Origin of the sequence: Streptomyces qinglanensis (assembly GCF_900111245.1) — a bacterium.
GTDB lineage: Bacteria > Actinomycetota > Actinomycetes > Streptomycetales > Streptomycetaceae > Streptomyces > Streptomyces qinglanensis.
Map to the genome: position 1 here is coordinate 230,335 of NZ_FOGO01000010.1, position 55,835 is coordinate 286,169.

General features: G+C 73.0%; 43 protein-coding genes and 2 pseudogenes. 23 read left to right on the forward strand and 22 right to left on the reverse strand.

Annotated elements, in window-relative coordinates; translation table 11 throughout:
* Window positions 1-397: 397 nt before the first annotated feature.
* Together BMX65_RS21425 and BMX65_RS21430 are read right to left on the reverse strand one after the other, a co-directional pair.
* Window positions 398-1,366 (reverse strand): universal stress protein, encoded by a 969-nt coding sequence (locus BMX65_RS21425; protein WP_075001970.1) that lies wholly within the window; start codon window positions 1,364-1,366, stop codon window positions 398-400.
* Between the two features lie 406 nt (window positions 1,367-1,772).
* Entirely contained in the window at window positions 1,773-2,012 is a 240-nt protein-coding gene (locus BMX65_RS21430; RefSeq protein ID WP_075001971.1) for a chaplin, read from the reverse strand.
* Window positions 2,013-2,420: 408 nt separating this feature from the next.
* Between BMX65_RS21430 and BMX65_RS21435 the strand changes: the two genes are divergently transcribed.
* The 5 genes from BMX65_RS21435 (at window position 2,421) to BMX65_RS21455 (ending at window position 5,385) form a co-directional block, all read left to right on the forward strand.
* Window positions 2,421-2,822 carry a rodlin gene (locus tag BMX65_RS21435; RefSeq protein WP_019354584.1) on the forward strand — a complete coding sequence of 134 codons (402 nt, stop codon included), beginning with the start codon at window positions 2,421-2,423 and terminating at the stop codon, window positions 2,820-2,822.
* Window positions 2,823-3,327: 505 nt separating this feature from the next.
* Window positions 3,328-3,564, forward strand: coding sequence for a chaplin (locus BMX65_RS21440; protein ID WP_075001972.1), 237 nt, complete (start codon window positions 3,328-3,330; stop codon window positions 3,562-3,564).
* Between the two features lie 162 nt (window positions 3,565-3,726).
* Window positions 3,727-4,332: a chaplin gene (locus tag BMX65_RS21445; RefSeq protein ID WP_107437546.1), complete on the forward strand. Its 606-nt coding sequence runs from the start codon at window positions 3,727-3,729 to the stop codon at window positions 4,330-4,332.
* Between the two features lie 216 nt (window positions 4,333-4,548).
* Window positions 4,549-4,827, forward strand: a complete 279-nt coding sequence (locus tag BMX65_RS21450) for a hypothetical protein (RefSeq protein ID WP_075001973.1) — start codon at window positions 4,549-4,551, stop codon at window positions 4,825-4,827.
* Window positions 4,828-4,974: 147 nt separating this feature from the next.
* On the forward strand, window positions 4,975-5,385 hold the full coding sequence (locus tag BMX65_RS21455) for a rodlin (protein WP_075001974.1): 411 nt from the start codon (window positions 4,975-4,977) through the stop codon (window positions 5,383-5,385).
* A gap of 140 nt (window positions 5,386-5,525) precedes the next feature.
* Here BMX65_RS21455 and BMX65_RS21460 read toward each other — a convergent pair whose 3' ends face one another.
* Window positions 5,526-5,894 (reverse strand): hypothetical protein, encoded by a 369-nt coding sequence (locus tag BMX65_RS21460; RefSeq protein ID WP_338068949.1) that lies wholly within the window; start codon window positions 5,892-5,894, stop codon window positions 5,526-5,528.
* 368 nt (window positions 5,895-6,262) lie between these two features.
* On the opposite strand from BMX65_RS21460, the gene BMX65_RS21465 reads away from it, so the two are divergent.
* Complete coding sequence (locus BMX65_RS21465; RefSeq protein ID WP_075001976.1) at window positions 6,263-6,757, forward strand: DUF5949 family protein; 495 nt, start codon at window positions 6,263-6,265, stop codon at window positions 6,755-6,757.
* 88 nt (window positions 6,758-6,845) lie between these two features.
* On the opposite strand, the gene BMX65_RS21470 is transcribed toward BMX65_RS21465, so the two are convergent.
* Entirely contained in the window at window positions 6,846-7,391 is a 546-nt protein-coding gene (locus tag BMX65_RS21470) for a carboxymuconolactone decarboxylase family protein (RefSeq protein WP_075001977.1), read from the reverse strand.
* An 84-nt stretch (window positions 7,392-7,475) separates the two neighbouring features.
* Between BMX65_RS21470 and BMX65_RS21475 the strand changes: the two genes are divergently transcribed.
* A complete protein-coding gene (locus tag BMX65_RS21475) occupies window positions 7,476-7,946 on the forward strand; it encodes a MarR family winged helix-turn-helix transcriptional regulator (RefSeq protein WP_075001978.1) in 471 nt (156 codons plus the stop codon).
* 158 nt (window positions 7,947-8,104) lie between these two features.
* Here the strand turns inward: BMX65_RS21475 and dnaK are convergent, their stop codons facing one another.
* A complete protein-coding gene (dnaK, locus tag BMX65_RS21480) occupies window positions 8,105-10,072 on the reverse strand; it encodes a molecular chaperone DnaK (protein ID WP_075001979.1) in 1,968 nt (655 codons plus the stop codon).
* Between the two features lie 53 nt (window positions 10,073-10,125).
* Window positions 10,126-11,235 (reverse strand): ferritin-like domain-containing protein, encoded by a 1,110-nt coding sequence (locus BMX65_RS21485; protein ID WP_075001980.1) that lies wholly within the window; start codon window positions 11,233-11,235, stop codon window positions 10,126-10,128.
* A 201-nt stretch (window positions 11,236-11,436) separates the two neighbouring features.
* Here BMX65_RS21485 and BMX65_RS21490 point away from each other — a divergent pair, with 201 nt between their 5' ends.
* The 6 genes and pseudogenes from BMX65_RS21490 to BMX65_RS21515 all read left to right on the forward strand — a co-directional run bounded on the left by BMX65_RS21490 (window position 11,437) and on the right by BMX65_RS21515 (window position 17,100).
* Complete coding sequence (locus BMX65_RS21490; protein WP_075001981.1) at window positions 11,437-12,384, forward strand: AurF N-oxygenase family protein; 948 nt, start codon at window positions 11,437-11,439, stop codon at window positions 12,382-12,384.
* 128 nt (window positions 12,385-12,512) lie between these two features.
* On the forward strand, window positions 12,513-13,280 hold the full coding sequence (locus BMX65_RS21495; RefSeq protein ID WP_075001982.1) for a TetR/AcrR family transcriptional regulator: 768 nt from the start codon (window positions 12,513-12,515) through the stop codon (window positions 13,278-13,280).
* Window positions 13,281-13,312: 32 nt separating this feature from the next.
* A pseudogene (gene soxR, locus BMX65_RS21500) lies at window positions 13,313-13,765 on the forward strand (redox-sensitive transcriptional activator SoxR); the annotation flags it as partial.
* Window positions 13,766-13,955: 190 nt separating this feature from the next.
* Window positions 13,956-14,231 carry a hypothetical protein gene (locus BMX65_RS21505; protein ID WP_075001984.1) on the forward strand — a complete coding sequence of 92 codons (276 nt, stop codon included), beginning with the start codon at window positions 13,956-13,958 and terminating at the stop codon, window positions 14,229-14,231.
* Window positions 14,232-14,592: 361 nt separating this feature from the next.
* The gene (locus BMX65_RS21510; RefSeq protein WP_075001985.1) at window positions 14,593-15,456 is read left to right on the forward strand and encodes a serine/threonine-protein kinase; all 864 of its coding nucleotides are present in this window, start codon (window positions 14,593-14,595) and stop codon (window positions 15,454-15,456) included.
* 549 nt (window positions 15,457-16,005) lie between these two features.
* Window positions 16,006-17,100: a C40 family peptidase gene (locus tag BMX65_RS21515; protein WP_075001986.1), complete on the forward strand. Its 1,095-nt coding sequence runs from the start codon at window positions 16,006-16,008 to the stop codon at window positions 17,098-17,100.
* A gap of 83 nt (window positions 17,101-17,183) precedes the next feature.
* On the opposite strand, the gene BMX65_RS21520 is transcribed toward BMX65_RS21515, so the two are convergent.
* Entirely contained in the window at window positions 17,184-18,011 is an 828-nt protein-coding gene (locus BMX65_RS21520) for a protein phosphatase 2C domain-containing protein (RefSeq protein WP_075001987.1), read from the reverse strand.
* A gap of 702 nt (window positions 18,012-18,713) precedes the next feature.
* Between BMX65_RS21520 and BMX65_RS21525 the strand changes: the two genes are divergently transcribed.
* Window positions 18,714-21,623: a sensor histidine kinase gene (locus BMX65_RS21525; protein WP_162637673.1), complete on the forward strand. Its 2,910-nt coding sequence runs from the start codon at window positions 18,714-18,716 to the stop codon at window positions 21,621-21,623.
* Entirely contained in the window at window positions 21,620-22,297 is a 678-nt protein-coding gene (locus tag BMX65_RS34340) for a roadblock/LC7 domain-containing protein (protein WP_075001989.1), read from the forward strand. Before BMX65_RS21525 ends, BMX65_RS34340 begins: the two co-directional genes overlap by 4 nt.
* 29 nt (window positions 22,298-22,326) lie before the next feature.
* Here the strand turns inward: BMX65_RS34340 and BMX65_RS21535 are convergent, their stop codons facing one another.
* Window positions 22,327-22,842 carry a MarR family winged helix-turn-helix transcriptional regulator gene (locus BMX65_RS21535; RefSeq protein ID WP_239502128.1) on the reverse strand — a complete coding sequence of 172 codons (516 nt, stop codon included), beginning with the start codon at window positions 22,840-22,842 and terminating at the stop codon, window positions 22,327-22,329.
* A 237-nt stretch (window positions 22,843-23,079) separates the two neighbouring features.
* Here BMX65_RS21535 and BMX65_RS21540 point away from each other — a divergent pair, with 237 nt between their 5' ends.
* Window positions 23,080-24,033, forward strand: a complete 954-nt coding sequence (locus tag BMX65_RS21540; RefSeq protein WP_075001990.1) for a lysozyme — start codon at window positions 23,080-23,082, stop codon at window positions 24,031-24,033.
* A gap of 73 nt (window positions 24,034-24,106) precedes the next feature.
* Here the strand turns inward: BMX65_RS21540 and lon are convergent, their stop codons facing one another.
* Window positions 24,107-26,563 carry an endopeptidase La gene (lon, locus tag BMX65_RS21545; protein ID WP_075001991.1) on the reverse strand — a complete coding sequence of 819 codons (2,457 nt, stop codon included), beginning with the start codon at window positions 26,561-26,563 and terminating at the stop codon, window positions 24,107-24,109.
* Between the two features lie 302 nt (window positions 26,564-26,865).
* A complete protein-coding gene (locus BMX65_RS33665) occupies window positions 26,866-27,546 on the reverse strand; it encodes a hypothetical protein (RefSeq protein WP_239502129.1) in 681 nt (226 codons plus the stop codon).
* A gap of 106 nt (window positions 27,547-27,652) precedes the next feature.
* Here BMX65_RS33665 and BMX65_RS21555 point away from each other — a divergent pair, with 106 nt between their 5' ends.
* The 4 genes from BMX65_RS21555 to BMX65_RS21570 all read left to right on the forward strand — a co-directional run bounded on the left by BMX65_RS21555 (window position 27,653) and on the right by BMX65_RS21570 (window position 34,679).
* Complete coding sequence (locus BMX65_RS21555) at window positions 27,653-28,492, forward strand: spermidine synthase family protein (RefSeq protein ID WP_075001992.1); 840 nt, start codon at window positions 27,653-27,655, stop codon at window positions 28,490-28,492.
* A 69-nt stretch (window positions 28,493-28,561) separates the two neighbouring features.
* Window positions 28,562-29,359, forward strand: coding sequence for a response regulator transcription factor (locus BMX65_RS21560; RefSeq protein ID WP_019354560.1), 798 nt, complete (start codon window positions 28,562-28,564; stop codon window positions 29,357-29,359).
* A gap of 89 nt (window positions 29,360-29,448) precedes the next feature.
* Window positions 29,449-30,594 carry a HAMP domain-containing sensor histidine kinase gene (locus BMX65_RS21565; protein WP_075002031.1) on the forward strand — a complete coding sequence of 382 codons (1,146 nt, stop codon included), beginning with the start codon at window positions 29,449-29,451 and terminating at the stop codon, window positions 30,592-30,594.
* Window positions 30,595-30,818: 224 nt separating this feature from the next.
* A complete protein-coding gene (locus tag BMX65_RS21570; RefSeq protein ID WP_075001993.1) occupies window positions 30,819-34,679 on the forward strand; it encodes a multifunctional oxoglutarate decarboxylase/oxoglutarate dehydrogenase thiamine pyrophosphate-binding subunit/dihydrolipoyllysine-residue succinyltransferase subunit in 3,861 nt (1,286 codons plus the stop codon).
* 105 nt (window positions 34,680-34,784) lie between these two features.
* Here BMX65_RS21570 and fxsT read toward each other — a convergent pair whose 3' ends face one another.
* The 7 genes from fxsT to BMX65_RS21610 all read right to left on the reverse strand — a co-directional run bounded on the left by fxsT (window position 34,785) and on the right by BMX65_RS21610 (window position 48,921).
* Window positions 34,785-37,805, reverse strand: a complete 3,021-nt coding sequence (fxsT, locus tag BMX65_RS21575) for an FxSxx-COOH system tetratricopeptide repeat protein (RefSeq protein WP_075001994.1) — start codon at window positions 37,803-37,805, stop codon at window positions 34,785-34,787.
* A 61-nt stretch (window positions 37,806-37,866) separates the two neighbouring features.
* Window positions 37,867-39,216, reverse strand: coding sequence for an aKG-HExxH-type peptide beta-hydroxylase (locus BMX65_RS21580; RefSeq protein ID WP_239502130.1), 1,350 nt, complete (start codon window positions 39,214-39,216; stop codon window positions 37,867-37,869).
* A gap of 591 nt (window positions 39,217-39,807) precedes the next feature.
* Complete coding sequence (locus BMX65_RS21590; RefSeq protein ID WP_075001997.1) at window positions 39,808-43,017, reverse strand: tetratricopeptide repeat protein; 3,210 nt, start codon at window positions 43,015-43,017, stop codon at window positions 39,808-39,810.
* 7 nt (window positions 43,018-43,024) lie between these two features.
* Window positions 43,025-44,080 carry an AAA family ATPase gene (locus BMX65_RS21595; protein WP_075001998.1) on the reverse strand — a complete coding sequence of 352 codons (1,056 nt, stop codon included), beginning with the start codon at window positions 44,078-44,080 and terminating at the stop codon, window positions 43,025-43,027.
* A complete protein-coding gene (locus BMX65_RS21600) occupies window positions 44,077-46,386 on the reverse strand; it encodes a VMAP-C domain-containing protein (protein WP_075001999.1) in 2,310 nt (769 codons plus the stop codon). The genes BMX65_RS21595 and BMX65_RS21600 overlap by 4 nt, the downstream gene beginning before the upstream one ends.
* A 507-nt stretch (window positions 46,387-46,893) precedes the next feature.
* On the reverse strand, window positions 46,894-47,301 hold the full coding sequence (locus BMX65_RS21605) for a CU044_2847 family protein (protein WP_075002000.1): 408 nt from the start codon (window positions 47,299-47,301) through the stop codon (window positions 46,894-46,896).
* A gap of 180 nt (window positions 47,302-47,481) precedes the next feature.
* Complete coding sequence (locus BMX65_RS21610) at window positions 47,482-48,921, reverse strand: amidase (protein WP_275435215.1); 1,440 nt, start codon at window positions 48,919-48,921, stop codon at window positions 47,482-47,484.
* 199 nt (window positions 48,922-49,120) lie between these two features.
* Between BMX65_RS21610 and BMX65_RS21615 the strand changes: the two genes are divergently transcribed.
* The gene (locus BMX65_RS21615) at window positions 49,121-49,804 is read left to right on the forward strand and encodes a TetR/AcrR family transcriptional regulator (RefSeq protein ID WP_075002002.1); all 684 of its coding nucleotides are present in this window, start codon (window positions 49,121-49,123) and stop codon (window positions 49,802-49,804) included.
* 133 nt (window positions 49,805-49,937) lie between these two features.
* Here the strand turns inward: BMX65_RS21615 and BMX65_RS21620 are convergent, their stop codons facing one another.
* The 4 genes from BMX65_RS21620 to BMX65_RS21635 form a co-directional block, all read right to left on the reverse strand.
* Window positions 49,938-51,065, reverse strand: coding sequence for a PadR family transcriptional regulator (locus BMX65_RS21620; protein WP_075002003.1), 1,128 nt, complete (start codon window positions 51,063-51,065; stop codon window positions 49,938-49,940).
* A gap of 1 nt (window position 51,066) precedes the next feature.
* On the reverse strand, window positions 51,067-52,086 hold the full coding sequence (locus BMX65_RS21625; RefSeq protein WP_075002004.1) for a DUF4097 family beta strand repeat-containing protein: 1,020 nt from the start codon (window positions 52,084-52,086) through the stop codon (window positions 51,067-51,069).
* Window positions 52,087-52,343: 257 nt separating this feature from the next.
* Entirely contained in the window at window positions 52,344-52,529 is a 186-nt protein-coding gene (locus BMX65_RS21630; protein WP_075002005.1) for a DUF6104 family protein, read from the reverse strand.
* A gap of 157 nt (window positions 52,530-52,686) precedes the next feature.
* Window positions 52,687-52,899, reverse strand: coding sequence for a hypothetical protein (locus tag BMX65_RS21635; protein ID WP_075002006.1), 213 nt, complete (start codon window positions 52,897-52,899; stop codon window positions 52,687-52,689).
* Between the two features lie 156 nt (window positions 52,900-53,055).
* On the opposite strand from BMX65_RS21635, the gene BMX65_RS21640 reads away from it, so the two are divergent.
* Window positions 53,056-54,336: a sensor histidine kinase gene (locus BMX65_RS21640; protein ID WP_079172019.1), complete on the forward strand. Its 1,281-nt coding sequence runs from the start codon at window positions 53,056-53,058 to the stop codon at window positions 54,334-54,336.
* A gap of 52 nt (window positions 54,337-54,388) precedes the next feature.
* Here the strand turns inward: BMX65_RS21640 and BMX65_RS21645 are convergent, their stop codons facing one another.
* Entirely contained in the window at window positions 54,389-55,132 is a 744-nt protein-coding gene (locus tag BMX65_RS21645) for an HAD family hydrolase (RefSeq protein ID WP_075002007.1), read from the reverse strand.
* Window positions 55,133-55,480: 348 nt separating this feature from the next.
* Here BMX65_RS21645 and BMX65_RS32985 point away from each other — a divergent pair.
* Window positions 55,481-55,835, forward strand: a pseudogene (locus tag BMX65_RS32985) (transglycosylase SLT domain-containing protein); the annotation flags it as partial.

Genomic DNA, 55,835 nt, shown 5'->3' on the forward strand with positions numbered 1-55,835 from the left:
ACCGAGGTCCGGACCTCCCGGTCCACGTTCCGGCAGAATGCCTCAACAGCCACGACGGCTCAGCGGAACGGGCGGAATTCGACCTTGGACGGCCGACCTGGCACGGCCACCGTGGCCGGTATCGTTCGACGGGCCCCGCTCTTCCGTGCTCTGCTCTTCGGTGCTCCGCTCCTCGGTGCTCCGCTGCACTTTCGGGGACATGACAGGCGTCTGGCCGCGTAGATCCTGCGACTGCGACCACAGCGCACAGGTGGCCGCAGAGTGAGCACACCGCCCCGGATCAGGCAGGTCGTCGACCGCGGGACGTTTCAGTCAGCACCCCTGGCGCCACGAGGCCACGGCATGCCGCTGCGCTGCTCCGGACCGTTCACTGCCCCGTCTGCCCCGTCTACCCCGTCTACCCCGTCTGCCCTGCCTGTCCCGCCTGTCCTGCCTGCCCCGTCTGCCCCGTCCCCCTGTGGTGACGGTGGCTCGTCCCGTGCCGGTGTTCGCGATCCGCTCTGACGACCGCCACCGGGCAGTACGCGTGGTGGAGCACCGCCTGGCTGACCGACCCGAGCAGCAGCCCGGTGAAGCCGCCCCGGCCGCGCGCGCCGACGACCAGCAGTTGTGCCTCCTCGCTGGCTGCGATCAGCGCCTGCCGGGTGTACTCCTGGACGAGCCGCGGCGTCACCCGGACATCCGGGTACTCCTCGCGCCGGGCGCTGATCGCGGTCGCCAGCACGCGCTCCTCCTCGGCGCGGTAGAGGTCCACGTCGTAGTAGGTGGGCACCTGGATGCTCGGTCCCGCCGCGACGGGTCCGGTCCAGGCGTTCCAGTTGTGCAGTGCGACGAGTTCGGCACCGCGCAGGGACGCCTCCTTGAAGGCCCAGCCGACGGCCGCGTCGCCCACTTCGGAGCCGTCCACTCCGAGCACCACCGGCCCGGCGGGGTGCTTCCGGCCGCGGGTGACCAGCACGGGGCACTCGGCGTGCGCGGTGAGGTAGACGGCGACGGAGCCGACCAGCAGCCCGGTGAAGCCGCCGAGGCCGCGGTCCCCGACGACGACGAGTGCGGCGCCGCGCGACTCGGTGGCGAGGACGGAGAGCGGCTCACCCGCGATGACCGCATGGCTGACCTCGACGGTGGGCTGTGAGCTCTTCGCGCGGGCGGCGGCTTCCTCCGCCGTGCGGTGGGCGAGGTTGCGCAGTCCGCCCTCGGGCGGGCCCATGGTGGACGGTCCGAGGGGGACCTTCATCGTCGGCCAGACGAACGCGTGCACCACGTGCAGCGCGCCGCCGCGGAGCTTCGCCTCGCGGGCGGCGACGTCGACGGCTTCCAAGCTCGACGGAGAACCGTCGACACCGACCACAACGGTCCCGCTCACGGCGGCGCTCCCTTCCGGGACCCACCCGCCGCCGCGCTGCGGAGCCGTGGTCGGGTACGTCCCTCCTGCGTCACTCCAGGCATACCGTTCGCGAGCCGGGACGGCAGCGGCAGATGGCCCGATCGGGCGGACCTCGGACCGGGAACCGGGGACGGGAGGGAAGGCATGTGCGGCCCCGCACCGGGCGGGGCCGCGGGGGCCGGAGCAGGGCGGACCGGGAGCCGAGGGGCGGGCGGACCTGGGCCGGGTCGGCCCGGAGCGCGAACCGGAAGGCCGGACCGGTCGGTTTCCGGCGCGGCCCCGACCGGGATCAGTGGCCTCCCGGGCCGGGGACCGGTGGCGGGTCCCACCGCGGTACGGCAGACCGCGGATCGGCGGCAGCGGGCGGTGGGGGTGCCGTCGAGGGTCAGCGGCTGACGCCGAGGTTCCCGAAAGCGGGGTTCAGCACGCCGACGACGTTGATGGTGTTGCCCACGACCTGCACCGGGACGGAGACGGGCACCTGAATGACGTTGCCCGATGCCACACCGGGCGAACCGGTCGCGGCGCCGGTGGCACCCGCGTCCGCGAAGGCGGAGCCGGAGGCGGCACCCACTGCCATCCCGGCGCAGGTGAGAACCAGGGCGGCCTTCTTCGGGGTCTTCATGTGCGTTCCTCCACAGGGTTGTTCACGGCCCCGCCTTGGCGCCGCGGACTGGTGAACGCGGCGGTACCGGCGGGGGCACGGCCGGGAGGACCCCGTCCACCGATCGGCCGACGGCATGACCGGACCGTCCCTGCGCACCGGGCCGGGCGAACAGGCGGGACCGGCAGGGCGGGCGAACAGGCGGGCCCGGCAGGGCGGGCAGAGAGGCGGCAACGGCAGTGCGGGCGGACAGGCGACCGACGACGGCCGGGTCGGCAAGCGAGAGAAACCGGCCGGACAGATGAAACGAGAATCGGATCTGCGCAGGTCAGAGAGTCGTCGTCCGGGTGAACCTGCGCAACCAACCCCGAGCAGGCGAGTTGTCCAGTGCGCTCCGCGTCTGAGCTCCACATCAGGATTGGACTATCAATGATCAAGAACGCGTTGGCCACGGCCGCCGCCGCCACCGCCGTCGTCGGTGTCGCCGCTCCGCAGGCCATGGCCGTCGGCAACGACCACGGCACCACGACCGTGAACGGCAACGGCGCGTCCCAGATGTACGGCAACTCGGCCACCTACGGGAACTGGAGCCCCCAGTTCGCGCTGATCCAGGGGTCGCTGAACAAGCCCTGCATCGGCCTGCCGCTGAAGGGCAACGTCGGCTCGCTCGTGGGTCTGGTGAACGTCGCCGTCCAGGACCTCAACGTCCTGTCGAACCCGCAGAACCAGCAGTGCGTCGAGAACTCCACCCAGGCCAAGGGTGACGAGCCGCTCTCGCACGTCCTGAACGACATTCCCCTCCTCTCCGGAAACGGTGCCGGCAACCGCTGAGGCGGTTCCGACCGCGACCGGAGCGGAACGCGGGCAACAGGCCCGGGGCGCAGTGCGCCTCGGGCCTTGCGCTGTTTCCATCTCTTCCATCTCTTCCATCTCTTCCGGCCCTTCCGGCCCTTCCGGCCCTTTTTCAGCTTGTCGCCGAGCTGGCGAACCCCTGAGCGGACCGGAACCACAGGCCCCTCCCGGCAGGCCGGGAGACGCGCGCTGCGGGCCAACAACCGGGATGTGCACCCCTGTAGGGGCAATGGGGGGCTCAACGGCCGGGCCCGCAACGGGAATCGGCGTCCCGGCAGCGGGCAGCGCCCGGAAACACGTCCGACCGGGCCGGTCGCACAATTAGGCCGTCCGAGGGATAAGAGCCGGAATTCGGCATAACTCGTGTCGTACGGAACGCGGCATCGTTACGAATGGCAGCAGCGGAGTTGCGGGCGATGAGCCAGCACTCGTGGACATACGAAATCCGTGGTCCAACGAATCCCGCTTAAGAAAGGACTCCCACGTGAAGTACACGAAGGTCGCGACCGTCGCCGCCGGCACGCTGATGGCCCTGGGCACCGCCGCCGCTCCGGCCCTCGCCGACTCCGGCGCCCAGGGCGGCGCGGCGAACTCGCCCGGTGTCATCTCCGGCAACGTCGTCCAGGTCCCGGTCCACATTCCGGTCCAGGTCTGCGGCAACACCATCGACGTCATCGGGCTGCTCAACCCGGCGTTCGGCAACACCTGCGTCGCCGACTGACACTCCCCGCCCTCGTGAGCGGGAACCAGTTCGGACCGGCTCCGGTGCGTGGGGCGTGAGCCCGCGCGCCGGAGCCGTCCGGTCTCCTGAGACGCGGACGGAGACTGCGGGTCTTCCGCACCGTCCGCGCCTTCCGCACCAGAATGAGAGCAGGAAGAGACCATGCGAAAGGTCTTGAGCAAGGGCCTCCTGACCGCTGCCGCGACGACGGGGGTGCTCGCCGGAGCCGCCGGGTACGCACAGGCCGACGCGGGAGCCGGCGGTGGCGCCGCCGACTCCCCCGGAGTGCTGTCCGGGAATGCGGTGCAGGCCCCAGTGCACATTCCGGCCAGCGTCTGCGGCAACACCGTGGACATCGTCGGCGTGCTGAACCCCTCGTTCGGAAACAGCTGCGCCAACGGACACCACGAGTCGGTGACCCCGCACCACCCGCCGCGGCCGGAGCCGCCGCGGCAGACCGAGGAGGAACCGCCGGAGCGCCCCGAGGGACGCACCCCGGACAAGCCCGCGGAGAAGCCGGCCGAGAAGCCGGCGGAGGAGCCGGCCGAGGAGCCCGTCGAGGAGCGCGCTCCTGAGCAGCCGGAGATGCCCGCGGCCCCGGTGCAGGAAGCCGCCGCCGAGACCCCGGTGACACCGCAGAGCAACGAGGCGCCCGAGGCGCTGGCGGAGACCGGCTCGGAGAGCGCCTGGACCGTCGGGGCCCTCGGTGCCGCCGCGCTGCTGGGCGGCACGGTGCTCTACCGCCGCTCGACGAGCCGTCGCGTCTGAGCGGACCGTGTCCGCACGCGTCCGGCACCTCGGCAACGGCGGGGCGAAGGCGACGCGAAGGAATCGCGGAACAGTCCACAGGGCTGTTCCGCGATTCTGTCTGCGGCTTTCTGTGAGTCGGTACGCACCGCTCGCAGGCACAGGTTTTCTCTCCGGCGGTCCCGTTGTCGGAGCTCCGCCGGAAAGCCGAAAACGTACCGGGAGAAGAACCACTCCATGAAGTACACCAAGACCGCCACCGCCGTCGCGGGTTCGGTGCTGGCGCTGGGCGCCGCGACGCCCGCCTCCGCCGACGCGCCTCCGGTGGGCCCGAATTTCAGCCTCAACGGCGCTCTGGACAAGGCTCTCGCGAGCGGTGAGCTTCTCACCTATCCTCCGGTCGGCATCAAAGGCCCCCAGGTGGACGCCCTCGTGAACACCGTCGAGGAGACGACGAAGAACGGGGAGCTGACCAGCGACCAGAATTTGCTGGGCGGTCTGCCGCTACTCGGGTGACCGGTACCGCCGGGCGAACGGTTTTCCCCGTCACGGGGGATTCCGGGGATTCACCATTCAGGTGAAAAAGAACAACTCATGAAGCGGAAGACAGTTGAACCCGACGTCCCAGACTTCCGCACTCTTCGAAGAGGAACGGTAAAACCCATGATGAAGAAGGCTCTGTCCACCGCTACGGTGGCCGTTTCGCTCGTCGGCGTCTCCGCGCTGGCCGCCCCGCAGGCGCTGGCCGTCGGCAACGACACCGGCACCACCTCGGTGAACGGGAACGGCGCCGACCAGAGCTTCGGCAACGCCGCCACCTACGGCAACGGCAGCCCGCAGTTCCAGGCCGTCCAGGGCACCCTGAACAAGCTCTGCGTCGGCGTGCCGGCGAAGGTCAACGTCGGCTCCCTGGTGGGCCTGATCAACGTGGCCGTCCAGGACATCAACGTCCTGCACAACCCGCAGAACCAGCAGTGCTCGGACAACTCGACCCAGGCCAAGGGCGACGACTCGCTGTCGCACATCCTGGACGACATCCCGGTCCTGTCCGGGAACGGCGAAGGCAACCGCTGAGCCACCGGGCCATCGGCCCGACCGCGGTTCGCGTCCGGCGGATCCGCACGGAGAAGTTCCGCACATGAAGAAGCCACCGGCATCCAGCCGGTGGCTTCTTCATGTGCGTGCCGCCGCTGCGCGGCGTCCCGGCGCCGCGCTCAGCGCGGCAGCGCGTCGATCACACCGTTGGCGACGGGGCCGACGAGCGGGAGTTCGCCCAGGGAGGCACCACGGGCGAGGGGACCGGTGAGTGCGGCGGTGCTCACCGCACGGAAGTCGGCGACCTGGGTGCCCACGGCGTTGTCCAGGGGGTCCGTGCCGGTGTTGGCCAGCGGGTCGAGCTGGAGGCCGGTGACCGTCTCCAGGGTCCTGGCGAGGGCGATTCCGGTGCCGCGCACCGTCTCCCTGGCCGGCGCCGCGAGCCCCTCGGCAGCGGATCGGGCGGCGACGGCGCCGCCCTTGCCCGCCGCGTCGAGATCCTCGGCGACGCCGCTCTTCTCGGCCGTGCCGCCGTGTTCCGCCGCCATTGCCGCCTGGCCACCCGAACCGAGCGCGGCGGCCCCGAGGACCGTCGCGAGGAGTCCGGCACGCAGGAGGACGCGTTGAGAGGGGGCCCTGTGGCGGGCAGGTCGGGAGTTCAGCATGTGTCACCACCGAGTACGAGTCGTACGGAAGACGGAACAACAAAGTGTCACCGTGCAACTCCATACAGTAGTCGACCGTTTCCGTCGGGCTCCAACCCGGCCGAGGCACGGCCGGGGTACCGCCGTCAGTGCACTGATGACGTACAGGCGAGCGACCCTGCCCCCGGTGGCGTACTCACGGGCCGGAGGGTGGTCATTGCGGGTGATTCGGGTGCCCTCGGGGTCCGCGTTCACCACTAGGGTGCCGGTCCATGACCTCCCCTCATGCCGCCCCGGGCGGCATCCAGCAGCAGCAGTTCGGCACCCTGACCGTGATCGGCTGGGCGGGCGAGTACGAGGACGGGCGGGACATGGCCTTCCTGCTCGCCTACTCGCTCGGCGACGGCGCGGACGGCCCGCGGGCGGCCTCCCGTGCGATGCGGCAACTCGCCCAGGAGGTCGGACTGCCGATGGGCGAGGTCGTGGACGCCGCCGAGAACCGGAACTTCCCGGTGAGCCTGCTCGTCGAGGGCGGGCAGGCCGTACTGCGGATGCCGAAGCTCACGGCGCAGTACGTGGCACCGCCCCAGTGGCTCGCGGCGGCGCAGGAGCGTGGACTCGTCTACTTCATGCTCGCGAGCACCCCCTGGCCTCAGGCGCGCCCGGGCGTCGAGATCGGCGAGCAGGCTCTGCGGGAGTTCGTCAGCGAAGAGATGATGTCCACCGCCGCCCACTGCATGCTGCCCGTACGGGGACTGGCGGGCTGAATCCGCCGCCGTCCGGCCACGCCCACGGCCGACCGGACAGCGGGCCGGCCGGACGACGGGCGGCCGGACGGCAGGCGGCCGGCACCTGTCAGGCACAGGCTTCCAGTTCGGCGTCCACAGGGGCGCCGGTGAGCCTGTTGGCCAGGGTGGAGAGGGTGTACGCGCCGATCCCCAGGACGACCTCCAGCGCCTGCTCCGACGTGTAGCCGTGTGCGGCGAAGGCGTCGAGCGCTTCCTGCCCGACGTCCCCGGCCCGGTCGAGCACCCGCAGGGTGAACACCCGCACAGCCTCCAGGCGTTCGTCGGGGAGAGGGCGGGCCTCACGCAGGGCTGCGATCAGCGCCTCGTCCGCCCGCAGGGCGCGCAGCTTCCGGGTGTGCATGGCGACGCACACGTGGCACCTGTTGCGGGTGGCCACGGTGAAGACGACCGTTTCGCGCGCCTGCGGGTCCAGGCTGGTGGCCTCGAAGGCGGCACTTATCCGCATGAACGCTTCAAGGGTGTGCGGCGAGGCGGCAAGGCGCGCCACGGCCGCGGGCAGGAAGCCGAGGCGCTGCCGGGTGGCGTCCATGGCGCGGCGTGAGCCGACGGGAGCGGACTTCGGGGTGAGGTCCGTGAAGGTCGTTTCGGGCACGGCGGCCCCCTCCTAGAATGGTCAACGTGGTTGTCGAAAAAAAAGTAAACCAGGTTGTCGAATCTGTCGAGTGCGGACCCCGTCATGGCTGACCGGGAACGGTGGGGATTCGAGCTGCCGTTGCTGCTGTTCGCCGGATTCCGGTCGCTGATCGACCAGTTGCACGCCGAGCTGGCCGACCACGGGCACCCTGAGCTGCGTCCCGTGCACGGCTTCGCGATGCAGGCCGTGGGGAGGGACGGGGTGACGGCCAGCGAACTGGGGCGACGGCTCGGCGTCTCCAAGCAGGCGGCGGGAAAGACGGTGGACCGGCTGGCGGCGCTGGGCTACGCGGAACGGGTCTCCGACCCCGCAGACGCCCGGCGCAAGCTGGTCCGGCTCACGCCGCGCGGCCAGGACGCGCTGGTGCTCTCCGGCGCGGTCTTCGAGGAACTGCGCGGCCGATGGGCCGACCGGCTGGGGCAGGAGCGTCTGACGGAGCTGGAGGACGCGCTGGAGACAGTGGTGGGGCCTGCAGCGTTCGGCCTGGACGCAGCGGGATGGTTCGGAGACTGACCGGCGGATCCGGTCCGTCCCTCTCCCGCGCGGGGTGACACCCGCCCGGGCGCTTGTGGCGGGCGCGGTCAGCGCCCGCCACACCCTGCCGATGCTCTGCGGGCGCTCTGTGAGCAGCCCCCTGGCACCCCCTGGCACCCTCCGGCCGGGAGGGCCGGTCAGGCTCCTCCGGGGCCGCCTCCGGTGCCGCCGCCCTCCCGGCGACCCCCCGATCCGGCGGGGCCGCCGGCCTCCTCGTCGTCGACGATCTCCGCGTCCACCACCTCCTCGTCCCCAGGTGCGGCGCCCCGGTCCGGTCCCTCGCCGGTCGTCTGCTGCCCCTCCGCACCGCCGGGCGACCCGCCCTCCCGGGCCTGCGCGTACATCGCCGTGCCGATCTGCTGTGCCGCGGCGGCGGTACGGTCGACGGCCTCGCGCAGCGTCGCGGTGCGCTCGGTGGCGCGGGCCGGGTCCTCGGGCGTCTCGGCCAGCCTCGCCCGGAGGTCGGCGAGGGCCGCCTCCGCCTCGGAGCGGGTCTCGGCCGGCACGGTGCCCGGTCCGGTGTCGGCGAGCAGCCGTTCCGTCTGATGCACGAGTTGCTCGGCCTGGTTGCGCGTCTCGGCGGCCGCGCGGCGCCGCGCGTCCTCCTCGGCGTACTGCTCCGCCTCGTGCACCATGCGCTCGATGTCGTCACGTGGCAGTGCGGAGCCGCCGGTGACCTGCATCTTCTGCTCCTTGCCGGTGCCGGTGTCCCGGGCGGAGACGTGCATGATCCCGTTCGCGTCGATGTCGAAGGTGACCTCGATCTGCGGGACGTTGCGCGGCGCCGGGGGCAGGCCGGTCAGCTCGAACACTCCCAGCCTCTTGTTGTAGGCGGCGATCTCCCGCTCCCCCTGGAAGACCTGGATCTGCACCGAGGACTGGTTGTCCTCCGCGGTGGTGAAGGTCTCCGAGCGCTTGGTCGGGATGGTGGTGTTCCGCTCGATCAGCTTGGTCATGATGCCGCCCTTGGTCTCGATACCGAGGGACAGCGGGGTGACGTCCAGCAGCAGGACGTCCTTGACCTCGCCCTTGAGCACACCGGCCTGGAGCCCGGCGCCGATCGCCACCACCTCGTCCGGATTCACGCCCTTGTGCGGCTCCCGGCCCGTGAGGTTCTCGACCAGGTCCGTCACCGCGGGCATCCGGGTGGAGCCGCCGACCAGGATCACGTGGTGGATGTCGGACAGGTCGACTCCGGCGTCGTCCACCGCCTGCTGGAAGGGGACCTTGCAGCGCTCCAGCAGGTCCTCTGTCAACTGCTGGAAGCGGGTCCGCGTCAACTGCTCCTCCAGGTGCAGCGGCCCCTCGGAGGTCGCGGTGATGTAGGGCAGGCTGATCGTGGTCTCGGTGGCCGAGGACAGCTCGATCTTCGCCCGCTCCGCGGCCTCGCGCAGGCGCTGCACGGCCATCCTGTCCTGGGACAGGTCGACGCCGTGTGCGCTCCTGAACCGCTCGACCAGGTGGTCGACCACGCGCTGGTCCCAGTCGTCGCCACCCAGGTGCGTGTCCCCCGCGGTGGCCTTGACCTCCAGGACACCTTCGCCGATCTCCAGCAGGGACACGTCGAACGTCCCGCCGCCCAGGTCGAAGACGAGGACTGTCTGCTCCTCCTCCTTGTCGAGACCGTAGGCGAGGGCCGCGGCGGTCGGTTCGTTGACGATGCGCAGCACCTCCAGTCCGGCGATCTCGCCGGCCTCCTTGGTGGCCTGCCGCTGCGCGTCGTTGAAATACGCGGGGACGGTGATGACGGCGTCGGTGACGTCCTGGCCGAGATAGCTCTCCGCGTCCCGCTTGAGCTTCTGCAGAACCCGGGCGGAGATCTCCTGAGCCGTGAACGACGCCCCGTCGATGCTCCCGGACTCCGGGAAGCGCCAGGCGGCCTCCCCCATGTGGCGCTTCACGGAGCGCACCGTACGGTCGACGTTGGTGACCGCCTGCCGCTTGGCCACCTCACCGACGAGCACCTCGCCGCCCTTGCCGAACGCGACCACGGACGGCGTCGTCCTGGCGCCCTCGGCATTGGCGACGACGACGGGTTCACCGCCCTCCAGGACGCTGACCACCGAGTTCGTGGTGCCGAGGTCGATTCCGACAGCGCGTGCCATGGCCGTCCTCCTCAGGAGCGCCGGCCTCCGCGAGCCGTGGAGTGCCGGATGGGCTACACCTGAGTCTTGCCTTCCTCGATGGCTTCGGCCACCTCAGCCGTCCGTTCGGCTTCCTCCGCGGCGAAGCGCTCGGCGTCCAGCTTCTCCGCGATCTCCTCGTCCTGGGCCATCAGCAGGTCGAGGTTCTGGTCGCCCATCTCGAAGACGCCCATGTCGACGTAGGCGCGCTGCAGGCGTTCGCCCCACAGGCCGATGTCGCGCACACAGGGCACGATGCGGCTGAAGAGCAGCTTGCGGAAGAGCTGCAGGTACTCCGACTGCTCGCTGAAGGTCTCCGCCTCGGCCCGCGGGATGCCGAAGTTCTCCAGCACCTCGGCACCCTTGAGCCGGTCGCGCATCAGATAGCAGCCCTCGATGACGAATTCCTCGCGCTCCCGCAGCTCGGCCTCGGAGAGCTGCTTGTAGTAGTCGCGCAGCGCCATCCGTCCGAAGGCGACGTGGCGGGCCTCGTCCTGCATGACGTAGGCGAGGATCTGTTTGGGCAGCGGCTTGTCGGTGGTGTCCCGGATCATGCCGAAGGCGGCCAGCGCCAGTCCCTCGATCAGCACCTGCATGCCCAGGTACGGCATGTCCCAGCGGGAGTCGCGGAGGGTGTCGCCCAGGAGCGACTGGAGATTGTCGTTGATCGGGTAGAGCATGCCGACCTTCTCGTGGAGGAAGCGGCCGTAGATCTCTGCGTGCCGGGCCTCGTCCATCGTCTGTGTCGCGGAGTAGAACTTCGCGTCCATGTCGGGCACCGACTCCACGATCCGCGCCGCGCACACCATGGCGCCCTGCTCGCCGTGCAGGAACTGGCTGAACTGCCAGGAGGCGTAGTGCCGGCGCAGCTCGCCGCGCTCGGCCTCGTTCATCTTGTCCCAGTAGGCCGTGCCGTGCAGCGTCATGGCCTCGTCAGGAGTGCCCAGCGGGTCGTACGGGTCGACCTCCAGGTCCCAGTCGATGCGCCGCTGCCCGTCCCACTGCTTGTCCTTGCCCTTCTGGTACAGCGCGAGCAGGCGGTCGCGGCCGTCGTCGTACTCCCAGGAGAAGCGGGCGCTGCCGGAGGCGGGGACCTGCCAGAGAGGGGCGTCGGTTGCGTGCACATAGAGATCGCGTGTGGACACGGACATCTCCTCCAGTCACGGACTGCCCGGTGAGGGTGGATAGTTGGCAGGCTCACACGTGGGTTACTGCACGGTCAACAAGTTGCGCGCAAGGGATTGACGTCCTTGCTGACACGCAGTCTCATAAGGGGGAACAGTAGATGTGACCGCCGGTAATGCCCATGGAGGCACCGGCGCCGCCCGACGAAGAGGTGCCTCAGCATGACGACAGCGCCTGACATCGCCGAGAAGGAACACGAGGTGCTCAAGGACGCCCTCGGCCTGCTCAAGGACCGCGAACAGGTCGCGGAGCGCCTCCTGGAGTCCTCCCGCAAGCACTCCTTCGACCCGGACACCGAGCTGGATTGGGACGCCCCCTTCGAGGACGGCAAGTGGTTCTGGCCGCCGGAGCTGGTGTCGCTCTACGACACTCCGCTGTGGCGGCGGATGTCCGAGGAGCAGCGGATGGATCTGGCCCGGCACGAGGCGGCGTCACTGGCGTCGCTGGGCATCTGGTTCGAGGTGATCCTCATGCAGCTGCTGGTGCGGCACATCTACGACAAGCCGCTGACCAGCAATCACGTCCGCTACGCCCTGACCGAGATCGCCGACGAGTGCCGGCACTCGATGATGTTCGCGCGCATGATCAAGCGGGGCGGCGCACCCGCGTACCCCGTCTCCAGGCTGCACCACAACATGGGCCGGCTGCTCAAGACGATCTCCACGACGCCCGGCTCGTTCACCGCGACGCTGCTGGGCGAGGAGATCCTGGACTGGATGCAGCGGCTGACCTTCCCGGACGAGCGGATCCAGCCGCTGATTCGCGGCGTGACCCGCATCCACGTCATCGAGGAGGCCCGGCACGTGCGCTACGCGCGCGAGGAGCTGCGCCGCCAGATGGTCAGCTGCCCGCGCTGGGAGGCGGAACTGACGCGGGTAAGCTCCGGTGAGGCCGCGCGCGTCTTCTCCCTCTCCTTCGTCAACCCCCAGGTCTACGAGAACGTCGGACTGGACAGGAGGGAGGCCGTCGCCCAGGTGAAGGCCAGCGGGCACCGCCGCGAGGTCATGCAGAACGGCGCCAAGCGGCTGACCGACTTCCTGGACGAGATCGGCGTACTGCGCGGCGTGGGCAGGAAGCTGTGGGTCAGCTCGGGGCTGCTGGCCAAGTGAGCACCCCCGGGGAGCACCGTCGGTGACGGCCGGTGAGGGCCGCCGGTGAGGGCCGCGTGAAGCACCGGTGAGGAACTGCGGTGCACGCGGAGGACACCGGTGGCCGCCGGGCGGTTACGCTGCCATGCATGAGCAGCAGCGGCACCGCCCCGGCGTATCGCAGGCTGAGTGTGCAGGAGCGGCGCAGCCAACTGCTCGGACACGCGCTGGGCCTGTTCGCGCACCGGCCCCCCGAGGACGTGTCGTTGGACGACGTCGCGGCCTCTGCCGGAGTGTCGCGGCCCCTCGTCTACCGGTACTTCCCCGGGGGCAAGCAGCAGCTCTACGAAGCGGCCCTGCGCAGCGCCGCCGACCAGCTCGAACAGTGCTTCGCCGAGCCGCCGACCGGCCCCCTGACCACCCGCCTGGCCCGCGCCCTCGACCGCTATCTGGGCTTCGTCGACGAGCACGACGCGGGTTTCATGGCCCTGCTGCAGGGGGGCAGCGTGGTGGAGACCTCCCGGACGGACGCCATGGTCGACGAGGTCCGCAGGGACGCGGCCGACCAGATCCTCGCCCATCTGGCGGCGGACGGGGACGGCGGGGACCGTGGGTCGCCGCGCCTGCGGATGGCGGTACGCACGTGGATCTCGGCGGTGGAGGCGGCCTCGCTGATCTGGCTGGACGAAGGCAAGCAGCCGCCGCTGCCGGAGCTGCGCGACTGGCTGGTGGACCACTTCGTCGCGGTCCTCACCGCAACGGCGGCCGGAGACGCCGGGACGGCAGCAGCGACCCGGCGGGCACTCGCCCTGGAGGAGTCGGACGGCCCCGTGGCGGACCTGGTCGGCAGAGTGCTGCCGGTGGTCGCGGAGTCCGGACATCTGCTCCCCGGTCCCACGGGACCGTCCGCGACCTGAAGAATGCTTGAAGTCTGGGCTAGGCTGCGGCCATGCCGACTCAGCTCTCATGGAAGGCCCCGGAAGCCACCGTCGGAGAACTGGCGGAACGTGCGGGCGTCGCCACCTCGACGCTGCGCTTCTACGAGCGCGAAGGGCTCATCCACAGCCGCCGCACCTCGGGCAACCAGCGGCGCTACAGCCGCGACACCCTGCGCCGCGTCGCCTTCATCAGAGCCTCGCAGCGGCTCGGCCTCCCTCTCTCCGCCATTCGCGGGGCGCTGGCCGTGCTGCCGGAGGGCCGGACGCCGACGCGCGAGGACTGGGCGGCCGTCTCGGAGTGCTGGCGGGAGGACCTCAACCAGCGGATCGCCCTCATGGAGCAGCTCCGCGACCACCTCAGCGACTGCATCGGCTGCGGCTGCCTGTCGCTGACCTCGTGTGCGCTGGCCAACCCGCAGGACCGGCTCGGCGAGCAGGGTCCCGGTGCCCGTCGGCTCAGCCAGCCGTGCGGCCCCGATCCCGCTCTCGGTGGCGCGTCCGACTGCTGCGACGGTGGAGCCACCGGCCGCGCGGGCACCGCGGCGGCCGCGGGGAACGCACGCTCGGGCGGCACCGAGGCGACGGCCGGTTCGGCGCGCGGCAGCCGCCGGGCGCGCGCCGCCACCGTCCGCGCGACCGAGGGGAACTGAGGCGGTGCGCAGCGAGGAGACGAGTTTCCGCGGCGGGCCGCTCGACGGGCGGACGCTGTCCGTGCCGCTGGGCCCGACCGGCAGGCCGCCGCGCAGCTACGAGGTACCGGTACCGGACCCGGAGGGCGGCCCGACGGTCGTCCACGTCTACCGGCTGGAGCCCGCCGCGCTGAACAAGCTGGGGCTGCCGCGGGGCTGGGCGTACGTCTACGAACCCGAAGGGCGACCGGCGAAGGGTCCGCTGCAGCGGTTGCCGTGGCACAGGCGGCGCGAGCGCTGAGGCCGACGGCGCAGGCACGGAGACGAGGCGGCACGGGTGCCGGCACCGGTCGGTGCGGGGACGGCGTCGGTCGGTGCGGGGACGGCGTCGGTCGGTGCGGGGATGGCTGGTCGGAGCGAGGACGGCGCCGGTGGTGCCTGAGGGGCACCGGTGCACTGGCTGCGACGGCGCGGGCGGCTGGACGCGGGCACCACCGCCGACAGGTGACGGCGGCTGCCTCGGTTGCGCGGGGAGGGAAGCCCGGGAGCGGCCCGCCCGAGAACCGGCGCCCCCACCGGAAGGCGCCCGGGACGCGGGACTCTCCTGCCGCTGCCGCCCGGTCAGCCTGGACAGGGCGACGGAGAGGGGGTTTTCTGCTGGCGTGATCGAAGGCATCGCGCGACTGCGCGAGACGGATCCCCGGCGGCTCGGTCCCTTCCGGCTCTTCGGGGTCCTCGCACACGGCGGGATCGGCACTGTCTACCTGGGCAGGGGCGCCCCGGGACGAGGCGGGCGCAAGCGGGCGGCTGCGGTCCGCGCCGTACGGCCCGAACTGCTGCGCGATCGGCAACTGCGGGCGCGGCTGCGCCGGCAGACGGCCCGGATCGCGGAGGCCGTGGACAGCCCGTTCGTGGCCGACGCGTTGGGCTGCGAACTCGACAGTGAGGACCCGTGGGTCGCCGAGGCTCTCGTGCCGGGCGTGCCGCTGTCCGCGCTGGTCGCCGCCTACGGCCCGCTGCCGGAGATGTCGGTCCGCGCGTTGGGCGGCGGCCTGGCCCGGGCCCTGGCCGCGCTGAACGCGGCAGGAACCGCGCACGGGCATCTGCAGGGCTCCGATGTGCTGCTGACGGCCGCCGGGCCGTGCCTCGTGGGCCACGGCCTCGCACTGGACAGCTCCGGCTCAGGGGTATCGGCGGGCAGGGCCGAGGACATCCTCGCGCTGGGCGCCGTGCTGGCGCTGGCGGCGAGCGCACGGCACCCGTTCGCGGGAAACCCGCTGCCCTCGGCCCGCGAGGACCCCGACCTGACCGGGGTGCCCGACGCTCTGTGCGTGCCGCTGCTGGCGTGCCTGCACAAGGTCCCCGAGTCCCGCCCGCATCCGGAGTCCCTGGCCCGCGCCCTGGACCTCTCGGGTACCGCGGCACGTCCGGCGCGGGAGTGGCTTCCGGACCCGTATCTCCATGAGATCGGCCGATTCGCGGAGGCGGCACGGGCGCTGATTGGGCGTCGGGGCTGGAGCCGCTGAGCGGCTGCCCTCGCCCTCCGGCGCTGAGCGGCTGCCCTCGCCCGCCGGCCGGCACCGTCCCTGGCTCCGAAGGCGGCTCCCCCTCCGGCCGGGGGCGGATCGCGGGGCGAGGGCGAGATCCCCACACGTTCGGGTGATGAGGGGCTGATCGCCGTCGCTGGACACGGCGGAGGGGTGGGGGTATGGGCAGGGCGCTTTCGGCGCCTGGAGAGCCGCAGGTTTCCGGAGCACCTTTCTGACCAGCCGTGAAGTGCCTCCGCCCGATGACGGTCGGGCGGGCCCGACGGCCGCCCGGCCGGTCGTCGGGCCGCGGCTGGGGCGGAGTACGGGCACGATGGCCTCTCGTTCGGGTGAGAGCCGTGCGCCCAGCCGCCCAGCTCACCCTGAGCCGGGGGTGGCGGCCGTGCCACGATCGCGGCAGAGCGGTCGAGGACGGGGAGACGCCGCTCGGGAACGAGGTGTGCGGTGTTGAGGGTGTTGCGGGAAACGGGGGCGCGACGGGCGCGCGGAGCAGGACCGGGCGCCGCGCCCCGGCCGCGGATCGGTGCGATGGCGGCAGGGCTCGTGCTCGCGACCGCGACCGTGCTGGTGCCCGGCACGGTGGACGCGGGTGCCGTGCCGGCCGGAGGGACGAGAACACCTGGTGCTCCGCAGCCGGGTCCGGAACCGGGTCCGCCGAGCGCCCGGCACGGGTCCGTCGGGGAACTGCTGGGCGAGCTGAGCATGCTCTACCAGCGCACGGAGGAGGCTTCGGAGGCGTACAACGGCACGGCGGAGAAGCTGAAGGCACAGCGCACGGCTGCCCGGCGGGCGCAGACCGAACTGGGTCGGGCCCGTTCGGAGCTGGCGCGGGAACGACGGCGCGCCGGTGAGCTGGCCCGGCAGCAGTACCGGAGCGGGGGAACGGGCATTCCTCCGGCGGTACGGATGCTGCTCACGCGGGATTCCCACCGACTGCTCGACCGGGGGCATCTGCTCCAGCGGGCGGCGGACGGCCAGGCGGACACGCTGCGCAGCCTCGCCCGCGGTCAGCGCCGACACACGGCCGCGGTCCGCAAGGCGCGCACGGCGGTGGCTCGGCAGAAGCGGCTGGCGGACCGCAAGAAGCACCAGCGCAACAAGGTGCGCAAACGGCTGCGGAAGGTCGAGGGGCTGCTCTCGTCGCTGACCGGGGAGCAGCTCGCCCGCCTGAACGCCCTCGAAGGCGAGCGCACGGACGCGGCGCAGCAGAAGCTGGTGGCCGGGGGCGCGCTGGACCCCAGCGGCGCGAGTCGGCCCGCTTCTGCTCAGGGGCGGAGGGCGCTCGACTGGGCGAGGGAACAGATCGGCAAGCCGTATGTGTGGGGCGCTGAGGGGCCGGGTGCGTTCGACTGCTCCGGGCTCACCCGGCAGGCGTGGCGCCATGCGGGCCGGAACATCCCCCGCACCAGCCAGGAGCAGTGGCGACAGCTCCCGAAGGTGGGGCTGGACGAACTCCGCCCCGGCGATCTGGTGATCTATTTCGAAGGTGCGACACATGTGGCCATGTATGCGGGAGAGGGCCGCGTGGTGCAGGCCCCGCGGCCCGGAAGCGAGGTTCGGCTGACCGAGCTCGCCGTGGACCCGCCCATCGGCGCGGTTCGACCGGACGGACGGCGCGCGTGAGGTGGGCGGCCTTGGCACGGGTCCGGCCCGCTGAGGGTGCCCCGGCCATGGGCTCGCCCGCGGAGTCGGCGACGGCCTCGGCGTCAGTCCAGCTCGGCGAGGAGCACGGTGGCGTCGTCGTGCTGTTTTCCGCGCCGGGGTGCCGACTCCGACTCGGCGGTCCGGACACGCTGGACGAGGGCGCGCGCCCCTTCCTTGCGCACGAGGGCGAGGAGTCCGGCCCAGTCGCCGAGGTGGAAGGTCTCCGTCCAGCGGGTGGCGCCGTCGCTGGCGGCGAGCAGGGCGTGGACCTCACTTCTGGAGTGACTGCCCGTCACCGCGCATGCGGAGACACCCGGATCGGCGGCGGCCGTGTAGAACCCCCTGCCGTCCGGCGCGTTGCGCAGCGCCTCGACGGCGTCCACGTAGGCCGCCCGGTCGGATTCCTGGCCGGTCAGACGCGCCCGGTCGCGCAGGGCACGGACGCTGGCGGGCAGTTCGGCCAGGCGCCGGTCGAGGAGGGGGTGCACCGCACCGTCGGCCGTCTCCAGGAGGAGCGCGGAATCGGACAGCACCAGATGTTCGACCCGCTCCTCGTCCCAGCGGGCGACGACGACGGTTGCCTGAGGGGTGCGCGGGTGAAAAAGATCACATGTATCGCGATGGGCGTCGGCGGTCCGGACGACGGCAGCACCGAGGCATTCGGCCAGCGACATGTCCCGGCGTGTCCCCGACAGTTCGAGCAGCGCGCCCCCGAGCCGTGCCACGAACCACGGCACCCCGTGGCGGCAGCCGTCCTCCCCCTCCGGTGGAGTGACACCGTCCAGCACCACGAGCGCTCCGCCGCCGCCGGCGGCAGGAACGGCAGCCGACATGTAGTCCTCGTTGAGGCGTCGGGGGCTGCCGGGCTCGGTGACCATGTCGATGCGCATGGTCCGCAGTCTGCCCGACGGCGGATCACCGAGGAGACGACGGCCACCGTCCCGCTCGCCGCGCACTCTGCGGTCCGCCGGGACGGAGGGGCACCGGGAACCCACCACTCGGGGTCACACCCGGGTACGCGCGCGGGCAGGAAGGCCGGAAAACGACCGGGCGCCGAACGGAACCCAGTCCTCCGCACAGTGCGGCAGGCATCCTGCCAGGACCGCGCGCGGATTTCCAACCAGTGCCCGAGGGACGGACATCGCCCGGCTCGGGCCGAGTTGTTCCGCCGCCGAGGAGTGATGTTCACTCCTTCGGGTGGCCCAGCAGGGGATTCTCACCCGCCTCAGGAGCGCACTGCCAAGGTCGGTCGTCGAGTGTGGGGACACCGCTGCCGAGCACCGCGCGTCCAGAGGCCCGGCGAGGTAGCTGGGGACGGAAGGACGCAGAGGGTGCCGACGCGGGGGCGGGGCCACCCTCTCGCCACACACGTTGGACTGTGCCGCCCGGGCTCCGGGAGAGGCGGGACGAGATTGCGAGTGCGGGTGCGGAAGAAGCAACGTCTCAGAGCGGACGTTCCCCAGGCAACGGCGACCGGCACCGGCGCCTCCGGGGACGCGGAAGCCACGAAGAGCGCGGAAGCCCCTGCTGCGGCGGCCCCGGACACCCTCACTCCTGCGGGACGTCGGCGTGCGCGGGTGCGCAACCGGCTGATGGTGTCCGTAGCGGTGGGAGCCGTGGCGGTGGTGGCGGCCGGGGCACCCACCCTCGTCGCCGGTTCCCGGGACGCCGCCGACGCACAGGACCTCGTCGACCTGGCGCGGCTCGACCAGCAGGCCATCGCCCTGTCCCACTCCCTCGCGGACGAGCGCGACGGAATGGTCGAACGCCACGCAGCGGGCGACGGCGGCAAGAGCGGCACAGGCGTCAGCGAGGCCCAGCAGAACCGGGTGGACCGGCTGGCCCGCGAGCTGCGTACGGCAGCGGCAGCGGCGCCGTCGGGACCCGCGGGATCGTCCCTCTCCCCGTCCTCGATCACCGAGGCGCTCAAGAAGCTGCCCGGAGTCCGGCAGCGCGCTCTGGGCGGCAAGGGCGACCCGCTGGACTCCTATGACGCCTACTCCGAGATCATCCAGACCCTCCGCCGCCTGACCCGCGGCATCGCCGACGGTCTGCCCGCACGGGCGGCCGACCGGACGGCGGCAGCGCTCCCCGACCTGGCCCGCGCCGTCGACCAGGCATCGGCCACCCGTGGACTGCTGGAAGCGGCACTCGCGGGGCAGGGCTCCCAGCGCGCTCTGGTCACGGCGGCGGGGCAAGCCCGGGTCCGGGAGCAGGCGGCCCTGGCGGACTTCGAGGAGACAGCCGACGCCACGGCACGCGACCGTTACCGCACGACCGTGAACGGCACGGACGTGAACGTCGCCGAGCGCTACCTGACGTCCGTCACCGCGCAGAACCGGCTCACTTCCGGTACGCGTGCGCTGGACCAGGAGCGGTTCGACAGCTCCGTCTCCGCCCGTCTCGCCCATATGCGCGGGGTGCAGTCGTCGTTCGCGGCGGCGGAGACCAAGCGGCTGGAGAAGCTGCGGGACGACGACGTGACGGCACTGCAGTTGCGCGCCGGGCTGGTGGGCGGCTGCCTGCTGCTCGCCGTCGCCGTCAGTGTCGCGGTCGCCCGTTCGCTCACCCGCCCGCTCTCGGTGCTCAAGCGCGGTTCGCAGCGGCTCGGCAAGGACCCCGTGGGCGAGGAACCGATCACTTTCCGCGGCCGCAACGACGAGTTCGCGGACGTGGTGCGCGCGCTCAACACGCTGCGTGCCACCGCGGCCGACCTGCGGCGCCGGTCGGCCTGCGCGGAGCAGGAGCAGGACCAGCTCGCGGTCGAGAAGGCGCAACTGACCGAGCACCACCAGTTGCTGGGAGAAGAGTGCGACGCTCTGCGGGAAGAGCTGCGAGCGGCGCGCGAGCAGTCGCCCGCCGCGGCCCCGACGGCTGCTCAGGGCGCTCCGGACCCGGCCGCGGACGGCGTCGGCGAGAGCGCGCACACGGCCGCCGAGAGCGCGCACGCGGCTGCCGATGGCGGCGCGGGGGCGGACCGCAGCGCGTTCGCCGATCTGGGCAGCCGCACCCTCACGCTGGTCGAACACCAGCTCGGCATCATCGAGGGGCTGGAGGAGAGGGAGGCCGATCCCGACCGGCTCGACACCCTCTTCAAGCTGGACCACCTGGCCACGCGCATGCGGCGGCACAGCGAGAATCTGCTGCTGCTGGCGGGGGCGGACCGCAGCGAGGGCCTCGACTCGTCCCCGGCCGTGGCCCCGGCCCCACTGCTGGACGTGCTGCGCGCGGCTGTCAGCGAGATAGCGGAGTACGAGCGGGTGGAGTTGGGGACACCGGCGCCGGAGGTACGGGTCGCCGGGTCCGCCGCCGACGATCTCAGCCACCTGGTCGCCGAACTCCTCGACAACGCGGCGGGCTTCTCCCCCGCCGGGTCCGGAGTGCGTCTGAGCGCCCGGCTGCTGGAGGGCGGAGCGGCCCTGGTGTCCGTAGAGGACGAAGGCCAGGGTGTGCCCGAGCCGCAGCTCGCCGAGCTCAACACCCGGCTGGCCGAGCCGCCGGCCGGGACCGAGGCCGAGGCGCTGCGGGCGAGCAGCGACTGGGGCCTGGGGATGTACGTGGTCGCCCGGCTGTCGGCCCGGCACGGGATCCGGGTGCGGCTGCTCGAGCGGAAAGAAGGCGGCATCGTGGCCGAGGTCACGGTGCCCCGCGCCCTGCTCCCGGACAGCGGCGACGAGCCCGGGCAGCCTTCCGGGGCGGACGACCACGCACGGGCCGCGGACGAGCACCCTCAGGCCGACGAAGACGAACAGGCGCACGCGCGGTCGGAGGAACCGGGCGCTGCCGCCGTCGAGGCAGCAGCCTGGACGGGAGCAGCCGCGCCGGGGGCCGCACCTCCGGCGGGCGCAGCCGCACCGGGCACATCCGGGGCGAGCCCGGCCGGGCCTGAGGCGCGGCACGCCGAACCCCGGGGCCCCCTCACCCATCCGGGCCTGCCGCAGCGGGTGCGGAGGGAGACGCCGCGCGAATCGGCCGTCCCGCATCCACGCAGCGGCGCTACCGCGGAGGAGCTGCGCCGCAGGCTCGACGGGTTCCAGCAGGGGGCCCGCGAAGGACTCCGGGACGCGGGAGCACAGGCCCCGACGACCGCCACGGTCCCGTCACCCGCCGGTTCGCCCGAGGCCGAACGGGTCCGGCAGGACGAGCACGACGAGCACGACGAGCACACCGCACACGGCGAGCACGGCGAGCAGGACGCTCCGCACGACGAGGAGAACCGGCCCGCCGCACTCCGCGGACAGGAGCAACACGCCGCGCGCGACGAGCAGGACGCGCAGGATCCGCACGCCGGGCAGGATGTGCGGGAAGCGCACGAGGGCCACGCCGGGCACGACTGGCCGGAGCCGCACCCCGGGCACGAGGCGCAGGACACCCCGCAGAGCCGGGCGGACCGGGGAAGCGGACAGGAAGCACAGGGCGCGCAGCCCGAGGACATCAGCAGTGCGGAAAGGCGAGCGGGGGCGCAGCGTGACGGTGGTACCGCCGAGGAGGCACATAGGTGAACCCGCTCAACACGGGCACGTCCGGCAGCGCGGAGGCACGTAACCTCCGCTGGCTGCTCGGCAAGCTGGTCGAAGAGGTGCCGGGGATCCGGTCCGTGGCAGTCGTCTCGTCCGACGGTCTGCTGCTGCTCGCGTCCGACCCCGCGCTCGGCGTCGAACACGGGTCGTCCGCCCTGGGGACCGGGTACGGCCGCTCCGTCGTGGGCGCCGAGCAGGGGCGACGCCAGGAGCAGCACGCCGGGCTCCGGGAGCAGCAGCCCGTGTACGCGGGTCAGGGTGCGGGGGCCCCGGCGGCGGTCCGCGAGGAGGCGGGCACCACGCGGGCGGGCATTCCGGTGCGGCGGCGGCGCGGCGGGCGCCCGGCTGCCGGTCCCCGGGGCACCAGCGGGGACCTGGCCGCTCTGGTCTCCGGGGTGGCCTCGCTGACGTTCGCCGCGGCCGAGCTGATGGAGGCCGGCGTGGTGAAGCAGACCATCGTCTCCATGGACGAGGGCGCGCTGCTCGTGATGGCCATCGGGGACGGCTCGCTGCTGGGGGTGCATGCCGCGGCCGACTGCGACATGGCAGCGGTCGGCTACCAGATGGGGCTGTTCGTCGGCCGGGCCGGGCATGTGCTGACGCCCGAGCTGCGCAGCGAGCTGCGGGGAGCGGTGGGCGCGGGCGCGGGCCGGTAGGGCTGCCGCGGGCCCCGTCCCGCCCGCGGCTACTCGTCCTGGTCGGCCAGCGAGTTGAGGCGGTGCAGGAGACGGGCCAGCTCGGCGATCTCCCTGCGGTCCCAGGCGGCGAGCTTGCGGGCGTAGGACAGGCGGCGCGCGTCCCGTACCCGGGTGAACCGCTCCCGGCCCTCCGCGGTGAGGCGGACGAGCGAGGCGCGCCGGTCCGCGGGGTCGGTGCGCCGGTCCACCAGTCCGAGCTGCAGCAGCGCGTGGAGCTGACGGCTTATCGTCGCCTTTCCGACGCCGAAATAGGCGGCAAGTTCGGTCGCCCGCTGCTCGCCCGCGTCCTCGAGGCGCACCAGCAGTCCGTAAGCGGCGGGTTCCAGGTCGGGGTGGACCTGGCGGGCCATCTCGCCCGAGGAGGCGCGGGCGCGGCGCAGAAAAACGGCCAACTCCCTTTCGACGTCGAGGCATTCGGGGCCGAACGGCTCTGCCGGGTCCTCGCGGCCCGCTGGGTCTGTGGACTTGTTGCGCACGTCAGTGGTGCCTCCGGCGTTTTCCATGAAGAAACTTATCTCCAGCGAGCCCGATAGTCGCAGCTCCGCCAGTATTTCGCAGGAGTAGACCAACGGCAGCGGGCGGGGCGTCTTCCGCGTGGCCGGTCTACGCGCGTACCTTCGTCCTGACATGACCACACCAGTGGCGTGTTGTTGCTCCCGCGCGTCGCAGAGCAAAACCCCCCACATCGGTAAATACTACGTACGTACCAGACCCCCACCACCGAGGCTCCGGAGGCAGCGATGCCCAGCTTCAGATCCGGTACGGCCCGTCGCAGACGCGGAACCGCGGCTGTCATCGGGATGTTCGTCTCCCTTCTCGCACTCGTCCTGGCGCTCCCGGGCGCGGCCTCGGCCGCTTCCGGCAACGGGGACAGCGGTACGAAGTCGGCCAAGGCCACGACACCGGGCAAGGCCACGGAATCGGCCAAGAGCACCGAGGGCCTGCGCGGCAATCCCAAGGCGCCCGCCAAGCGCGGCGAAGCCTGGATGGGCGCGGGTGTGCGGATGCACGAGGCGGACTCCACCGACGGTACCCAGCCCGACAAGAACCGCGCCGGCCTGCTCGCATCGGTCCACGGCGTGGACGTCAGCAGCCACCAGGGGAACGTCGCCTGGTCGACGCTGTGGAACAGCGGGGTCCGCTTCGCCTACTCCAAGGCGACCGAGGGCACCAGCTACAAGAACCCCTACTTCGCCCAGCAGTACAACGGCTCCTACAACGTGGGCATGATCAGGGGTGCTTACCACTTCGCGACGCCCAGCTCCTCCAGCGGCGCCACGCAGGCGAACTACTTCGCGAGCAACGGCGGCGGTTGGAGCAAGGACGGCAAGACCCTCCCGGGCGTGCTCGACATCGAGTACAACCCCTACGGGGCGACCTGCTACGGCCTGAGCAAGAGCGCGATGGTGAACTGGATCAAGGACTTCACCAGCACCTACAAGGCACGGACCGGACGCGACGCCGTCATCTACACCACCACGAGCTGGTGGACCCAGTGCACCGGCAACAGCAGCGCCTTCGGGAACTCCAACCCGCTCTGGATCGCCCGCTACGCCTCCTCGCCGGGCACTCTCCCGGCCGGCTGGGGCTTCTACACCTTCTGGCAGTACACCTCCAGCGGCCCGACCGTGGGTGACCACGACTACTTCAACGGGTCGATGACCCGTCTGAAGGTTCTGGCCAACGGAGGCTGAGCAGCTCCGTACACACCGCGCATGCGAGTGGCCCCCGCCGTGCGGCGGGGGCCACTCTGCGCGGTCGCGCCCGTCACGCCGCGACCGGCGCCTCCCTCGCAGGTGCCTGCGCGGGGGTCAGCGCCAGCTCCAGGACCTGGCGGACGTCGGAGACCGGGTGGACGTCGAGGCCCTCCAGCACCTCCGCCGGAACGTCGTCCAGGTCGGGCTCGTTCCGCTTCGGGATGACCACCGTGGTCACCCCGGCCCGGTGCGCCGCCAGCAGCTTCTGCTTGACTCCGCCGATGGGCAGCACCCGGCCGGTCAGCGACACCTCACCGGTCATCGCCACCTCGGGCCGCACCTGGCGCCCGCTCAGCAGCGAGGCCAGGGCCGTCGTCATGGTGACTCCGGCGCTGGGGCCGTCCTTGGGCACGGCGCCCGCCGGTACGTGCAGGTGGATGCCGCGCTCCTTCAGGTCGCCGACCGGCAGCTCCAGTTCCGCACCGCGGGAGCGCAGGTAGGACAGGGCGATGTGCGCCGACTCCTTCATCACGTCGCCGAGCTGTCCGGTCAGGGTCAGCCCGGAGGCGCCCGTCTCGGGGTCGGCCAGCGACGCCTCGACGAAGAGCACGTCGCCCCCGGTGCCGGTGACGGCCAGTCCGGTCGCCACGCCCGGCACCGCGGTGCGGCGCTCGGCCGGGTCCTGCGCGGCCTCGGGGGTGTGCCGGGGACGGCCGATCAGCTCGCGCAGCGCGTCCACGCCGACGCTGTAGGGCAGCTCGGCCTCGCCCAGTTGGTGCTTGGCCGCCACCTTGCGGAGCACCCGCTGGACGGCCCGCTCCAGCGAGCGGACGCCTGCCTCCCGGGTGTACTCCGCGGCCAGCTTGCGCAGCGCGGGCTCCTCGATGACGACCTCGCCGTTCTCCAGTCCGGCCCGCTCCAGTTGCCGGGGCAGCAGGTGGTCGCGGGCGATGGTGACCTTCTCGTGCTCGGTGTACCCGTCGAGTTCGACGACCTCCATCCGGTCGAGCAGCGGCTGCGGCACAGCCTCCAGGACGTTGGCGGTGGCCAGGAAGACGACGTCGGACAGATCGAGCTCGACCTCCAGGTAGTGGTCCCGGAAGGTGTGGTTCTGCGCCGGGTCCAGCACCTCCAGCAGCGCCGCCGCCGGGTCGCCCCGGAAGTCGGAGCCGACCTTGTCGACCTCGTCCAGCAGCACGACCGGGTTCATCGATCCGGCTTCCTTGACCGCCCGGACGATCCGGCCGGGCTGGGCGCCGACGTAGGTGCGCCGGTGGCCGCGGATCTCGGCCTCGTCCCGGACGCCGCCGAGCGCGACGCGGACGAACTTCCGGCCCATCGCACGGGCGACGCTCTCTCCCAGCGAGGTCTTGCCGACCCCGGGAGGACCGGTCAGCGCCAGCACCGCTCCGCCGCGGCGTCCGCCGACGACGCCGAGTCCGCGCTCGGCGCGCCGCTTGCGGACGGCGAGGTACTCGGTGATGCGCTCCTTGACGTCCTGCAGCCCGGCGTGGTCCGCGTCCAGCACGCTCTGGGCGCTGGTGATGTCGTAGGCATCCTCGGTGCGCTCGTTCCAGGGCATCTCCAGGACGGTGTCGAGCCAGGTGCGGATCCAGCTGCCCTCGGGCGACTGGTCACTGGAGCGCTCCAGCTTGTCGACCTCCTTGAGGGCGGCCTTCTCGACCTCCTCGGGCAGTCCGGCGGCCTCGACGCGGGCCCGGTAGTCCTCGCTCTCGTCCTCCGGGTCGCCGTTCAGCTCGCTCAGCTCCTTGCGGACCGCGTCGAGCTGGCGGCGCAGCAGGAACTCGCGCTGCTGCTTGTCCACGCCCTCCTGGACGTCCCTGGCGATGGACTCGGCCACGTCCTGCTCCGCCAGGTGCTCGCGCAGCGCGGCGGTGGCGAGCCGGAGCCGCTCGACCGGGTCGGTGGTCTCCAGCAGCCGCAGCTTCTGCTCGGTGGACAGGAACGGGGAGTAGCCCGCGTTGTCGGCGAGCTGGCCGACGTCGTCGATCTGCTGCACCCGGTCCACGACCTGCCAGGCGCCGCGCTTGCGCAGCCAGTCGGTGATGAGCGCCTTGTATTCCTTCATCTGCTCGGCGACCTGGCCGGACTTGGGGTCCACCCGGCCGGAGGCCGGGGAAGGGTCGGGCACGGTCTCGGCCACGGGCGTGCCCTCGACCCACAGCGCGGCTCCGGGACCTGTGGTCCCGGTGCCGACGCGGATCCGGCGCAGTCCGCGGATCAGCGCCCCGGGGTCGCCGTCCGCGAGGCGGCCGGTCTGCTCCACCCGGCCCTCGACGCCGATCTCCGCATAGCTTCCCTCGACCCTCGGGACGAGCAGCACCCGCGGCTTCTCACCGTCGGGCGCGTCCGAGGCGGCGGACTTCGCGGCATCGACGGCGGCCCGCACATCGTTGTCCGAGAGCTCCAGCGGCACCACCATTCCCGGCAGCACGACACCGTCCTCGGCGTCGATGGGCAGCACGGGCAGGGTGAGTGGTGTGGACTCCGGGGACTCAGCAGCCATGATCTCTCCCTAGGCAGGCAAGTTGAGTAGTACCCGCTCAATGCTTTTGAGGCTGCTGATGTTCCCCAGGGAGAGGGAGGACGTGTTCGCCGTGAGCGATCGGGCATCCCGACGCCCCGCACCCGCACCCGCACCCGCACCCGCACCCGCACCCGCACCCCCGACGCCCGGCGGACAGACCGGCGACGGCGCGAGGGACAGCACAGGGCGCGGAAGGCACGCTCAGCCCGAAGAGCACCCAGCCGGAACGGCGCTCAGCGGGGACGGCGCTGCACAGGTTGCCGCCAGGAGGGGACCGGCGGTCAGTCGGCGGGGAGGTAGTCGGTGACGACGCAGCCGTCGACCCGGCCGGGCTGCTTCGTGTAGCCGTCGGGGACGGTGAAGTCCGGCTCGCAGTTCAGGAACATCAGCGGGGACGGCTCCAGCCGCCGGATGGTCGAGTCGCCGACGGGGACGACGGCGAAATCCTGCCCCACCAGGAAGCCGCCGCCACCGTCCCGCCGGGCGGCGGTCTGGAACTTCTTCATGTCGTCGACGGCGAGCAGGGCGATGGGACGCCCGTTGCCGTCCCGGCACACTCCGCGCTGCGCGATGGCCCAGGACTCGTCGGCCGCCTCCTCGCGCCCCCAGGCGGCCGGGGCTTCGGACGCGTCGTACTGCGGACCCGGGGTCGCACTTCCACAGGAGACGTAGGAGTTGAGGTAGGCCGCGATCGACGCCGTGTTCCCGGCTCTCGGCAGCGCACCCGGCTGCCCCGCGGTGCCGTCGCCGTCGGACCCCGCGAGGGCACCGCCGCCCCCCAGGGGGTCACCGCCCTCCGGAGTGTCGCCACCGGCGCCCCCCTGCGCCCCGACGCCTCCGGGCAGAGCGCCGCCACCCTTCCGGGACGGGCCACCCTCCTCGCCGTCACCGCTCCCGCAAGCACCGAGCGCACCCAGTGCGACGACAGCGGCACCCAGAGCGACGGACCGACGCACGTTCATGTTCCCCCCACACCCTGTTGGAACACCCCTGCGGTACGCCCCGCCCCGGGGTGCGATTGACGTGATCATTCTAATTGGATCACCGCGGCCGTCCTACCCTGCTCCCATGTCGAACCCCGCGACCCCCGCGCCCCGCTCAGCCGCCCCGGAGGAGACAGTCACGGTCGAGCGGCGCTCGGGCCCGTACGGCGAGGTCGTCCTGCGGCAGCGCGGCGCGCACTACGAGATCATCGCCAACGGCTGCTTCCTGATGGACACCTCCGACGGCCGCTCGGAGCGGCTTCTGGTGCGTGCGGCCCTGGACGAGCTCTCCCGGGGTGGGGAAGACCTCTCCGGGAGGCCCGCCGCCGACTCGGACCCCGAGGACCGTCCGGGCCGTCCGGGCCGTCCGGGCCGCTCCGACGACCCCGACGGCTCCGACGGTCCCGACGGTTCCGACGGCTCCGACGGCCCGCGGCTGCTCATCGGCGGCCTCGGGGTCGGCTTCTCGCTGGCGGAAGCGGCGGCCGAGCCGCGCTGGGGACGGGTGACGGTCGTCGAACGGGAGCCCGCGATCCTCGACTGGCACCGCGGCGGACCGCTCTCCGGCGTCTCGGCACCGGCGCTGGCCGACCCGCGCACCGAACTGGTGGAGGCCGACCTGGTGGCGTACCTCCATCAGGCCGCCGGGAGCGGACCGCGCTTCGACGCGCTGTGTCTGGACATCGACAACGGCCCGGAGTGGACGGTCACCGACGGCAACTCCACCCTCTACTCCCCCGCCGGGCTGGCCGCCTGCCGCGCGGCCCTGGCGCTCGGCGGGGTCCTGGCCGTGTGGTCGGCCCAGCCGTCGCCCGCATTCGAGGGATCTCTGCGCAATGCGGGCTTCTGCCGTGTTCGGACGGATGAGATCCCGGTCGCCCGAGGCGTCCCCGACGTGGTCCACTTCGCGGCACGACCGGCGTAGCCGAGGCCCGCGGCAGGCCCTTACGCTGCTGTCCCAGGAAAGCCGGAAGAGCCACAGGGGCGGGGTCGCATGGACCAGAAGAACACCACTCAGACACCTGGCGGCGCTGCCGCCGCGACCACCCCGGGCGCGCAGCGCCGCATCCTCGTCGTGGAGGACGACCCCACCATCGTGGACGCCCTCGCGCGGCGGCTGCGCGCCGAGGGCTTCCAGGTGCAGACCGCGGGGGACGGACCCGCCGCCGTGGACACCGCCGAGGCATGGCAGCCGGACCTGCTGGTGCTGGACGTGATGCTGCCCGGATTCGACGGCCTGGAGGTCTGCCGCCGGGTGCAGGCCCAGCGCCCGGTGCCGGTGCTGATGCTCACCGCGCGGGACGACGAGACGGACATGCTGGTCGGTCTCGGCGTGGGCGCCGACGACTACATGACCAAGCCCTTCTCCATGCGCGAGGTCGCGGCCCGCGTGCATGTGCTGCTGCGCAGGGTGGAACGGGCCACCCTGGCCGCGCACACGCCGCGCAGCGGCATCCTGCGGCTCGGGGAGCTGGAGATCGACCACGCGCAGCGGCGGGTCCGGGTCACCGGCGAGGACGTGCACCTGACCCCCACCGAGTTCGATCTGCTGGTGTGCCTGGCCCACTCGCCCCGTGCGGTGCTCTCGCGCGAGCAGTTGCTGGCCGAGGTGTGGGACTGGGCCGACGCCTCCGGCACCCGCACCGTCGACAGCCACATCAAGGCGCTGCGGCGCAAGATCGGCGCGGAGCGGATCCGCACCGTGCACGGGGTCGGCTACGCGCTGGAGACGCCGGGCAACCCGGACGGCGCGCCGGCACCGGTCACGGGCGCCGCGGCGGAGAGCTCCTGACGCCGCAGGGACGGAGCGAGGTGTCCGTTTCCGTGTCCGTCTCCCTCCGGGCGCGCACCCGCTCGTGCGTGCGCCGGATCGTCCGCTTCCTGGGCCGTGCACTGGTCCGCTGCCGCCGGGCCGCAGTGCGGCAGGGCGCCGAGGCATGGGGCCAGCTGTGGGAGGGCCTGCGGCCGGTCGACCCGTACCGGTCGGTCAAGGCGGCCCTGGGCTGGCTGGTGATCGTCTCCGTGGTGATCACCACACTGCTGGCGCTCTTCGCCGTGCAGTCGGCGACCGAGCTGCGCGTCATCACGATCATCTCCATCGTGGCCTCGCTGCTGATCACCCAGTTCGTGGCGCAGTCGCTGACCGCGCCGCTGGACGAGATGAGCAGCGTGGCCAAGGCGATGGCCGGGGGCGACTACTCCCGTCGGGTGCGCGGCGAGCGGCGCGACGAGTTCGGTGAGCTGGCCGCGAACTTCAACCGGATGGCGGCCGACCTGGAGGCCGTCGACCAGCACCGCAAGGAGCTGGTGGCCAATGTCTCGCACGAGCTGCGCACCCCGATCGCGGCACTGCGCGCGGTGCTGGAGAACGTGGTGGACGGCGTCTCGGAGGCCGATCCGGAGACGCTGCGCACGGCCCTGTCGCAGACCGAGCGGCTTGGCCGCCTCGTGGACCACCTGCTGGACCTCTCCCGGCTGGACAACGGAGTGGTTCCGCTGGGCTCGCGGCGCTTCGAGGTGTGGCCGTATCTGGCGGGGGTGCTGAAGGAGGCCAACATGAGCAAGGGCTCCGGCCACTCCCGCAAGGACGTCCATCTGCATCTGGACGTCTCCCCGCCCGAGCTGCGGGCCTACGCGGACCCCGAGCGGCTGCACCAGGTCGTGGCCAACCTGATAGACAACGCCGTCAAGCACAGCCCGCAGCACGGCCGCGTCACGGTGCGGGCCAGGCCCGGCGCGGCCACCGAGGGCGACGGCAGCCTGGAGGTGGAGGTGCTGGACGAGGGGCCCGGCATCCCCGCAGCGGAGCGCGACCGGGTCTTCGACCGGTTCAACGGTACGCACAGCACCGAGTCGGCCACCGGGCGCAAGGGCGGCGGGATCAGTCCGGGAGGCGGCACCGGCCTGGGGCTGGCGATAGCCCGGTGGGCGGTGGAACTGCACGGGGGACGGATCAGGGTGGCCGAATCTCCCCGCGGTTGCCGGATCCAGCTCACTCTTCCGGGGACGAACGATCCGCAGGTTTGACGTAGCCTCGCAGGTGAAACCCCGCAGACGCGAAATAGGGGCTGCCCGGTTCCGGTGCCGAGGCGGAACCGGGAGTGATTCCCGCCAAATTCCGCCCCGAAACCGCCGCCGCGATGTGATGTACGTGACCAAGAGCGGCCCGGACTCCACCAATCGTCCGGAGAGGCGTAGCCTTTATTTCCGCTGTCCACCACCTAAGGAAGCGGAAGAGGGCGGTTGCCGCCGTGTCGTCACAGTCCCCCAACAGCTCATCGAGCACCACCACGGAACGGAAGGACGGTCCGGGCAAGGAACCCGGCCCGTCGTTCGGCCCGAACGAGTGGCTCGTCGACGAGATCTACCAGCAGTACCTCCAGGACCCGAACTCGGTAGACCGAGCCTGGTGGGACTTCTTCGCTGACTATCAGCCGGAGTCCTCCGACGGAAGCACGGCGCCGAACAGCGCGGGCACCCCCCGGGACAACGCCCCGGCGCCCGCCAAGGCCGCCCCGGCCCAGCAGCCGGCCGCCTCCGGGCAGGCCGCCGCACAGCCCGCCGAGGCCCCCGCGCCGGCGAAGGCTCCGGCCGCCGCGCCGAAGCAGGCCGCCGCGCAGCCGAAGCAGGCGCAGCCCGCGCCGAAGCAGGCCGCGCCCGCCAAGCCGGCGGCGCAGCAGCCCGCACAGCCGGGCGGGGCGAAGGCGTCCGCGGCGGAGAGCGCCGAGGGACCGGAGTACGTTGCGCTGCGCGGCCCCTCGGCGGCCGTCGCCAAGAACATGAACGCCTCGCTGGAGCTGCCCACGGCCACGTCCGTGCGCGCGGTCCCGGTGAAGCTGCTGTTCGACAACCGCATCGTCATCAACAACCACCTCAAGCGCGCCCGCGGCGGCAAGGTGTCCTTCACGCACCTGATCGGCTACGCCATGGTGCAGGCGCTGAAGGCGATGCCCTCGATGAACCACGCGTTCACCGAGAAGGACGGCAAGCCCACCCTGGTCAAGCCGGACCACGTGAACCTGGGCCTGGCCATCGACCTGGTGAAGCCGAACGGCGAGCGGCAGCTCGTCGTGGCGGGCATCAAGAAGGCCGAGACGCTGACCTTCTTCGAGTTCTGGCAGGCGTACGAGGACATCGTCCGCCGGGCCCGGAACAACAAGCTGACGATGGAGGACTTCTCCGGCGTCACCTGCTCGCTGACCAACCCCGGCGGCATCGGCACCGTGCACTCCGTGCCCCGCCTGATGCCCGGCCAGGGCCTGATCATGGGCGTCGGCGCGATGGAGTACCCGGCGGAGTTCCAGGGCACCTCGCAGGACACCCTCAACCGGCTCGGCGTCTCCAAGGTGATGACGCTGACCAGCACCTACGATCACCGCGTCATCCAGGGCGCGGCGTCGGGCGAGTTCCTGCGCCAGGTGGCCAACCTGCTGCTGGGCGAGAACAGCTTCTACGACGAGATCTTCAAGGCGCTGCGCATCCCGTACGAGCCGGTGCGCTGGAACCAGGACATCGACGCCTCGCACGACGACGACGTCACCAAGGCGGCGCGCGTCTTCGACCTCATCCACTCCTACCGGGTGCGCGGCCACATCATGGCCGACACCGACCCGCTGGAGTACAAGCAGCGCAAGCACCCCGACCTGGACATCACCGAGCACGGGCTCACCCTGTGGGACCTGGAGCGGGAGTTCGCGGTCGGCGGCTTCGCCGGCAAGTCCATGATGAAGCTGCGCGACATCCTGGGCGTGCTGCGCGACTCGTACTGCCGCACCACCGGCATCGAGTACATGCACATCCAGGACCCCAAGCAGCGCAAGTGGATCCAGGACCGCGTCGAGCTGCAGCACGTCAAGCCGGAGCGCGAGGAGCAGCTCCGCATCCTGCGCCGCCTCAACGCCGCCGAGGCGTTCGAGACGTTCCTGCAGACCAAGTACGTGGGGCAGAAGCGGTTCTCGCTGGAGGGCGGCGAGTCCGTCATCCCGCTGCTGGACGCGGTGATCGACGCGGCCGCCGAGTCGCGGCTGGACGAGTCCGTGATCGGCATGGCGCACCGCGGCCGGCTGAACGTGCTGGCGAACATCGTGGGCAAGCCCTACGCGCAGATCTTCCGGGAGTTCGAGGGCAACCTCGACCCGAAGTCGATGCACGGCTCCGGCGACGTGAAGTACCACCTGGGGGCCGAGGGCGTCTTCACCGGTCTGGACGGCGAGCAGATCAAGGTCTCGCTCACCGCCAACCCGTCCCATCTGGAGGCCGTCGACCCGGTCCTGGAGGGTGTCGCACGCGCCAAGCAGGACATCATCGGCAAGGGCGGCACGGACTTCACGGTGCTGCCGATCGCCCTGCACGGTGACGCGGCCTTCGCGGGCCAGGGCGTGGTGGCCGAGACGCTCAACATGTCGCAGCTCCGCGGTTACCGCACCGGCGGCACCATCCACGTGGTCATCAACAACCAGGTCGGCTTCACCGCGGCCCCCGAGTCGGCGCGCTCCTCGATGTACTCGACGGACGTGGCCCGTATGGTCGAGGCGCCGATCTTCCACGTGAACGGCGACGACCCGGAGGCCGTCGTCCGGGTGGCGCGGCTGGCGTTCGAGTACCGGCAGGCGTTCAACAAGGACGTGGTCATCGACCTGATCTGCTACCGGCGCCGCGGTCACAACGAGACCGACAACCCGAAGTTCACCCAGCCGCTGATGTACGACCTGATCGACCGCAAGCGCTCGGTGCGCAAGCTCTACACCGAGTCGCTGATCGGCCGGGGCGACATCACGCTGGAGGAGGCCGAGCAGGCACTCCAGGACTTCCAGGGCCAGTTGGAGAAGGTCTTCACCGAGGTCCGGGACGCCACCTCGGCGCCGGCACCGGCCGAGGTCCCCGCGCCGCAGGCGGAGTTCCCGGTGCACGTGGAGACGGCCATCAGCCAGGAGGTCGTCAAGCGGATCGCCGAGTCGCAGGTCAACATCCCCGAGCGGGTCTCGGTCCACCCCCGGCTGACGCCGCAGCTCCAGCGGCGCGCGCAGATGGTCGAGGACGACACGATCGACTGGGGCATGGGCGAGACGCTCGCCATCGGCTCGCTGCTGATGGAGGGCACCCCGGTCCGGCTGGCGGGCCAGGACTCGCGCCGCGGCACGTTCGGCCAGCGGCACGCCGTGCTGCTGGACCAGAACACCGGTGACGACTACACGCCGCTGCTGTACCTCTCCGACGACCAGGCCCGCTACAACGTCTACGACTCGCTGCTGAGCGAGTACGCGGCGATGGGCTTCGAGTACGGCTACTCGCTGGCCCGCTCGAACGCGCTGGTGATGTGGGAGGCGCAGTTCGGCGACTTCATGAACGGCGCGCAGACCGTCATCGACGAGTTCATCTCCTCGGCCGAGCAGAAGTGGAACCAGACCTCCGGGGTCACCCTGCTGCTGCCGCACGGCTACGAGGGCCAGGGCCCGGACCACTCCTCGGCCCGGATCGAGCGGTTCCTGCAGCTCTGCGCGCAGAACAGCATGACGGTCGCGATGCCGTCGCTGCCCTCCAGCTACTTCCACCTGCTGCGCTGGCAGGTGCACAACCCGCACCACAAGCCGCTGGTCATCTTCACCCCGAAGTCGATGCTGCGGATGAAGGCGGCGGCCTCGAAGACGGAGGAGTTCACCAGCGGCGGGTTCCGCCCGGTCCTCGGCGACACCATGGTCGACGACGGCAGTATCGATCCGGCCAAGGTCCGCAAGGTGGTCTTCTGCTCCGGCAAGGTCTACTACGACCTGGACGCCGAGCGGACCAAGCGCGGGCTGACCGACACGGCGATCATCCGGCTGGAGCGGCTCTACCCGCTGCCCGGCAAGGAGATCCAGACCGAGATGGCGCGGTTCGCCAACGCCGAGAAGTACATCTGGGCGCAGGAGGAGCCGGCCAACCAGGGCGCATGGCCGTTCATCGCCCTGAACCTGGTCGACCACCTCGACCTGATCATCGGCTCGGAGCCGGTGCCGAACGCGGACCGGCTGCGCCGCGTCTCCCGGCCGTCCTCGTCCTCGCCCGCCGTGGGCTCGGGCAAGCGGCACGCGGAGGAGCAGGCGCAGCTCGTCAAGGAGGTCTTCGAGATCTGAGCGGTCCTGCCGTACGAAGCCGAGGGCCCCGCCGCGCATCTGCGGCGGGGCCCTCGGCCGTGCGGGGGCCGGGCCGCAGTGTGCTGCGGGGCCCCGGCGGGCGGGTCAGCCCAGATAGGGCTCGTAGTCCCAGTAGGGACGGGTGCGCCGGCGGGCGGCGAGCGTGTGGTGGTGCTGGGCGCCGAGCGAGTGGGTGAACCGCTCCAGGGCCGTGTTCTCCAGCGTGCGGGCCTCCTCACGGCGGCGCAGCGAGCGCAGGTCGCCCGCGTGGGCGACCATGCACGACAGGGTGAGCGGATGGTCCTCGCCCAGCGCCCGCCGGGAGCGCTCCAGGGTGTCGCCGCTCAGTTCGTAGGCGTCCTCCAGGGCCTCGCTGAGGTTGCGGCCGCCGCTGGCGTTCAGGGCGCAGCCGAGGGTGGTGGGGTGGTCGGCGCCCAGCAGGGTGGTGAGTCCGACCAGCGCCTGCTCGAACATGTTGAGTGCGCCGTCGCGTTCGCCCTCCGCCTGGAGCACCAGGCCCGCGTTGGACTGCATCGCGGTGGGGACCGGGTGCGCCTGGCCGAGCAGTGAGCGGAATCCGTCCTCCGCCTCGATCAGCAGCTCCCGGGCGAGGTCCACGTCCCCCTGCTCGCGCAGGAAGTTGCCGTAGTCGGTCAGCAGCGACAGCGTGGAGTAGTGGCTGCGGTTGTGCACCTTCTCGTGCTGCTCCAGCAGGAGCGCCATGGCGGTGGCGATGTCCTGGCCCGGGGCGCCCGCCCTGCGCTGGCACAGCAGCAGATTGTGCCGGGCCATGAGGGTCTGCGGATGCTGGGCGCCGAGCACCTGCTGGTGCAGCCGCATGCCGAGCTCCTGGCGGGCCAGCGCCTCCTGGTAACGGCCCATCAGCCGCAGGTCGCGGGCGCTGGCGTTGCCGGAGGCGAGGGTGTGCGGGTGGCGGGCGCGCAGTTCCTGCTCGCGCTTGCGGAGGGTGTCCAGGTCCGTTTCGTAGGCGTCCTCGTAGCGGCCCAGTAGCCGCAGGCCGACGGCCAGATTGTGCTGGGCGAGCAGGCTCGTCCACTCCAACGGGCCGTAGAGCCTACGGGAGACCTCGACGACCTGCTCCTGCAACTGCAGCGCTTCGTCGTACTGCCCCAGCAGCCGCAGATCGGAGGCGAGGCAGCTTGTGGCGTCCATGACGGCCTCCTCGTGGAGGCCGTCGGCGTGCGGCATTCCGCGTAGCCGCTGCAGCCGGGCGCTGTCGAGCAGCTGCGCCTCCCGGAAGCGGCCCCGCTGGCGCAGCAGATTGCCCTGGAGGGTGGCCAGGGCCAGCATCTGGTCCGCCGCTGGATCCAGAAAGGTCTCCCAGTCCGCGCGGATGCTCTCGGCCAGCTCGGAGCCGACGCTGTACTCGCCGCTGGCGAAGCAGTAGCGCAGGCAGTTGAGCAGCATCTCCTGGACGCGGCGCTCCCTGCTGGCGGGTGCCGCCGAGGCCACCAGGTGGGGCAGCATCTCGGCGTACCGGCCCCACTGGCGGCTGTCGTTCGGGGTTCCCGGGTCGGCCTCGACCAGCAGCCGGTGCACGGTGTCGCGGTAGACCTCGTCCTCCCGCCCCCGGGTCAGCTCGCCGATGACGCTGTGGACGACCTGGTGCATGTGCACCGAGTCGTTCTGGTCGACGTCGCCCATCGCGGGGGTGCGGGCCTCGCGGGTGAGCACCGAGTAGTTGACGAGGGAGTCCAGGGCGCGGGACCAGCCGGAGCGGTCGCTGCTGAGCCAGCGCAGGCTCTCGGGGAGTTCGCCGGAGGGGATGGCCCGGGCCAGGCCCAGCGGGATGCGGCCGGGGGCGAAGACCGAGCACAGGGAGAGCAGCTCGACGGCGCGCGGTTCGGACTTGCGCAGCTTGTTGAGCAGCATCGACCACGAGGTCATCGACGAGTACGGGTAGTCGTCCGGCATGGTGTTGCTCTCCAGCCGGGTGAGCCCGACACCGCGCACCATGCGCAGGTACTCGGGCACCTCCATGCCCTCCTCGCCCAGCCAGGCCGCGGCCTGGGCGAGCTGCAGCGGCAGGTCCTGGAACTCGCCCGCCACCTGGTCGGCCTGCTCGACGGTGATGTGCGGGGCGCGGCGCATCAGGTAGCCGGTGGACTCGGCGCGGCGGAAGGCGCTGATCTGCTTGATGTCGGTGCCGGACCGCCAGCTCTTGTTGCGGGAGGTGATCAGGACGTGCCCGCTGCCGCCCTGCGGGAGATAGCCGGCCGCGTCCTCGGGCTCCTCCCAGCCGTCGAAGATCAGCAGCCAGCGGCCGGAGGGCTCGTTCCTGCGCAGCGCGTCGCGTACCGCGCGGACCCGTTCCCCGACCTCCCCGGAGCTGTCGAGGCCGATCTCGGCGGCGAGCGCGCCGAAGGTGTCGCGCTGCGTGTTGCGCTGGTCGCAGTTGACCCACCAGACCACGTCGTAGTCGGGGGCGAAGCGGTGCGCGTACTCCGCCGCGATCTGCGTCTTGCCGATACCGGCCGTGCCGACCAGGGTGCAGACGGCGGCGCCGTGCTCGGCGTCCATCAGCCGCTGCTGGAGGTCGCCGAGGATGACGTCGCGCCCGGTGAAGCGGCCGTTGCGGCGCGGCACCTCGCCCCAGACGGCAGGGGGATCGTTGGGGTAGCGGCTGGCGTAGCCGGGCTGCGGGACAGGCACGCGCCGGGGGCGCAGCCCCAGCCGGTTCAGCAGCCGCCGCTCGGCCTCCTCCTCGCCGACGCCCCAGAGATTGACCGGCTCCAGCACGGCCGTGGCGGGCAGCAGTTCGCGGTTGGTGAGGTTGACGGCGGCGAACTCCTCGGCGTGCGCGGCCACGTAGCCGCGCAGCACGGCGTTCCAGTCGGCCTCGGTGCGCGGGCCGAGCTGGAGGAACAGGTCGCTGATGACCAGCAGGACCCGTCCCGTGGCGAGCTGGAGGTCGACCAGGGCTTCCTCCAGCGGCTGCTCGCGGTCCGGGTCCCAGCGCTGGAGCGTGGTGCGGTGCCCGTGGCTCTCCAGCCGGTGCGCGATCCAGTTGCCCCAGCCCCGGTGATAGCCGGGAAAGACCACCACGAAGTGCTCGGACTCCCCTCCGGGCGGCCTGCCCCGAGCCGTTTCCCGCTGAGCGACCATGCCTGCGTTCTCCCTCGTCCAGCAGCCGTCGCCGCCCCCGCGGGCGACGTGTACGGCGAGATTACCCAAAGTGACCGTTCGTGAGCCTGTCTGCTGCGATTTCCGCGTTGCCGGCCGGGTCACCGCGGTCGGTGTGCTCCGCGGCGCGGACGGCCGGCCCGCCCGGGGAGCCGAGCCGCTCGTGGCGGCGGCGCATGCCCTCCACGAACTCTGTGCCCTGCCGCGTCAGTTGACCAGAGCCCATAAGGAGGAAAAGAGCGTGGTCGACCTGCGTCCGGTAGTCCGCAGCGCGGCGCCGGGCCGCGGCGCGCTCGGCGGCCGGGGCCGCGGTCCGGTCCGCGAGCCTGCCCCACAGGTCGGCGAGGGCCAGATGTGCGTAGGTGCCCTGCACCACGGCGCCCAGCGGTCTGGGATCGCTGCGCCAGCCCACCCGGTAGACGGCCTCGGCGGACTCGTGGTCGAGCCGTACGACCCCGCCCAGTACCGCCAGCTTGCTGTGCTGCACCTCGTGGACGAGCACCTCCGCCATCTCCTCCGGCGACTCCGGAAGGGTCGTCAGCACCGCCCAGGGCGCTGCCAGCCGGGTGGCGCTGGCCCGCCCGTCGGGTTTCCACCGGACGGGGACCACGGTCCGCACCAGGGCCGCCACCTCGGCGGCCCGCTCGGGGTCGGCGTCGCGCAGCAGGGCCAGCGCCCGCGTCCACAGCTCCCGCCACTCGCGGGCCTCGCCGGGTGCCGTCACGGTGGTCGGCAGCAGGCCCGCGAGCCCGGTCCGGCCCTCCTCCCGGGCGAGGTGCGGATCGCGGTCGTCCAGGACGGCGCGGCCGCCGGGCAGCCGGTTCAGCGGACGCCAGGGGCCGGCCGGCGGCACCTCGTGGCGCAGCAGGGCGCCCCGCGCCAGGGAATTCGGCGCCCCGTCCGGCGGGGCGAAGGTGACGGTGCCGCCGTGTGCCGCGACCCGCACCCGGGGCGCCGCGCACAGGTACGCGCCGAGTCCGGGAAGGGTGAGCCGTCCGGCGGACACCGGCAGGTCGAGCCGGAAGTCGGCCCCGGTCGCGAGGGCGACGACGGCGGCGAGCGCGCCCAGGTCGGCGACGGCCGCCGCGAAGTCCTCCCCGGGCGGTGCGGCGAGCGCGTGCGCCAGCCAGTTCCCGGCCGCCGGAGAGCCCAGGGCGCGGCGCGCCGCGGCGGGGTCGAGCTGCTCGGCGTCCTCCAGCAGCGCCCAATGGGCACGCAGCGCACCGGCCGCCGGAGCGGGCAGCGGGGTGCGCTCGGCCCGGGTCAGCAGGGTCTTGAGCAGGACGAGGCGCCTGCTGTGCAGCCAGCCCTCCAGCACGGCGGCCTCTCCCGGTACCGGCCGGGTCTCCCCCATCCGGCGCAGCCGGGGGCCCGGTATCTCAAGAGGGTTCATGGCGGCCCACGCCGTCTCCCGGGCCCGCGGGCGGGTCGGAGACACCGTGGACCGGGCCGGAGGTTGACCGGATCGCGCCCCGTTTCCGACCGGTCCGCGCAGTGTTCACCTGCGGGGTGCCGGAGTGCCGCCGCTCGACCTGACCACCCTGGGTGCCGGACGAGCGCCACACGCGCGACAGTTCTTCGGGGGCGTGCAGCGTATTTTCCACTGCGGCGGTGACAGCGGGATCGTCGCAGGTCCGAAGAGCGCGCAGGGTCACACCCGTCAGATCGGGCAGCGGCGGCTGCGGTGCGGCAGCGGGCCCGCGGCCCGGGCTGCGGACGGTGCCCTCGGTCCGCTTCGGCACGCTCTTCTCCTCCCTGGGGCCCCGCTCCGGGGTCGTGGTACGGCTGGTGTCTCTTTCCCGAGGCGGATGTCCGGAAACCCGCGCGTGCGGCGCCGCCCCCGCATTCGGCCGGTCCTCGCCCTCCCCCGTGCACCGCATCGGTTCGTCCCCCTTTCACCTCTGGGGCTGTCGGTCCTTCGCCCCTCGGTCCGTCGTCGCCGCGCTGGCCGCCCTCGCCCGCTGCACCGGTCCGGCCCCTCCCGTCACCCCGTCAGTTCGGCCCTCCGGTCCCGGGTGGCGCGTACCTCGGCCCAGGGGATGTCCGCGAGGTGACCGGCCAGCAGCTGCCACTCGGCCTCCGCCGCGCGGTAGTCGGCCAGCGCCTCCTCGGTGCGCCCCTGGGCGCGGTGGAACTCGGCCCGCCCGTGCAGGGCCCTGGCCGCGGTGAGGGAGCCGCCCGCACGCGCACCGGACAGCTCCGCCAGCGCCCTGTCGAACTCCCCGGCCGCCTGCTGGACCTCGGGGGCGCCCGCGGGGAAGTGCGCCCGCGCCGCGGCCAGCCGCAGCCACGCCTGTGCACGGCTCCCGGCCTCCGGGCCCTGGCGGGCCGCCTGTTCCAGCAGATGGCACCCCTCGTACAGGTCGGGCAGGAAGCTCTCGCGTTCGTAGCGGAGCAGCAGGAGGCGGCCCAGCAGCAGCGCGGCCCTGGCCACGGTGGGGCTGCCGGACGGGGCGCGGGTGAGGGCCTCGCGCAGCGGGCCCTCTGCGCGCGCGAGAGCCCCGATCTCGGTGAACAGCATCTCGCCCCACTCGGCGAGCAGCTCGCCGCGCAACGCGCTGTCCCGGTCGGACAATTGCTCGGCCTTCGCGTACGCCTCGTTCGCCGCTTCCAGGTCCCCGGTCTCGCGCAGCACCCGGGCGCGCTCGCGGACGCAGCGCAGCCGCAGTCCGGAGTGCTCCCCCGCCAGGCTTCCGGCCCGCGTCAGCACCTCGAGGCGCTCCTGCGGCGGTGCGCCGCTCAGCCGCAGCGCGGCCGCCAGGTCGAGGAGGGCGCCGCAGTGCTGCGCCCGGTGCTCCTCGGGGTGCTGTCCGGGCACCGCGGCGGGCCGGGGTTCGGAGGTCGTGGAGGCACCGGAGGGCTCGGGGGACCCGGGGGCGCGGTCTGCCAGCATGTCGCTCGCTTCGCGGAGTTCGCCGGCGGCCTCGGCGGCCGCCCGGTGACGGTGTTCGGGTGCGGTACGGGCCAGTGCGAGCAGCACCCGGCCCAGCCGGAGTCTACGGGTGCGCTCGGCGTCCGGCGGGAGCGACGGGTCCGCCGTGTCCCGGCCGGTCGCCGCGGTGCGGCCGGCCAGCGAGCGCAGGAGCCCCTCGGCGCGCAGCAGGTGCCGGATGCCCGCCGCGTCGGGCGCCGGCTGCCCGCCGCGCGCCTGCCACAGCGAGTACTCCACGCCGGCGCGCTCCAGCAGCGTGCCGGGCGCGTCGCCGGTCAGCAGTTCGGCGGCCTCCCGGAGCAACGGCTCGGGGCCCTGCGGGCTGCGGCGCACGGACGCCGTACCGGCGAGCGCGTGCAGCACCCTGCCCAGGGCCAGCCGGGCGCGGGGGCTGTCGTGGTCGGCGGTGCGGGCGGCCTCGCCCACCGAGCGGGCCCGGTGCAGGAGTTGGATGTCGCCCTGGTCGCGCCAGCGGCGCAGCAGCCGCTCGGTCTCGGCCACCTGGTCGAGCGCGGTCTGCTCGGGCAGGTAGAAGCGGACCACTTCGGCCGGGATCGTCGCGAACATCTCGTCTCCGTCCTCGGCCTCGTCCGGCTCCGTCGCCTCCTCCTCGGTGCCTCCGGGGGGCCGGACCGGCTGCGCCGGGCCGGTGCGGCCGGAGAGCTGGGCGACGGCCACGGCGGCGAAGTTGCGGGTGCCCTTGCCGAAGCGCTGCGCCACATAGCCGGACAGGTGTTTGAGGATGAGGACGGCGGCGCCCTGGTCGAGCGACTGCAGCAGCAGACCGCGGACCCCCGGCGCGAACGCGTAGCGCGGTCCGGACGGTTCTCCGCGGCGGTCGGCCGCCTCCCCGCGGCCGTGCGGACCGTCCTCCTCCGGCAGCCGGGTGAGCAGCCCGGACAGCAGCACTTCGGCCAGCTCCATCGGCCCCGTGTCGGGCAGCATCGCCTCCTGCACCAGATGGATGACCGGCAGCAGCAGCGGCACCACCGCCAGGTGCACGGCCAGGTCGAGGGCGCCGGGAGAGGCGCTGTTGCGGAACTCGCGCAGCAGGGTGCGGGCCGGGACGCCGCCCGGGGACGTACGCGGTGCGGGCATGGCCGGATGCCGGGGCAGCACCCAGGCGGCGGCGCCCGCCACCGCCCGCTCGCTCTCGGTGCCCAGCAGCCGCGCCCAGTTGCCCAGCGCCTCGGGTGTGGGCAGCAGCACCGGCACCGGCACCGCGTCGTCCTGCTCGGGCGCGCCGAAGCTGTCCGGTTCGAAGGTGACGCGCCCGCCGGCGCCGCGCTCGCGCAGCAGCAGGCCGGGCTCGGCCGGCAGCGCGGTGCGCGGCCACAGCCGGGGCGGCAGCGGCTGCACCACGGCCAGCGGGGAGCGCCCGGACCAGTGATGCAGCAGCCGCTGGGCGCGGCCGTCCTGCCACAACGCGCCGACGCAGTCGCTGACCACGAGGGTGAGCCGTCGCCCGGTGGTGTCGCGGTACTCGTCAGCCGGGCGCAGCCGCGCCGTCCCGGCGGCGGGACCGGTGCCGATCAGCGGGGCTCCGTCCGGGGCGCGGTGCAGATAGCGGACCTGGACGTCGCGGAAGGCGCCGAGCTGTTCGAAGGTCTGCCGCAGCCGCTCCAGGGTGGGCTGCCACACCGATGCGGTGGGTGAGGCGTCCATGAGGAGCTGGATCTCGCTGTAGCGGCGTACCTCGGTGCCGAAGACCGGCAGCACGGTGGTGGAGCGGGCGCTCAGGTCCGCGGTGGCTTCCTCGTCCAGCGCGCCGGTGGCCGGGGGCAGCGGCGGCCGGTAGCCGTGCAGCGGGCGCAGCGCGTGCTGCAGCTCCAGCAGTCCGGACAGCGCCCCCGCGGCGGGCGCCCGAACCGGGAAGCCCGCCGGCGGGGCCCCGCCGTGCCGGCGCGGCGCGAACAGCGAGACCGGCGCCGTGCGCTCCTGGGCCGGGGCGGGGTCAGCGGGTTCGTCGGCGTCGTGGTCCTCGACTGGGGGCATGGGAGGCTCCGGCTGCGGCGTCCGGCTCCCTTGGTAGCGGGGGCCGGTGGAATCCGCGTCGGGTTCCCGTGCAGCGCCGCCCGATGCGAAGCGGGCGAGCCACAGCGCCTCGGCGAGCTCTTCGGACCCCGGCTCCCGGCCCGCGGCGCGCAGCCGTGCCACCAGTTCTGTGACGTCCCGCCGGTACCGCTGCGCGGGACCCGGTTCCGCGGTGGACTCCCCGCCGCTGCCCGGAATCCGCCGCGGCGGGGTCGACGCCGCACTCATGTCACGGTCACCTCGGGCGGTCGAGCGGCCGCAGCAGCATCTCGGCGAGCCGGTCGCGGGAGACCCGCTCGACGCCCGAGGCATGCTGGGTGAGGAACAGGGCGTTGAGGAGCTGGTCGGTGGCGATGACCTGGCCCGGCTGGCGCCGCAGGAACCGCTGGACCAGTTCGGCGCCGTCCTCCAGCGCCTCCTCTCCCAGGTGCGCGAGGACCATCGCCGCGAGCTGCTCGTCGCCGGGCGGTTTGAGGTCGAGCTGGATGCAGCGGCGCAGCAGCGCGGCCGGGAAGTCCCGCTCGCCGTTGGAGGTGAGCACGATGAACGGGAAGGCGGTGCAGCGCACCCGGCCGCCCTCGATCCGGGCCCGGTCGCCGTCCGCGGTCAGCACCTCGGTGACCGGCTCGCGATCGGCGATGCGCTCCAGCTCGGGGAGGGTGAACTCGCCGTCCTCCAGGACGTTCAGCAGGTCGCTGGGCAGGTCGATGTCGCTCTTGTCCAGCTCGTCGACGAGCAGCACCCGGGGCAGCGGGACCCCGCCCGGCTCGGCGGGGCGCGCGGGCAGCAGCGCCGTACCGAGCGGGCCCAGCCGCAGATAGGAACCGATCGGCGGGCGGTCGGGCGGCGTGCCGTGCCCGGCCACGGCACGGTCCAGTTGGACGTCCTGCAGCCGGCCGATGGCGTCGTAGTGGTAGAGCCCGTCCTGCAGGGTGGTGCGGCTGACGATGGGCCAGCGCAGCACTCTGCCCAGGCCCAGTTCGTGCGCGACCGCGTGCGCGAGAGTGGACTTTCCGGTGCCGGGATTGCCGGTGACCAGCAGCGGACGGCGCAGGTACAGCGCCGCGTTGACGGCCTCGACCTCCTCCGGGCGCGGGTGGAGGCTCTCGACCAGGCGGCGCCGGGCCCCCAGCCGCCGGGCGGTGTCGGCGCCCTCCGGACCGCCCCCGCCGTCCGGGGAGTCCGGTCCGGTGCCGACGCCCGTGAAGTCCCGCCAGGGCGGCGGGTCGGGCAGCTCGCGCACGGCCTCGTGCGGCACCCCCGCACCGCGGTAGATGCGCCAATCGCTCACGGTGTGCTCCTCAACGCTGTCGGCGGCCTGGGCATGAGCGGTGGTTCGCGCAGCGGTCCGTCCCCCGAGGTCCTGTGGGGCGGATCGTAGAGCAGGACGATATGCCGTGCCCAGGCCGACGAGGGATCAATTGGCGTGCTGTCGGCGCCCGTTGACACTTCCGGGTCATCGGCCGGCTCGGCGTTGCGGTTGCGCAGGGTCCTGATCCGCAGCGGGATCTGCCGTGCCGAGGGCGCCTCGGCCAGCAGTTCGGCGGCGCGCCGGTGGAACTCGGCGCAGTCGTCGTGGTCCTGGCCGTCGCCGCAGCCGTGCCGCCACAGCGCCATGGCGTGCCCCGCGCCGAGCGCCGCCGCCATGGCCCGTGCGCCCGGGCCGCTGCCGACCCCTGCGCAGTAGACCGGCACCGCACCGGGCGAGGCCGCGCGCAGTCTTCCGTAGGTGGCCTGCCCGCCCTCGGGACCCGGCGCGTCGTGTCCCGCGTCGGGCACCTCCCGGCGCAGCGGCACGGCTTCCAGGGGGCCGCTCAGGACGGCGGCGGCGCGGGTGCGGCACTCGGGGGTGAAGCCCTGGTCCTTGCGCGTCCGGTCACGTACGACCACGAGTCTGCGCTGGCCCAGCGGCATGGTGTGCGGGTTGAACGGGTCGTCGGGGTCGTAGGGGCGGGCCCGCCACGCGTCCACCGGTTCGTCGAACAGCGGACGGGGCAGCATGAACTCCACCGCCGCGAGGTGGTCGTCCACGTCGCACTGGTCGAGCGCCTGGGACAGCGCGGCGCGCACCGCCTCCTCCAGCCCGGAGCGCGGCGCGTCCTCCCGGCTCTGCTCGACGGTGATCTCCTCGCGCTCGCCGTCCTCACCCGCGCCCTGGTCCCCTTCGGGGAGCTCCCCGAAGGCTCCGGCGGCGGCCTCACCGGGGAGTTCGTCCTTGTCGGCCGGGCGCACCAGCGCCACCCGCCAGGCGTGCCGACCGGAGCCGTAGATGTCCGGCTCTATCTCCACCAGCACGTCGGCGCGCGCCGCTGAGGCCGCGCGATGTCCGTCCAGGACGCCGGGGACCTGGGCCCGGATGACATCGTTGAGCAGTGTCCGCGCCGTGCGCTCCACCCACTCGCGCAGTTCGGCCAGGGCGCGGACCACACGCGGCGTACGCCCGGGACCCGCGCGGTGGAGCGCGGCCGTCACCTTCGCTGCGTACAGCACCACCGCCTCCAGCGCGAGGTCCGGGGACGGTTCCTCCTCGGCCGTGCTGTGGTCCCACGGGTTGTAGAGCAGGCCCGCGCCCTCCCGCCAGGAGCGCGGATCGTGGTCGCGGAGCGTGTAGGGCCGACGCAGCACCATGTTCCGGGCCTCGTTGGCCAGTTGCAGCACCTGGCCGGCCCCGGTGGGCGGCTCGACCTCGGCGAACAGCGCGTACAGCTCGGCGCGCCGGTCCACCGTGAACCCGTAGGCGGGCTCGCCGCCGGTGGGGCCCAGCCGGGCGTGCTGCCGGTGCCAACTGTGGCCGAATCCGGTGTAGCGGCGCAGGTGGTGCCGGTCGTGTGCGGAGAGCACCTCGTGCAGCACCCGGGCGCCGCGCGGTCCCGCGTCGCACAGTCTGCGCAGGGCGGTGACGGGCGTCGCCAGGCCCGTGCCCGGCCGCCGGCCCGCCCCCTTGCTCACGCCGAGCACCGTGCCGCGCCGCTGGTCGAGCACGGGTCCGCCGGAGCAGCCCTCGGTCAACTGGTCGCCGCTGAGCATGAGCGGGCGGCCGACGACTCCGGTGGCCTTGCCGAGCCCGGTGAAGAACATCTGCTCGCCCCGGACCTCCCCGGGCGCCCAGCCGTACAGTCCGATGTCCGCGGGGGTCAGTACGGAACGGTCGCTCAGCCACAGGCAGTCGGCGTCCTCGGCCCCCGGCACCCGCACCAGCGCCAGATCGGGGAAGGGCCAGGGGGAGGGCGGCGCCTGGGGGTCCTCGGGGCGCGGCAGTCCGAAGGCCAGCTCTCCGAGGAGGACTGTGCCGCCGACCGCGTCGGTGCCGTCCGCGGCGGCGGGGCCGCCCGCGCTGTCGGCGGCGTCCCCGATCGTGATGCCGATGGCGCGCTCCCCCCTCCAGACGGGCGCGGCCCCCTTGCCGAGGACGTGTGCGCACGTGAGGACCCATCCGGGCGCGACGAAGAAGCCGCTCCCCCAGAACGCTCGCCGGCTTCCGTCACTGCGGCGGCTGTCGCCGCTTGTCCCGCTGCTTCCGTCGTACCCCTCGGGGGGTGCCCCGATGCGCACGACCGAGGCGCGAACGGAGTCGGCGAGGTTCGCGGGGGCGTTCATACGGCACAGGGCGCGCACGGCAGCACGCCGAATCGTGAACCGCCGGCTCGCGCGGCTCGCACTCCTGTCACAACGCTCCCCCCTCTACGCCAGGTTCCCCGCAACCTCCCAGCAGGCCAGTGGCCGGAACTGACAGGCGGCAGCCGCAGGTTCGGGGCCGGGCCGCCCCGTTGCCGAGGGGGCGGCAGTCCGCGCCCGGTGCGCCGCGGTCGGCTGCCCGCCGGGCCGCTGTCCTTCGGGCCGCTGCTGTCGGCCGGGCTGCTGTCCCTCGGACCGCTGCTGTCGGCCGGGCTGCTGTCGGCCGGGTCGCTGCCATCGGGCCACTGTCCACCGGTTCGCAGCCGCTGTTCGCCGCGGGCCCCGGGCCGCGGGCGGCTGCCCGAGGAGCGCGCGGGACGCCTCGTCTCCGGAGCGCGTCAGCGGTCGCGCTCCGGCGCCGCGCCTTCGTACGCCCGGGTGCGTCGTTCCCCGCACCCCCTGCCGGGGCCCCGGCGGCCGGACTCCGGCTCACCCGCCCTGCGGGGGCGAGCCGGAGTCCCCGGCACCGGAGTCCGGTTCGGGGGCGGCGGCCTCGGGCTTGCGCCAGGTGAGGGTGACGGAGACGGCGCCCTTGGCCTCACCCTCGGCGAGGACCGCGGCCAGAGCCTTGCCGGACTTGACGGCGAGTTCGACGCCGAACGTCGCGCTGACCTCGTCGGGGCGCGCATGCCGGGCGGCGGCGAGCACGGCGGAGCCCACTCCGCCGATGACCTCGTTGAGCTGCCGGGCCCGGGCGACGAGCATGTCCTGGACACCCACGTCGTCGTACTGGAACTCCTCGGCCTCCGACGGCACTTCGTCGTCGTCCAGGACGTGCACCCGGGCCAGCACCGTCTCCCCGCCCGGCAGCGTGATCTCCCGGATCTCCTGCTTCATGTGCGCCCCCTCGCCTCCGCCACCGACGCTCCCGTCGAGGCCCTGCACGACTCAACCTGCCCTGTACCGGGCCCCCTTGAACCCTTCCGGCCCTCCGGTCCCGGCCGCACCGGCCGGGACCGGACAGGAGCCGGGCGGAACGGGCCGGCCCCGCGCCCGCCGTCCCGCGGCGGGGCGCTCCTAGCCCGCGGCCGCCGGTGCGGCGTCCGGGCGAGGGTCGAGCGGGGTGAGCACACCGAGGCGGTCCTCGACCGCCTGAGCGGCCTCCAGGCACAGGTCCTCGCGGAACGCGCGCCCGACGAGCTGCACACCGAGCGGCAGCCCGTCGGCCACGCCGGTCGGCACGGCGACCCCGGGCACGCCCGCGAAGCTGGTCGCCGTGCACAGGCGCATCGCCGAGCCGACCCGCTCCCGTCCCGCCCGGTCCCGTGACTCCAGCCCGGGTTCGACGGGCGGCTCCGTGAACACCGGCCCGAGCAGCAGCGGGTACGTGTCGAGGAACTCCGCCCAGGAGCGCCGCACGCCCAGCCAGACCCCCATCAGCTGCATGAACTCGGCGGTGGTCGCGGGCGGGGTCTTCTCCCTCGTCATCTCGATGTAGCGGTCCCCGCCCTCGCCCAGCAGCGTGCGCAGCACCGGCCAGTTGGGGGCGAACTCGGTCATGACGATCCGCTGGTACGCCTCCAGCGACTCGTCCAGCCGCGGCACGTCCGCCACCTCCCGCACGTCGTAGCCGGCCTCGCGCAGCGCGTCGGCCGCGGCCGTGACAGCACCGCGGACCGCGGGGTGGACGCCGTGCCCGCCGGGGTCGGCGACGACCGCGACCCGCACCGGCCCGGGCAGCGGCTCGCCGCGGACGGGCACCGGGACAGCCCGCGGGTCCCGCGGATCGGTCCCGGCCAGCACCTCGTACGCCAGCCGCAGATCGGCGGTCGTGCGGGCCAGGGGCCCGTCGGTGACCAGCATCTGCGAGGCCGGTCCCGGATCGTCCGGTCCGAGGATCCGGTGGTCGGCTGGGAACCGGCCGACGGTGGGCTTGAGGCCCGCCACGCCGCAGAACGAGGCCGGGATCCGCACCGACCCGCCGGAGTCGTTGCCGAGGCCCAGCGCGGCCATGCCGGTGGCGACGGCCGCTCCGTCGCCACCGCTGGAGCCGCCCGGAGTCCGGCTCGGGTCCCACGGGTTGACGGTGTCGCCGAACAGTTCGCTGCGGGTGTGCATACCGGCCAGGATCAGGGTGGGGACGTTGCTGTGGCCGATCGGCACGGCCCCGGCGGCGCGTAGCCGGGCCACCGGGGGTGCGTCGGCGGCCGCGACCAGGTCGCGGAAGCGGGCGGCTCCCATCGTGGTCGGCACGCCTTCGACGGCCGTGGTCTCCTTCACCGTGAACGGCACTCCGGCCAGCGGGCCCAGTTCCTCACCCGCGGCCCGGCGGGCGTCCGTCCGCGCCGCGGCTTCCCGCGCGCGCTCGGCCATGAGCTGCGTGACCGCGTTGACCCGCGGGTTCACGTCGGCGATGCGATCCAGGTGGCTGCCGACCAACTCGGCGGCCGATACGTCGCCGTTCCGGACCGCCGCCGCCTGAGCCGCGGCCGGCATCCGCCAAAGGGCGTCCCGCACGTTTGCTGCCCTCCCCGTTCCTGTGTCGAAGTTCTCGCGGTCCGCGTACACGCAGTACACGCAGTAGCAGTACGCGCGGTACACGCAGTGCACGCGGCACCCGCGGTTCTCGCACCGCAGCACCGCAGCACCGCAGCACCGCAGCAGCACCCTAACCCAGATCCGATACACTCGTATTGAAATAAGGAGGCGCCCGCACATGCCCAAGCAGGTGGACTACGAGAGCCGACGCCGGCGGATCGCCGAGGCCGTCTGCGTCCTCGCCGACGCGCACGGCCCCGAGGGGGTGACGATGCGCGACGTGGCCACCCGCGCGGAGGTCTCACTGGGCGCTGTGCAGCGCTGTTTCCGCACCAAGGAAGAGATGCTGGTGTTCGCCGTCGACCACGTCGGCGCACGCGTCACCGAGCGCATGCGGGCCCGGCTGTCCGGGGCACCGGAGCGGTCGGCCGCCACCGCTCTGGAGCACGCGGCCACCGAGATCGCCCTGCTCCGCAGCGCACACCGTGCGGAGGCCCGGGTGTGGCTCGCGTTCGTCGCCCAGGCCGCCGTCAGCGAGCCGCTCGCCGCCAGACTCCGGATCAGCTACGCGGCCCTCCAGGATCTCCTCGCCCGCCTCGTCACCGAGGCCGTCGAGGTCGGCGACGCAGACGCCCCGGACGCCCCGGACCCCTCGGACGAGCCGGGCGACGGCGGCGCGGCACGCCTCGACCCGCAGCGCGAGGCCCGGGCCCTGCTCGCCCTCGCGGACGGCCTGACCAGCCATGTGCTCATCGGGCATCTGGCCTCCGAGGAGGCCGAGGACATCCTGCGTGCGCACGTGGTCCGCCTCTGGGAACGCCCCCGCACCAGTCGGCCCGGACAGGCCGCCCGAGCCGAGTGACGCCGACCGCCCCGGCGCGCCCGGAGCCGACCGCCCCTGTGCGCAGGCCCACCTCAGGCCCACCGCGGACCGGCGCCGGGTGCCGGAGGCCGGGCGGGACGGCGGAGCGCACCGGCCCACCGCGGGCAGGGGGTCAACTCCCGCCCGCGGCGCCCTCCGTGGATCCGCCCTCGCCGGAGGCGCCGGCACCCCCGCCGGAGCCGCGCAGCACGACCCCGATGTGGGCCGCCGCGGTGGACAGATGCCGGCGCACTTCCCGCAGTTCGCCCTCGCCGACACCGTGGTCGCGCGCCGCGTCCCGTACGTCGTCGCGGAAACGGTCCAGGAGGCGCTCGAGATCGCGCGCCGGATCGCCGGTGGAGTCGGCAAGCGGCAGATCGCCCCCGTCATCGGGCCCCGCTCCGGCGGCGCCGGGGCGCTCCTCCGCAGGGCGCTCCTCCGCGGGGCGGGGCGACGGCTGGCCGGCGAACCGCCCCAGGTCGCCCATCTCACGGGCGAGTTCGGACATGCCGTCGCGGACGGCGCCCGACCAGTCGCCGCCCCGCATCCGGGTCTGCACCTGCTCCTGCACCTGGTGGGCGATGCGCCGCACCTCGGCGAGCGCCGCGCTGTGCGCCTCGCGCTCCTTGCGGGCCTGCTGCTTGGCCTGCTGGGCCTCTTCCTTGGCCTTGCGGGCCTGCTCCTTCCACTCGTCCTTGGCGCGGCGCATCTCCTCCTTGGCCTGCCGCCACCCTTCCTTGTCACCACGTACGTCACCACGTACGTCACCACGTACGCCCCAGGCGCCGCCCCAGGCACTCTCCGGGCCGGGAGCACCCCCGGCCCCGGAGGAGGCCGCGGCGCGGCCGCGCCCGCGCCCGCCCTTGGCGCGGCCCCGGGCGTCCCGCGCCTGCTCCCGCATCTCGCGCCGCAGGTCGCTGGCCGTGCCGCTGACGTCCTCGCGGATGTCGGCGGCGAGCGCGGCCACGGAGTCGCGGATCTCCACCTCCAGCTCGGCGAGTTCGGCCTGCCGGTCGACCAGCTCGGCCCGGCCGGCCTCCGTGATCGAGTAGACCTTCCTGCCGCCCTCGGTGGTGTGGCTGACCAGCCCCTCGGCCTCCAGCTTGGCCAGCCGGGGGTAGACGGTTCCGGCGGAGGGCGCGTACAGCCCCTCGAACCGCTCCTCCAGGAGGCGGATGACCTCGTAGCCGTGCCGGGGTGCCTCGTCGAGCAGCATCAGCAGATACAGGCGCAGGCGGCCGTGCGCGAAGACGGGGGGCATGTCACAGGTCCTTCGCCGGAGAGGGGGTGCCCGGCTGCCCGGGCGGATGCGGAGCGCCGGCCGGCGCCGCCTCCCGGGCGGGCGCGTCGCAGCCGGAGCCGGACTCCTGCGCGGGGCGCGGCACGTCGGCACGGGGGCCGGCACCGGGGCGGGGGCCGGGGTCGGCCGGGTCGGCGCCGTCTTCGCAGACGTCAGCGCCGGGTGGCCGGCGGAGGAGGGCGAGGCCGCCGGAGACGTTCACGGCATGCAGGGCTCCGCGACCGGTACCCAGGGTGCCGGTGATGCGGTGGTCGCCCCAGCCGCCGGTGTGCAGGTCGTCGAAGGCGCTGGAGACGGCGCCGCCCGCGGTGTGCGCGTCCACCGTCAGGTTCGCGTCGTCGGGGAGCCGGAGCGCCAGCTCGCCCGAGACACTGGAGAGCCGGATCTCGGCGGGCCGGTCGCCGCGGGGCGAGGCCAGGTCGAGGATCATCGCACCGCTGACCGAGTCCGCCCTGATCTGGTCGGCGGAGGCGTCGATGCACGTCAGGTCCCCGGAGACGGTGGAGAAGCGCAGCGAGCCGGAGAGGCGCTGGGTCTCCACGCTGCCGGAGACGGTGTCGGCCGCGACGTCACCGGACAGCCCGACCAGGGTCGTGTCTCCGGAGACCCCGGCCACCCGGGTGCGGCCGCGCACCCCGGAGACGACGGCTCCGGCCGTGACGACACCGACCGACAGCGCGACGTGCGCGGGGACCTGGACGGAGACCTCGACCTCGCGCCGCCAACCCTTGCGGTCCAGCCACTCGAGGAAGCCCCGCCAGGGCAGGTCGTCGTAGGCGAGGACGAGCCTGCCGCCCTCCCGCCGGACGCGCAGCGGCGGTCCCTCGACCTTGCCGATCTCGACGCGGGTGGCCGGCTCCTGGGTACCGACGACGTTGACGGTCCCGCCCACCACGCGGATCTGGAGTTCCGTCACCGGATCGTCGAACTCGATCCGCTGCGGCGTCGTGATCTCCCACGAGCGATCGTCGGATGCGGACACTGCGCGGCCTCCCGGACTCAGCACTGCGGGCGCACGGGTGAGGCCGTTCGGAATCGACCGTACGGCACCCCAGCGCGACGACATATCGCGTATAGCCGTAGACACGATATGTCGCGTATCGCGAGCCGTGCAAGCCTCCGCGTCCGGCGAGCCCCCGCGCACGCCCGGGGACCGGCCCGCCCGCCCCGATCCGGCCGAACGGACCCGGTCGACCCTGCGCCCGTCCTGATCAGTCCCGTCGCCCTCGTCGGTCCTGGTCAGTCCTCGTCCTCGTCCTCGTCGTCCAGTCGTGCCAGCCAGGTCGCCAGCCGCTCCACCGGCACCTCGAAGTCGGGGTTGAGATCGACGAAGGTGCGCAACTGTTCGGCCAGCCATCCGAGGCTGACCTCCTCCTCGCCGCGCCGCTGCGCCAGCTCTTCGATGCCACGGTCGGTGAAGTACACGGTTCTGCTCCTGGTCGATCCGTACGGGGAAGTGCGGCCTGCCGCGGCCTCAGAATATGCCGCGGCCCGCACCTCTCCCGCCCCGCCGGGTGGGACCGCCGGCCGGTGCGGCCGCCCACGCCGTCCCGTCACCGCCGTCGACCGCCGTCAACCGCCGTCAACCGCGTCGCCCCACCGCTTCCGAGGCCGCACCGACCGCGACACCGAGGACGAGCAGCAGGACGCAGGCGTAGACCTCGTAACCGTCGAGAAGGCCGACCCGCTGGACCACCGTCCACAGGTTGAACCGGCCGCCGGTCACCTCATGCAGAATGCCGCCCGCGCCCTGGGCGAGGAGAACGAAGGACACGAAACCGAGAAAGTTCTTCATGGCGGCAGCCTGACCCGCGCGGACCGGACGCCGGATCGGGCTTCGGCCTCGACGGAGGCGACGAAAGTCTGCGATACGGCGCGCGGCTGTCATACCGAAGTCGCCGCCTGCCGGGCACAGGCCCCGACGGCACGCGGCACGCCGTAGATTCGCCGCATGGAACTGCTCGGCACCGAACGCGGTGAACGACTGCCCGCCGTGGCACGGCTGCTGCACCGCGGCAACGGGTCGGTGCGCCGCGCCGCGCGACGGATACGCCGGACCCGGCAGCACCGCGAGGAGAGCGGCACCGCCTCCCGCGCCCGCCGCGGGATACGCGACCGGAGCGTGGACACGGGCGCGTTCCTGTTCGCCGGATGCTTCCTGGTACTCACCGCGGATTCGGTGGTGATCGACCCCGGCACCTCCGAGACCGCGCTGTTCCTCGACCAACTGACCGGCGCGCTGGCCTGCACGGCGCTGTTCCTGCGGCGGTGGCAGCCGGTGGCGCTCGCCGTCGGGCTGCTGCTCCTGGAGCCCTTCTCGCACTTCGTCACCGGACCGATCCTGGTGGCGCTGTTCACCGTCGCGGTCAACAGGCCGCCCCGCGTCACCGGGTACGTGGCATGCGTGACCTTCGCGCCGGTGCCGTTCCTCCTGGCCAGCGGACCGGCGGCGGACGACCCCAGGACCGCGTCGGCCGCCACCTACTTCGCGCTGGTCGCCGGGAGCATCGGCTGGGGCCTGTACGTACGGTCGCGGCGGCAACTCGTCGTCTCGCTGCGCGAGCGGGCCGCACGGGCCGCGGCCGAGTCGCGGCGCGAGGCACGAGAGGACATCGCCCGCGAGATGCACGACGTACTGGGCCACCGGCTCTCCCTGCTGAGCGTCCACGCGGGCGCCCTGGAGTTCAACCCCGGCGCCACCCGGCAGGAGGTCGGGCAGGCCGCTGCCGTGATCCGCGACAGTGCCCACCAGGCGCTGGAGGACCTGCGGGACATCATCGGCGTACTGCGCGCGCCGGAGGACGGCGACCGCCCGCAGCCAGTGCTCGCCGACGTCGGGAACCTGGCGGACGAGGCCCGGCGGGCAGGCGCCTCGGTCGCACTCGATGTCGCAGTGGTGGGCGGACCGGGCTCCGCACCCGCGGTCGCGGGCCGCACGGCGTACCGCATCGTCCAGGAGGGCCTGACGAACGCCCGGAAGCACGGCGCGCACCCCACCGCACCCGTCTCCGTGACCGTACGGGGCGCCTCGGGTGCGGGCCTCACCGTCGAGATCCGCAACCCTGTGCGGCACGACGGCGCAGCCCGTGACCTCGCCGGTCCGCGGGTCCCCGGAGCGGGGCAGGGCCTCATCGGACTCGCGGAACGCACACTGCTCGCGGGCGGCACCCTCGAACACGGCAGGGACGGCGGCGACTTCCGCCTCTACGCGACTCTCCCCTGGCCGGGCTGACCCGCGGCACCGCCCCACGCGGCAGCCGACCGGTACGTGCGAGCGGCCCGTGTCACCCGGGCGCGCGCTCCTCGATCCCGGCCAGCCGCAGCACCGCGTCCAGGCCCCGGAATCCTCCTGGTGACGGACCGGCCGGCAGGACGTACGCCCGCAGGCCCGCGCCCGCGGCACCGCCGTCGGCGGCCGGGTGATCGCCGACCATCAGCGTCTCGCCCGGCCCCGCGCCGAGCTCCCGGCAGGCCGACCGGAAGAGCGCGGGATCCGGCTTCTCCGTGCCGTGCTCGTAGGAATGCACCCAGCACGAGAAGTACTCGGCCACTCCGTGGTGCGCAAAGGTGTCCCGCAGGTCCCAGCCGACATTGCTGACGACGCCGAGCGCCAGTCCGGCGCCGCGCAGCGCAGCCAGCGTCGCGCCGGTGTCCGCGTACGGCACCCAGTGCCCGGGGGCGCGCAACTGCTCGTAGAGCACCTCCGCGACCGGAACGAGCGCCGGCACCGAGGCGTACCAAGCCGTGAAAGCCCGCCGGTGAGCGGCGGCCGAGACGTCCCTGGCCTGCTGCGCCGCCACCACGGCCGGTTCGGTGAGCCCCCGCTCCAGCCCGCCGAGCAGGTCGTCCATCTCGCCTTCGCCCACCGGACGCCCCAGGGCAGCCCGGATCCTGTCCGCGTACGCCCTGACCTGGAACAGCGTGCCGGAGAAGTCGAAGAGGACGGCGCGGAGCGGGGCAGGAGGCGCGGGGGCGGCGACTCCGGCCCTGATCGGACCTTCGGGGCCGCAGACAGGAACCGTATGCATCCGCACGTCCTACCCCCCGAGGCGGCGCGGGGAACGGCTGCGGTGTGCGCAGGGGTGGGTACTGGGGGTGTGGGGGCGGGGGTGTGGCGGGGTGGGTGGTGTGAGGCCGCCCATAGGGTCCAGGCCACGTACGACTCACCCTCGTATGTCCGGAATGCCGGTATCGGGGTGGGTGCGGGGACAGCACCCCCGGCCTGGTGCGGGGGACTAGGCCGGGTCGTAGGTCACATGTTTGCCGGGGTGGGGGGTGTCTTGCGCACGGTGGGCCCCACGCCGCGCAACCACACGACCGGCAGCCCCGTGCCGGGTGCGGCGTCACGTCCCCCACGCGAAAGGCTCCCCTTCCCCATGCGCACCACCCTGAGCACCCTGACCGCCGTCCGTCCCACCCGTCGTGCGGCCGTCAGCGGTCTGACCGTCCTGGGTGCGGCCGGTATCGCCGCCACCGCCCTGACCGGCACCGCCCACGCCGCCCAGCCCGACGCCGCCTCCCCGGCCGCCCACCGGGCCGCCGCCACCGCCCAGCACCTGACCACCCAGGCCACCCAGGCCGAGCAGAGCGCGGACAAGGCCGCCAAGGACAACAGCAAGAGCAAGGACAACAGCAAGGGCGAGGGCGAGGGCAAGGGCAAGTACGCGGACAACCTCGACGGCTGGATCCGCGAGGCCCGCGCCGTCATGGCCAAGCACGACATCCCCGGCA

Bases quoted from the DNA above. Each gene is read 5' to 3' on its own strand.
- BMX65_RS21430 (WP_075001971.1), bottom strand. From the start codon at position 2,012: ATGAAGACCCCGAAGAAGGCCGCCCTGGTTCTCACCTGCGCCGGGATG.
- BMX65_RS21435 (WP_019354584.1), top strand. From the start codon at position 2,421: ATGATCAAGAACGCGTTGGCCACGGCCGCCGCCGCCACCGCCGTCGTC.
- BMX65_RS21445 (WP_107437546.1), top strand. From the start codon at position 3,727: ATGCGAAAGGTCTTGAGCAAGGGCCTCCTGACCGCTGCCGCGACGACG.
- BMX65_RS21450 (WP_075001973.1), top strand. From the start codon at position 4,549: ATGAAGTACACCAAGACCGCCACCGCCGTCGCGGGTTCGGTGCTGGCG.
- BMX65_RS21455 (WP_075001974.1), top strand. From the start codon at position 4,975: ATGATGAAGAAGGCTCTGTCCACCGCTACGGTGGCCGTTTCGCTCGTC.
- BMX65_RS21460 (WP_338068949.1), bottom strand. From the start codon at position 5,894: ATGGCGGCGGAACACGGCGGCACGGCCGAGAAGAGCGGCGTCGCCGAG.
- BMX65_RS21465 (WP_075001976.1), top strand. From the start codon at position 6,263: ATGACCTCCCCTCATGCCGCCCCGGGCGGCATCCAGCAGCAGCAGTTC.
- BMX65_RS21475 (WP_075001978.1), top strand. From the start codon at position 7,476: ATGGCTGACCGGGAACGGTGGGGATTCGAGCTGCCGTTGCTGCTGTTC.
- dnaK (WP_075001979.1), bottom strand. From the start codon at position 10,072: ATGGCACGCGCTGTCGGAATCGACCTCGGCACCACGAACTCGGTGGTC.
- BMX65_RS21490 (WP_075001981.1), top strand. From the start codon at position 11,437: ATGACGACAGCGCCTGACATCGCCGAGAAGGAACACGAGGTGCTCAAG.
- BMX65_RS21495 (WP_075001982.1), top strand. From the start codon at position 12,513: ATGAGCAGCAGCGGCACCGCCCCGGCGTATCGCAGGCTGAGTGTGCAG.
- BMX65_RS21515 (WP_075001986.1), top strand. From the start codon at position 16,006: ATGGCGGCAGGGCTCGTGCTCGCGACCGCGACCGTGCTGGTGCCCGGC.
- BMX65_RS21520 (WP_075001987.1), bottom strand. From the start codon at position 18,011: ATGCGCATCGACATGGTCACCGAGCCCGGCAGCCCCCGACGCCTCAAC.
- BMX65_RS21525 (WP_162637673.1), top strand. From the start codon at position 18,714: ATGGTGTCCGTAGCGGTGGGAGCCGTGGCGGTGGTGGCGGCCGGGGCA.
- BMX65_RS21535 (WP_239502128.1), bottom strand. From the start codon at position 22,842: ATGGAAAACGCCGGAGGCACCACTGACGTGCGCAACAAGTCCACAGAC.
- BMX65_RS21540 (WP_075001990.1), top strand. From the start codon at position 23,080: ATGCCCAGCTTCAGATCCGGTACGGCCCGTCGCAGACGCGGAACCGCG.
- lon (WP_075001991.1), bottom strand. From the start codon at position 26,563: ATGGCTGCTGAGTCCCCGGAGTCCACACCACTCACCCTGCCCGTGCTG.
- BMX65_RS33665 (WP_239502129.1), bottom strand. From the start codon at position 27,546: ATGAACGTGCGTCGGTCCGTCGCTCTGGGTGCCGCTGTCGTCGCACTG.
- BMX65_RS21555 (WP_075001992.1), top strand. From the start codon at position 27,653: ATGTCGAACCCCGCGACCCCCGCGCCCCGCTCAGCCGCCCCGGAGGAG.
- BMX65_RS21560 (WP_019354560.1), top strand. From the start codon at position 28,562: ATGGACCAGAAGAACACCACTCAGACACCTGGCGGCGCTGCCGCCGCG.
- fxsT (WP_075001994.1), bottom strand. From the start codon at position 37,805: ATGGTCGCTCAGCGGGAAACGGCTCGGGGCAGGCCGCCCGGAGGGGAG.
- BMX65_RS21580 (WP_239502130.1), bottom strand. From the start codon at position 39,216: ATGAACCCTCTTGAGATACCGGGCCCCCGGCTGCGCCGGATGGGGGAG.
- BMX65_RS21590 (WP_075001997.1), bottom strand. From the start codon at position 43,017: ATGAGTGCGGCGTCGACCCCGCCGCGGCGGATTCCGGGCAGCGGCGGG.
- BMX65_RS21600 (WP_075001999.1), bottom strand. From the start codon at position 46,386: ATGAACGCCCCCGCGAACCTCGCCGACTCCGTTCGCGCCTCGGTCGTG.
- BMX65_RS21605 (WP_075002000.1), bottom strand. From the start codon at position 47,301: ATGAAGCAGGAGATCCGGGAGATCACGCTGCCGGGCGGGGAGACGGTG.
- BMX65_RS21615 (WP_075002002.1), top strand. From the start codon at position 49,121: ATGCCCAAGCAGGTGGACTACGAGAGCCGACGCCGGCGGATCGCCGAG.
- BMX65_RS21620 (WP_075002003.1), bottom strand. From the start codon at position 51,065: ATGCCCCCCGTCTTCGCGCACGGCCGCCTGCGCCTGTATCTGCTGATG.
- BMX65_RS21635 (WP_075002006.1), bottom strand. From the start codon at position 52,899: ATGAAGAACTTTCTCGGTTTCGTGTCCTTCGTTCTCCTCGCCCAGGGC.
- BMX65_RS21640 (WP_079172019.1), top strand. From the start codon at position 53,056: ATGGAACTGCTCGGCACCGAACGCGGTGAACGACTGCCCGCCGTGGCA.
- BMX65_RS21645 (WP_075002007.1), bottom strand. From the start codon at position 55,132: ATGCATACGGTTCCTGTCTGCGGCCCCGAAGGTCCGATCAGGGCCGGA.